This window comes from Modestobacter sp. KNN46-3, from assembly GCF_011039295.1.
In genome coordinates, this window is record NZ_JAAKGN010000006.1 from 1 (window position 1) to 56208 (window position 56208).

General features: G+C 73.4%; 59 protein-coding genes and 2 pseudogenes. 32 read left to right on the top strand and 29 right to left on the bottom strand.

Features of this window, described 5'->3' with window-relative positions; genetic code table 11:
• The 3 genes from G5C62_RS03255 to G5C62_RS03265 form a co-directional block, all read left to right on the top strand.
• The coding region (locus G5C62_RS03255) for a glycosyltransferase (RefSeq protein ID WP_164699951.1) at positions 1 to 357 on the top strand (357 nt) is incomplete at its 5' end.
• Positions 358 to 439: 82 nt separating this feature from the next.
• Positions 440 to 868 (top strand): DUF808 family protein, encoded by a 429-nt coding sequence (locus G5C62_RS03260; RefSeq protein WP_241175675.1) that lies wholly within the window; start codon positions 440 to 442, stop codon positions 866 to 868.
• Complete coding sequence (locus tag G5C62_RS03265; protein WP_164699952.1) at positions 868 to 1632, top strand: hypothetical protein; 765 nt, start codon at positions 868 to 870, stop codon at positions 1630 to 1632. Before G5C62_RS03260 ends, G5C62_RS03265 begins: the two co-directional genes overlap by 1 nt.
• Positions 1633 to 1823: 191 nt before the next feature.
• Here G5C62_RS03265 and katG read toward each other — a convergent pair whose 3' ends face one another.
• Positions 1824 to 4085 carry a catalase/peroxidase HPI gene (gene katG, locus G5C62_RS03270; protein ID WP_164699953.1) on the bottom strand — a complete coding sequence of 754 codons (2262 nt, stop codon included), beginning with the start codon at positions 4083 to 4085 and terminating at the stop codon, positions 1824 to 1826.
• Positions 4082 to 4558, bottom strand: coding sequence for a Fur family transcriptional regulator (locus G5C62_RS03275; RefSeq protein WP_241175676.1), 477 nt, complete (start codon positions 4556 to 4558; stop codon positions 4082 to 4084). The genes katG and G5C62_RS03275 overlap by 4 nt, the downstream gene beginning before the upstream one ends.
• 194 nt (positions 4559 to 4752) lie before the next feature.
• On the opposite strand from G5C62_RS03275, the gene G5C62_RS03280 reads away from it, so the two are divergent.
• Both G5C62_RS03280 and G5C62_RS03285 read left to right on the top strand, forming a co-directional pair.
• Entirely contained in the window at positions 4753 to 4908 is a 156-nt protein-coding gene (locus G5C62_RS03280; protein WP_036337003.1) for a hypothetical protein, read from the top strand.
• Between the two features lie 122 nt (positions 4909 to 5030).
• On the top strand, positions 5031 to 5900 hold the full coding sequence (locus G5C62_RS03285) for a DUF368 domain-containing protein (RefSeq protein WP_164699955.1): 870 nt from the start codon (positions 5031 to 5033) through the stop codon (positions 5898 to 5900).
• A gap of 30 nt (positions 5901 to 5930) precedes the next feature.
• Here G5C62_RS03285 and G5C62_RS03290 read toward each other — a convergent pair whose 3' ends face one another.
• Positions 5931 to 6578 carry a TetR/AcrR family transcriptional regulator gene (locus G5C62_RS03290; protein WP_164699956.1) on the bottom strand — a complete coding sequence of 216 codons (648 nt, stop codon included), beginning with the start codon at positions 6576 to 6578 and terminating at the stop codon, positions 5931 to 5933.
• Between the two features lie 61 nt (positions 6579 to 6639).
• Between G5C62_RS03290 and G5C62_RS03295 the strand changes: the two genes are divergently transcribed.
• The 3 genes from G5C62_RS03295 to G5C62_RS03305 all read left to right on the top strand — a co-directional run bounded on the left by G5C62_RS03295 (position 6640) and on the right by G5C62_RS03305 (position 8461).
• Positions 6640 to 7245, top strand: a complete 606-nt coding sequence (locus G5C62_RS03295; RefSeq protein WP_164699957.1) for a bifunctional 2-polyprenyl-6-hydroxyphenol methylase/3-demethylubiquinol 3-O-methyltransferase UbiG — start codon at positions 6640 to 6642, stop codon at positions 7243 to 7245.
• A 118-nt stretch (positions 7246 to 7363) separates the two neighbouring features.
• Complete coding sequence (locus G5C62_RS03300) at positions 7364 to 7963, top strand: HhH-GPD-type base excision DNA repair protein (protein WP_164699958.1); 600 nt, start codon at positions 7364 to 7366, stop codon at positions 7961 to 7963.
• 162 nt (positions 7964 to 8125) lie between these two features.
• A complete protein-coding gene (locus tag G5C62_RS03305) occupies positions 8126 to 8461 on the top strand; it encodes a DUF3099 domain-containing protein (RefSeq protein ID WP_164699959.1) in 336 nt (111 codons plus the stop codon).
• Between the two features lies 1 nt (position 8462).
• Here the strand turns inward: G5C62_RS03305 and G5C62_RS03310 are convergent, their stop codons facing one another.
• Both G5C62_RS03310 and G5C62_RS03315 read right to left on the bottom strand, forming a co-directional pair.
• A complete protein-coding gene (locus tag G5C62_RS03310; RefSeq protein WP_164699960.1) occupies positions 8463 to 9347 on the bottom strand; it encodes a carbohydrate kinase family protein in 885 nt (294 codons plus the stop codon).
• An 8-nt stretch (positions 9348 to 9355) separates the two neighbouring features.
• The gene (locus G5C62_RS03315) at positions 9356 to 10294 is read right to left on the bottom strand and encodes a pseudouridine-5'-phosphate glycosidase (RefSeq protein WP_206330446.1); all 939 of its coding nucleotides are present in this window, start codon (positions 10292 to 10294) and stop codon (positions 9356 to 9358) included.
• A gap of 69 nt (positions 10295 to 10363) precedes the next feature.
• Between G5C62_RS03315 and G5C62_RS03320 the strand changes: the two genes are divergently transcribed.
• Positions 10364 to 10591 (top strand): DUF3039 domain-containing protein, encoded by a 228-nt coding sequence (locus G5C62_RS03320; RefSeq protein ID WP_036336993.1) that lies wholly within the window; start codon positions 10364 to 10366, stop codon positions 10589 to 10591.
• Positions 10592 to 10679: 88 nt separating this feature from the next.
• On the opposite strand, the gene G5C62_RS03325 is transcribed toward G5C62_RS03320, so the two are convergent.
• The 5 genes from G5C62_RS03325 to ppgK form a co-directional block, all read right to left on the bottom strand.
• Positions 10680 to 11765: a YihY/virulence factor BrkB family protein gene (locus G5C62_RS03325; RefSeq protein WP_164699961.1), complete on the bottom strand. Its 1086-nt coding sequence runs from the start codon at positions 11763 to 11765 to the stop codon at positions 10680 to 10682.
• Positions 11766 to 11820: 55 nt separating this feature from the next.
• Entirely contained in the window at positions 11821 to 14286 is a 2466-nt protein-coding gene (locus G5C62_RS03330; protein ID WP_164699962.1) for a VanW family protein, read from the bottom strand.
• 146 nt (positions 14287 to 14432) lie between these two features.
• Positions 14433 to 14657: a hypothetical protein gene (locus G5C62_RS03335; RefSeq protein ID WP_231558401.1), complete on the bottom strand. Its 225-nt coding sequence runs from the start codon at positions 14655 to 14657 to the stop codon at positions 14433 to 14435.
• Positions 14658 to 15141: 484 nt separating this feature from the next.
• A complete protein-coding gene (locus tag G5C62_RS03340; protein ID WP_164699963.1) occupies positions 15142 to 16485 on the bottom strand; it encodes an RNA polymerase sigma factor in 1344 nt (447 codons plus the stop codon).
• 300 nt (positions 16486 to 16785) lie between these two features.
• A complete protein-coding gene (gene ppgK / locus G5C62_RS03345; protein ID WP_206330447.1) occupies positions 16786 to 17529 on the bottom strand; it encodes a polyphosphate--glucose phosphotransferase in 744 nt (247 codons plus the stop codon).
• Between the two features lie 63 nt (positions 17530 to 17592).
• Here ppgK and G5C62_RS03350 point away from each other — a divergent pair, with 63 nt between their 5' ends.
• Positions 17593 to 18420: an inositol monophosphatase family protein gene (locus G5C62_RS03350; protein ID WP_164699964.1), complete on the top strand. Its 828-nt coding sequence runs from the start codon at positions 17593 to 17595 to the stop codon at positions 18418 to 18420.
• Between the two features lie 18 nt (positions 18421 to 18438).
• On the opposite strand, the gene G5C62_RS03355 is transcribed toward G5C62_RS03350, so the two are convergent.
• Together G5C62_RS03355 and G5C62_RS03360 are read right to left on the bottom strand one after the other, a co-directional pair.
• Positions 18439 to 18987: a LytR C-terminal domain-containing protein gene (locus tag G5C62_RS03355; protein ID WP_241175678.1), complete on the bottom strand. Its 549-nt coding sequence runs from the start codon at positions 18985 to 18987 to the stop codon at positions 18439 to 18441.
• 58 nt (positions 18988 to 19045) lie between these two features.
• A complete protein-coding gene (locus G5C62_RS03360) occupies positions 19046 to 20092 on the bottom strand; it encodes a phosphotransferase family protein (protein WP_164699965.1) in 1047 nt (348 codons plus the stop codon).
• Positions 20093 to 20431: 339 nt separating this feature from the next.
• On the opposite strand from G5C62_RS03360, the gene G5C62_RS03365 reads away from it, so the two are divergent.
• From G5C62_RS03365 to G5C62_RS03395, 7 genes are all read left to right on the top strand, one after another.
• A complete protein-coding gene (locus tag G5C62_RS03365) occupies positions 20432 to 20734 on the top strand; it encodes a DUF4193 domain-containing protein (protein WP_036336978.1) in 303 nt (100 codons plus the stop codon).
• Positions 20735 to 20872: 138 nt separating this feature from the next.
• Entirely contained in the window at positions 20873 to 21805 is a 933-nt protein-coding gene (locus G5C62_RS03370; RefSeq protein WP_164699966.1) for a hypothetical protein, read from the top strand.
• A 51-nt stretch (positions 21806 to 21856) separates the two neighbouring features.
• Positions 21857 to 22384, top strand: coding sequence for a dUTP diphosphatase (gene dut / locus G5C62_RS03375; protein WP_081975436.1), 528 nt, complete (start codon positions 21857 to 21859; stop codon positions 22382 to 22384).
• Between the two features lie 2 nt (positions 22385 to 22386).
• Positions 22387 to 23217, top strand: coding sequence for a DUF3710 domain-containing protein (locus tag G5C62_RS03380; RefSeq protein ID WP_164699967.1), 831 nt, complete (start codon positions 22387 to 22389; stop codon positions 23215 to 23217).
• Positions 23214 to 24011 (top strand): S9 family peptidase, encoded by a 798-nt coding sequence (locus tag G5C62_RS03385; RefSeq protein ID WP_036339078.1) that lies wholly within the window; start codon positions 23214 to 23216, stop codon positions 24009 to 24011. The genes G5C62_RS03380 and G5C62_RS03385 overlap by 4 nt, the downstream gene beginning before the upstream one ends.
• 47 nt (positions 24012 to 24058) lie before the next feature.
• Positions 24059 to 24409, top strand: a complete 351-nt coding sequence (locus G5C62_RS03390) for an OB-fold nucleic acid binding domain-containing protein (RefSeq protein WP_036339075.1) — start codon at positions 24059 to 24061, stop codon at positions 24407 to 24409.
• Positions 24410 to 24457: 48 nt separating this feature from the next.
• A complete protein-coding gene (locus tag G5C62_RS03395) occupies positions 24458 to 25273 on the top strand; it encodes a DUF3159 domain-containing protein (RefSeq protein ID WP_241175679.1) in 816 nt (271 codons plus the stop codon).
• 24 nt (positions 25274 to 25297) lie between these two features.
• Here the strand turns inward: G5C62_RS03395 and G5C62_RS03400 are convergent, their stop codons facing one another.
• Together G5C62_RS03400 and G5C62_RS03405 are read right to left on the bottom strand one after the other, a co-directional pair.
• On the bottom strand, positions 25298 to 25966 hold the full coding sequence (locus G5C62_RS03400) for a TrkA family potassium uptake protein (RefSeq protein ID WP_036338825.1): 669 nt from the start codon (positions 25964 to 25966) through the stop codon (positions 25298 to 25300).
• Complete coding sequence (locus G5C62_RS03405; protein ID WP_164699968.1) at positions 25966 to 26634, bottom strand: TrkA family potassium uptake protein; 669 nt, start codon at positions 26632 to 26634, stop codon at positions 25966 to 25968. Before G5C62_RS03405 ends, G5C62_RS03400 begins: the two co-directional genes overlap by 1 nt.
• A 190-nt stretch (positions 26635 to 26824) precedes the next feature.
• Here G5C62_RS03405 and G5C62_RS03410 point away from each other — a divergent pair, with 190 nt between their 5' ends.
• Positions 26825 to 28855: an APC family permease gene (locus tag G5C62_RS03410; protein ID WP_164699969.1), complete on the top strand. Its 2031-nt coding sequence runs from the start codon at positions 26825 to 26827 to the stop codon at positions 28853 to 28855.
• The gene (locus G5C62_RS03415; protein ID WP_164699970.1) at positions 28848 to 30137 is read left to right on the top strand and encodes a class I SAM-dependent RNA methyltransferase; all 1290 of its coding nucleotides are present in this window, start codon (positions 28848 to 28850) and stop codon (positions 30135 to 30137) included. The genes G5C62_RS03410 and G5C62_RS03415 overlap by 8 nt, the downstream gene beginning before the upstream one ends.
• A 9-nt stretch (positions 30138 to 30146) precedes the next feature.
• Here the strand turns inward: G5C62_RS03415 and G5C62_RS03420 are convergent, their stop codons facing one another.
• Entirely contained in the window at positions 30147 to 30284 is a 138-nt protein-coding gene (locus G5C62_RS03420; RefSeq protein WP_164699971.1) for a hypothetical protein, read from the bottom strand.
• A 213-nt stretch (positions 30285 to 30497) separates the two neighbouring features.
• On the opposite strand from G5C62_RS03420, the gene G5C62_RS03425 reads away from it, so the two are divergent.
• Entirely contained in the window at positions 30498 to 30635 is a 138-nt protein-coding gene (locus tag G5C62_RS03425; protein ID WP_164699972.1) for a hypothetical protein, read from the top strand.
• Here G5C62_RS03425 and G5C62_RS27435 read toward each other — a convergent pair.
• Together G5C62_RS27435 and G5C62_RS27440 are read right to left on the bottom strand one after the other, a co-directional pair.
• A complete protein-coding gene (locus G5C62_RS27435) occupies positions 30611 to 31075 on the bottom strand; it encodes a class I SAM-dependent methyltransferase (protein ID WP_206330452.1) in 465 nt (154 codons plus the stop codon). The two genes, G5C62_RS03425 and G5C62_RS27435, sit on opposite strands and share 25 nt — an antisense overlap.
• Entirely contained in the window at positions 30958 to 31275 is a 318-nt protein-coding gene (locus G5C62_RS27440) for a hypothetical protein (RefSeq protein WP_206330448.1), read from the bottom strand. The genes G5C62_RS27435 and G5C62_RS27440 overlap by 118 nt, the downstream gene beginning before the upstream one ends.
• 235 nt (positions 31276 to 31510) lie before the next feature.
• Here G5C62_RS27440 and G5C62_RS03435 point away from each other — a divergent pair, with 235 nt between their 5' ends.
• The 4 genes from G5C62_RS03435 to G5C62_RS03450 all read left to right on the top strand — a co-directional run bounded on the left by G5C62_RS03435 (position 31511) and on the right by G5C62_RS03450 (position 34856).
• A complete protein-coding gene (locus G5C62_RS03435) occupies positions 31511 to 31960 on the top strand; it encodes a hypothetical protein (protein ID WP_164699973.1) in 450 nt (149 codons plus the stop codon).
• 191 nt (positions 31961 to 32151) lie between these two features.
• The gene (locus tag G5C62_RS03440) at positions 32152 to 32541 is read left to right on the top strand and encodes a hypothetical protein (protein ID WP_164699974.1); all 390 of its coding nucleotides are present in this window, start codon (positions 32152 to 32154) and stop codon (positions 32539 to 32541) included.
• Positions 32542 to 32643: 102 nt separating this feature from the next.
• The gene (gene dxs, locus G5C62_RS03445; protein WP_164699975.1) at positions 32644 to 34569 is read left to right on the top strand and encodes a 1-deoxy-D-xylulose-5-phosphate synthase; all 1926 of its coding nucleotides are present in this window, start codon (positions 32644 to 32646) and stop codon (positions 34567 to 34569) included.
• A complete protein-coding gene (locus tag G5C62_RS03450; RefSeq protein WP_164699976.1) occupies positions 34566 to 34856 on the top strand; it encodes a thiamine-binding protein in 291 nt (96 codons plus the stop codon). The genes dxs (G5C62_RS03445) and G5C62_RS03450 overlap by 4 nt, the downstream gene beginning before the upstream one ends.
• Positions 34857 to 34976: 120 nt before the next feature.
• On the opposite strand, the gene G5C62_RS03455 is transcribed toward G5C62_RS03450, so the two are convergent.
• Together G5C62_RS03455 and G5C62_RS03460 are read right to left on the bottom strand one after the other, a co-directional pair.
• Entirely contained in the window at positions 34977 to 37055 is a 2079-nt protein-coding gene (locus G5C62_RS03455; protein WP_206330449.1) for a 3-hydroxyacyl-CoA dehydrogenase NAD-binding domain-containing protein, read from the bottom strand.
• The gene (locus G5C62_RS03460; protein ID WP_164699977.1) at positions 37052 to 38275 is read right to left on the bottom strand and encodes a thiolase family protein; all 1224 of its coding nucleotides are present in this window, start codon (positions 38273 to 38275) and stop codon (positions 37052 to 37054) included. The genes G5C62_RS03455 and G5C62_RS03460 overlap by 4 nt, the downstream gene beginning before the upstream one ends.
• Before the next feature lie 234 nt (positions 38276 to 38509).
• On the opposite strand from G5C62_RS03460, the gene G5C62_RS03465 reads away from it, so the two are divergent.
• The 3 genes and pseudogenes from G5C62_RS03465 to G5C62_RS28975 form a co-directional block, all read left to right on the top strand.
• Complete coding sequence (locus G5C62_RS03465) at positions 38510 to 39580, top strand: sugar ABC transporter substrate-binding protein (RefSeq protein WP_164699978.1); 1071 nt, start codon at positions 38510 to 38512, stop codon at positions 39578 to 39580.
• A gap of 71 nt (positions 39581 to 39651) precedes the next feature.
• Positions 39652 to 40458 carry an ATP-binding cassette domain-containing protein gene (locus G5C62_RS03470; RefSeq protein ID WP_164699979.1) on the top strand — a complete coding sequence of 269 codons (807 nt, stop codon included), beginning with the start codon at positions 39652 to 39654 and terminating at the stop codon, positions 40456 to 40458.
• Between the two features lie 9 nt (positions 40459 to 40467).
• A pseudogene (locus tag G5C62_RS28975) lies at positions 40468 to 41202 on the top strand (ABC transporter permease); the annotation flags it as partial.
• A 189-nt stretch (positions 41203 to 41391) separates the two neighbouring features.
• Here G5C62_RS28975 and G5C62_RS03480 read toward each other — a convergent pair.
• The 3 genes and pseudogenes from G5C62_RS03480 to G5C62_RS03490 form a co-directional block, all read right to left on the bottom strand.
• Positions 41392 to 42381, bottom strand: a pseudogene (locus tag G5C62_RS03480) (ABC transporter permease); the annotation flags it as partial.
• Positions 42382 to 42390: 9 nt separating this feature from the next.
• Positions 42391 to 43197 carry an ATP-binding cassette domain-containing protein gene (locus G5C62_RS03485; RefSeq protein ID WP_164699979.1) on the bottom strand — a complete coding sequence of 269 codons (807 nt, stop codon included), beginning with the start codon at positions 43195 to 43197 and terminating at the stop codon, positions 42391 to 42393.
• Positions 43198 to 43268: 71 nt separating this feature from the next.
• On the bottom strand, positions 43269 to 44339 hold the full coding sequence (locus tag G5C62_RS03490; RefSeq protein ID WP_164699978.1) for a sugar ABC transporter substrate-binding protein: 1071 nt from the start codon (positions 44337 to 44339) through the stop codon (positions 43269 to 43271).
• Positions 44340 to 44573: 234 nt separating this feature from the next.
• Between G5C62_RS03490 and G5C62_RS03495 the strand changes: the two genes are divergently transcribed.
• Positions 44574 to 45797, top strand: a complete 1224-nt coding sequence (locus tag G5C62_RS03495; RefSeq protein ID WP_164699977.1) for a thiolase family protein — start codon at positions 44574 to 44576, stop codon at positions 45795 to 45797.
• The gene (locus G5C62_RS03500) at positions 45794 to 47872 is read left to right on the top strand and encodes a 3-hydroxyacyl-CoA dehydrogenase NAD-binding domain-containing protein (protein WP_206330449.1); all 2079 of its coding nucleotides are present in this window, start codon (positions 45794 to 45796) and stop codon (positions 47870 to 47872) included. Before G5C62_RS03495 ends, G5C62_RS03500 begins: the two co-directional genes overlap by 4 nt.
• 120 nt (positions 47873 to 47992) lie before the next feature.
• Here the strand turns inward: G5C62_RS03500 and G5C62_RS03505 are convergent, their stop codons facing one another.
• From G5C62_RS03505 to G5C62_RS03520, 4 genes are all read right to left on the bottom strand, one after another.
• Complete coding sequence (locus tag G5C62_RS03505; RefSeq protein WP_164699976.1) at positions 47993 to 48283, bottom strand: thiamine-binding protein; 291 nt, start codon at positions 48281 to 48283, stop codon at positions 47993 to 47995.
• Entirely contained in the window at positions 48280 to 50205 is a 1926-nt protein-coding gene (gene dxs / locus G5C62_RS03510) for a 1-deoxy-D-xylulose-5-phosphate synthase (RefSeq protein WP_164699975.1), read from the bottom strand. The genes G5C62_RS03505 and dxs (G5C62_RS03510) overlap by 4 nt, the downstream gene beginning before the upstream one ends.
• Before the next feature lie 102 nt (positions 50206 to 50307).
• Positions 50308 to 50697 carry a hypothetical protein gene (locus G5C62_RS03515; protein ID WP_164699974.1) on the bottom strand — a complete coding sequence of 130 codons (390 nt, stop codon included), beginning with the start codon at positions 50695 to 50697 and terminating at the stop codon, positions 50308 to 50310.
• A gap of 191 nt (positions 50698 to 50888) precedes the next feature.
• Positions 50889 to 51338, bottom strand: a complete 450-nt coding sequence (locus tag G5C62_RS03520) for a hypothetical protein (RefSeq protein ID WP_164699973.1) — start codon at positions 51336 to 51338, stop codon at positions 50889 to 50891.
• Positions 51339 to 51573: 235 nt separating this feature from the next.
• Between G5C62_RS03520 and G5C62_RS27445 the strand changes: the two genes are divergently transcribed.
• Positions 51574 to 51891 (top strand): hypothetical protein, encoded by a 318-nt coding sequence (locus G5C62_RS27445; protein WP_206330448.1) that lies wholly within the window; start codon positions 51574 to 51576, stop codon positions 51889 to 51891.
• Positions 51786 to 52238: a class I SAM-dependent methyltransferase gene (locus tag G5C62_RS27450; RefSeq protein ID WP_241175680.1), complete on the top strand. Its 453-nt coding sequence runs from the start codon at positions 51786 to 51788 to the stop codon at positions 52236 to 52238. Before G5C62_RS27445 ends, G5C62_RS27450 begins: the two co-directional genes overlap by 106 nt.
• On the opposite strand, the gene G5C62_RS03530 is transcribed toward G5C62_RS27450, so the two are convergent.
• Complete coding sequence (locus tag G5C62_RS03530) at positions 52214 to 52351, bottom strand: hypothetical protein (protein ID WP_164699972.1); 138 nt, start codon at positions 52349 to 52351, stop codon at positions 52214 to 52216. The two genes, G5C62_RS27450 and G5C62_RS03530, sit on opposite strands and share 25 nt — an antisense overlap.
• A 213-nt stretch (positions 52352 to 52564) precedes the next feature.
• Between G5C62_RS03530 and G5C62_RS03535 the strand changes: the two genes are divergently transcribed.
• Positions 52565 to 52702 (top strand): hypothetical protein, encoded by a 138-nt coding sequence (locus G5C62_RS03535; protein ID WP_164699971.1) that lies wholly within the window; start codon positions 52565 to 52567, stop codon positions 52700 to 52702.
• A gap of 9 nt (positions 52703 to 52711) precedes the next feature.
• Here G5C62_RS03535 and G5C62_RS03540 read toward each other — a convergent pair whose 3' ends face one another.
• Both G5C62_RS03540 and G5C62_RS03545 read right to left on the bottom strand, forming a co-directional pair.
• A complete protein-coding gene (locus tag G5C62_RS03540) occupies positions 52712 to 54001 on the bottom strand; it encodes a class I SAM-dependent RNA methyltransferase (RefSeq protein ID WP_164699970.1) in 1290 nt (429 codons plus the stop codon).
• Positions 53994 to 56024, bottom strand: a complete 2031-nt coding sequence (locus G5C62_RS03545) for an APC family permease (protein ID WP_164699969.1) — start codon at positions 56022 to 56024, stop codon at positions 53994 to 53996. The genes G5C62_RS03540 and G5C62_RS03545 overlap by 8 nt, the downstream gene beginning before the upstream one ends.
• Positions 56025 to 56208 lie beyond the last annotated feature (184 nt).

Here is a 56208-nt window from a genome sequence, read left to right on the forward strand (position 1 = left end):
ACCCTGCTCGAGGCGCGGCTGGCCGCGCACACCGGCAACCCGGGCGAGATCCGCACCAAGGCCCAGGAGCTCGCCGACTCCATCCCGCTCGCCCAGGCGGTCGGCGACCTCGACAGCCTCTCCGCCCTCGCCCGCGCGCTGGGCGACCTGCTCGCCGACCCCGAGCTGCGGCGCCGATACGCCCGGGCCGGGCGACGCAGGTACGTCGAGCAGTTCACGGCGCGACGGATGGCGGAGGAGACGCTCGGGGTCTACGAGCAGGTCCTGGCGCGGGCCGGCGCCGGAGGGGCGAGCGTCAGGACCGAGCGCCGATCTGACCGTGACCGGTGGCCGTCAACTGCTCGCGCAACGCGGTGACCCGTGCGGTGGCGGCCGCGCGGGACGCTCCGGCACGGTCGCCTCCCGATCGAGGTGACGGTCACCCGGCTCGGCTGCCCCGGTGCGGGAGACTGCCGGGGTGACGCCGCAGTACGTGCACGGGCTGAACGCCGAGCGCGAACTGCCCATCATCCGGAAGATCGCCCTCGGGTCGCTGCGCAACGAGCTGCTGATCATCCTGCCCGCGGTGCTGTTGCTCAGCGAGTTCCTGCCCTTCCTCCTCACCCCGATCCTCATGGTCGGCGGCGCCTGTCTCTGCTACGAGGGGGCGGAGGAGATCTGGCACCGGCTGCGGCCGCACGAGGAGAGCCACGCCACGGTGGAGGACGCGCTGCCGGACGAGAAGACCATCGTGTCCGGGGTCGGTGCCCTGGTCGTGGTGGTCATGACCCTCACGCTGCACCGGCGCAAGGGCGGCGTCCGCGAGCGGGAGCGGGGCGCACCAGCCGCGCAGGCGCGGCTGTCTGAGTGCGGAGTGGGCGCCACCTGATGTCGAGTGCTGTCCAGCTGACCGGGAGCGGCGTACCGCTGGCGGCCCTGGTGGCCGCCGGTGCGCTCGTGGTCGTGCAGCTGCTGGTCCCGCGGATCCGCCGGCGCGTGTCGCCCGGGTCGGCCAGGTTCCAGTCGTTCGCCGGCGGACTGGCGATCGCCTACGTCTTCGGGCGCCTGCTCCCCGACCTGGCGCAGCCCGTCACCGCGGCTCCGGCCGGTCCGGGGCAGGGGCTGCTCGGCCTGCTGGCCGAACGTCCGTTCCTCGTCGCGCTGGCCGGCCTGCTGCTGTACTACGCGGTGCTCGACCGGGCCCAGGACGCCGACCGCCGGGAGCAGCGGCAGGAGGGCGGCACGTCGACCCCGTGGCCGTTCTGGGCCAGCGGCGCCCTGTACCTGGTCTTCAACCTCTTCGTCGGGTACCTGCTGGTGCACCAGGTCCGCCCCGGTCCGACGGAGCTGGTCCTCTACACGGTCGCGTTGTCCGCCCGGTACCTCGTCGGCGAGATCGCGCTGCGCGACCAGGACCCGCGCGCCTACGACCGGCTGGGGCGGTGGGTCCTGGCCGCAGCGGTCCTCGTCGGTTGGGGGATCGGGGCCGCGGTGGACCTCGGCGACGCAGCCGTGCGGGTCCTCTCCGCGCTGCTGGCCGGCTCGATCGTCCTCACCAGCCTCAAGCAGCAGCTGCCCGGGTCAGGACGGGCACACGTCCCGCTGCTCGGGGGCGCCTGCCTGGCCTTCACCGCGCTGCTGCTGGCCCTCTAGCCCGTCCTCGGCTCAGGCCGGTGGGCAGTCGCGCAGCGCGGAGCCGTCGACGTCGGGGACGGGCCGGGCCTGCGCCTCCGCCAGCGTCTCGGCCTCGCCGTTCTCCTCGATGTCCTCCCACCGTGCAGAGGCCCGGACGCGCGGGCGCCCCGGCCCGCACGAGGCGGGCCGGGGCGTCCGGGTGGGGATGGCTACCGCAGGTCGTAGCGGTCCAGCTCCATGACCTTCACCCAGGCGGTGGCGAAGTCCTCGGCGAACTTCTCCTGCATGTCGTCGCCCGAGTAGACCTCGACGATGCCGCGCAGGATGGAGTTGGAGTTGAGCACCAGGTCCACAGCGGTCGCCGTGCGGACGACGTTCCCGTCGGCGTCCAGGCCCTCGTAGACGTCCTCGTCCTGCACCGAGGTGCGCCACTGGACGCCCAGGTCCAGCAGGTTGCGGAAGAAGTCCTGCGACAGGACGCCCGGCCGGTCGGTGAACACGCCGTGCTGTACACCGCCGGTGTTGGCCCCGAGCACCCGCAGTCCACCCAGGAGCACCACCATCTCCCGCGCGGTCAGCTCCAGCATGTAGGCGCGGTCGATCAGCAGCGTCTCCGGCTCGAGCTTGCTGCCCGGCTGGAGGTAGTTGCGGAAGCCGTCGGCCCGCGGCTCCAGCCAGCGGAAGTTCTCGACGTCGGTCTGCTCCTGGCTGGCGTCGGTGCGGCCGGGGGAGAACGGCACGGTGAGCTGCACGCCGGCGTCGGCCGCGGCCTTCTCCACCGCCGCGGTGCCACCGAGCACGATCAGGTCGGCCAGCGACACCCGCTTGCCGGTGTGGGACTCGAAGTCGCTCTTCACCCGCTCCAGCACCGGCAGCACGTCGGCGACGCCCTGGTTGGCCGCCCAGTTGATCTGCGGCTCCAGGCGGAGCCGCGCCCCGTTGGCCCCACCGCGCTTGTCGGTGCCGCGGTAGGACGCCGCTGCCGACCAGGAGGTGTGCACCAGCTGGGACACGGTCAGGCCCGAGTCGAGCAGCCGGGCCTTGAGGTCGGCGATCTCCGCCTCGCCCACGAGCTCGTGGTCGACGGCCGGGACCGGGTCCTGCCAGATGAGCTCCTCGGCCGGGACGTCCGGGCCGACGTAGCGGCTCTTCGGGCCCATGTCGCGGTGCAGCAGCTTGAACCACGCCCGGGCGTACTGGTCGGCGAAGTACTCCGGGTCGTTGTAGAACCGCTCGGAGATCTCCCGGAAACCCGGGTCGGCCATGAGGGCGAGGTCGGTGGTCGCCATCATCGGGGCGTTCTTCTTGCCCTCGATGTGCGCGTCCGGGACGAGCTCCTGTGCCTCGGGGTTCTTCGGCTTCCACTGCTTGGCGCCGGCCGGGCTCTCGGTGAGCTCCCAGTCGTAGCTGAACAGCATCTCGAAGTAGGTGTTGTCCCACTGGGTCGGCGTCGGGGTCCAGGCGCCCTCGAGGCCGCTGGTGATGGTGTCGGCGCCCTTGCCGGTGCCGTACTGGCTGACCCAGCCGATGCCGTTGCCGTGCACCGGGCAGCCCTCGGGCTCGGGGCCCACCAGCTCGGGGTTGCCCGCGCCGTGCGTCTTGCCGAAGGTGTGGCCGCCGGCGATCAGCGCGACGGTCTCCTCGTCGTTCATGCCCATCCGGCTGAAGGTGACGCGGATGTCGTGGGCGGACGCCAGCGGGTCCGGCTTGCCCTGCGGACCCTCCGGGTTGACGTAGATCAGTCCCATGGTGACGGCGGCGAGGTGGCCGTCATCCAGGTCCAGCGGGGCGTCATCGGCGTAGCGCTCGTCGCCGAGCCAGGTGTCCTCCGGGCCCCAGAAGACCTCGCCGGGCTGCCAGTTGTCGGCGCGGCCGAAGGCGAAGCCGAAGGTCTTCAGCCCCATGTCGTCGTGCGCGACGTTGCCGGCCAGCACCAGCAGGTCGGCCCAGGAGAGCTTGCGGCCGTACTTCTGCTTGACCGGCAGCAGCAGCCGGCGGGCCTTGTCCAGGTTGGCGTTGTCCGGCCAGCTGTTCAGCGGGGCGAAGCGCTGCCCGCCCTCGCCACCGCCACCGCGGCCGTCGGCGATGCGGTAGGTGCCCGCGGCGTGCCAGGACATCCGGATGAACAGCGGGCCGTAGTGGCCCCAGTCGGCCGGCCACCAGTCCTGCGAGGTGCGCATGACCTCGACGACGTCGCGCTTGACCGCCTCGACGTCGAGCGTGGCCACGGCGGCCTTGTAGTCGAAGTCGGCGCCGAGCGGGTCGGAGTCCTTGGAGGTCTTGTTGAGCACCTGGACGTCGACCTGGTTGGGCCACCAGTCGCGGGTGGTGCGGGGGCGCCCGTTGGTGGCCGGCTCCGGCGCCTTGATCGCCGGGTTCTCGCTCTCGCTGGTGCTCTCCGACTGGGCCTTGGCGACCTCGGTCTTGTCGTGGTCGGCCGTGCTGACCTGGGACTTGTCGTATTCGGTCACGGGTTGCCTCTCTCTGCGGGACGGGCGGTGGTGGACGGGGCGGCCGGTGCGGTGGCGCAGGAGCGGCACCGGCCCCAGTAGATGACCTCGGCCTCGTCGACGACGAAGTCGGGTGGCGCGTCACCGGACGGCATCAGGCACGGCGCCGCACCGGTGGCGCAGTCGACGTCGACGATCACGCCGCAGTCCCGGCAGACCAGGTGGTGGTGGTTGTCGCCGACGCGTGCCTCGTAGCGGGCGACCGATCCCTGCGGCTGGATGCGCCGGACGAGACCGGTGTCGGTGAGCACCCGCAGGACGTCGTAGACGGCCTGGTGGGAGATCGACTCCAGGCGGGTGCGCGCGGCGCCGATGAGGGCCTCGGTGTCGAGGTGCGGGTGCGCGTGGACGGCGTCGAGTACTGCCAGGCGGGGGCGGGTGACGCGCAGGCCCGCGGACCGCAGGTCGCGCTCCAACTCCGCAAGGTCGGGCACGGGGTCATCGTGGCCCGTTTCCTTGAAGCAGTCAAGAAACGCCCGGCCGGCCCAGTTCGGCCGCGGCGGGTCAGCCGGAACCGAGACCGCGGTGCCCCGTCGCATTCGTGGCGGTCATGTGACGATCGCGCCGAACGGGTGTCCGACGGCAAGGAGACGGGCAGATCCTCCGAGACGACGGAGAGGGGATCCTCATGCTCGGGTTCATCGCACTGCTGCTTGTCCTGTGGCTGGCGTTCGTGGTCATCGGTGCGGTCGTGGAGGGCTTGTTCTGGCTGCTCGTCATCGGCGCCGTGCTCTTCGTCGCGACCGCCGCCTTCGGCTGGGTGAAGCGCAACACCAAGGTCTGACCGGATCAGTGCACGGCGGTAGCTCTCGGGCGATGCACCCAGCGGAGCACGGCAGTCCCGGTCCACCGGCCCCGGGAGCGGGGTTCGCACACGCTCCCGGCCACGTCCTCCGAGGGATGGCGATGGGCGCCGCCGAAGTCGTCCCGGGGGTCAGCGGGGGCACGGTCGCACTCGTCGTCGGGGTGTACGAACGGCTCATCGACGGTGCCGGGCACGTCGTGACGGCCTCGCGGCTGGCGCTCACCGGGCGGTGGGCGCCGGCCCGCACGGAGCTGAGCCGGGCGCACTGGCCCACGATCGTCCCGGTGCTGATCGGCATGGTCGTCGCCGTCATGGTCGCGGCCCGGCTCCTCGAGCCGCTGGTCGAGGACCACCCGGTCGGGGCGCGGGCGGTCTTCTCCGGGCTGGTGCTGTTCTCGATCGTCGTCCCCGCGCGGATGGTGGGCCGCTGGGCCGGGCGGGACGTCGCTGTCGCTGTGCTGGGCGCCGGCGTGGCGTTCCTGCTGACCGGGCTGCCACCCGGCGGCGACGTCGATCCGCCGCTCACGCTGGTCGTCCCCGCTGCCGCGGTGGCCATCTGCGCGCTGGTGCTGCCCGGGGTGTCCGGCTCCTTCCTCCTGCTGACCGTCGGGCTGTGCCAACCGACGTTGGCCGCGGTCAACGACCGGGACGTCGGCTACCTGGGTGCCTTCGCCCTCGGGGCGGCATTGGGACTGGGGCTGTTCGTCAAGGCGCTGCAGGCCGCGCTGCGTCGGCATCACGCCCTGACCCTGGCGCTGATGACCGGGCTCATGGCGGGGTCGCTCCGAGCGTTGTGGCCCTGGCAGGAGGAGGACCGCAGTCTGCTGGCCCCCGATGACGGCGCGCTGCCGATGCTTGCCCTCGCCGTCGGAGCCGGGATGGCGGTCACCGCGGCCCTGCTGGTCCAGGCGCGCGTCGAGCGCCGCGCCGCGGCCGCACTCCCAGCGGCGCCCGGCCACACCGATCGCTGACCGCCCGGGTCTCGGCCGGCTCGCGGCCTGTCAAGGCAGCAGGCCGTCTTCCAGTGTGGTGCGCAGCCAGCGTTCGTACCGGTCCGGAGGCCAGCCGCAGTCGACCCGGAACATGTGGTGCAGCTCGGGGCTGGTGAGCGTCCACAGGATGGCGGCTGCCTCCGCTACCGGCATCGCGTCCCGCAGGGGGCTGTTCGACGCGATCCACCCCGCGACGGCCGTCATGGCCTGGCGCCGCTGCCGGTGGTGCAGGTCCTCCCGCAGTGCGGCGACGTCGGCGTCGACCGCGGCAGCGCTGCGCAGCATGTCGTCGACCGGGGCGATCCGCTCCAGCTGGCCGAGGATGCCGTGGGCGAACAGTGCGATCTGCCGGCGTGGATCGGTCTCGGTCCGCATCGTCTGTGGATCAGGTCGCTCCAGCAGCGGCACGTCGGCGTCATCACCACCGATCACGGTGTCCATCGCCGCCTGCAGCAACCCGCGCTTGCTCCCGAACAGGTGGAAGACCGTGTCGACCGACACCTGGGCCCCGGCGGCCACCGCGGCCAGCGTCGTGCCGGCGTAGCCCCGGGCGAGGAAGAGCTCGACGGCCGCCGCGATCACCCGGCGACGGGTCCCCCTCGCACGCTCGGCCCGCAGCGGAGAGCTGTAGGACCGCCGGTTGACAGGCTGCGGCATGGCGAGCACGCTACCTGTATTCGTCCTAGTCCAACTAGGACCGAACTGATGAGAGGTGCCCATGAGCACCGGATACGCCCTCGCCTACCGCCTCGGCATCACCCCCTGGGAGCGTGCGGGACGGGGCGCCGCGGCTCAGTTCACCGCCCTGGTGCACCGGGAGGAGGCCGAGCGGACCCCGCCCTACGGGCCGGCACTCGACCTCGGCTGCGGGACCGGGGGCCACTCCCTCCAGCTCGCCCAGCGGGGGTGGCGCGTGACCGGGATCGATGCGGTGGGTGCCGCGGTCCGGCAGGCCCGGGCGAGGGCTGCCGAGGACGGGCTGGACGTCAGGTTCCTCGAGGGCGACGTCACCGACCTCCACCTGGGCGAGGTGGGCGAGGTCGCCTTCTTCCTCGACGTCGGGTGTTTCCACGGCTTGACGGACGGCCAGCGGGCGGTCATGGGGGAGCGGGTCACCGCCGTCGCCGCCCGCGACGCAACGCTGCTGCTGCTGGCCTTCCGGCCCGGACGGCGCCCGCTCCTGCCACGCGGTGCCGGCCGCGGCGACGTGGAGACGGCCTTTCCCGGCTGGACCCTCGTGGACGACGAGCCCGCCGACGTGGCCGGGATGCCCGGCCCGCTCAAGCGCACCGCGCCGCACTGGTACCGCCTGCGGCGAGCCTGACGGGTCGCAGCGTCGGCCGTGCTGCTGGGCGCCCGGCAGTCGTCGACCGGGCGAGGACAGCCGGGTCGCTGTGGCGGCGGGTGGGTGCGTCTGGGGCGTGCTGCGGCACGATCTCCGTGTGCCGACGATCCGGATCGCCCAGGACACTGCCGCCGACGAGCTGCTCAGCCGCGATCCGCTCGCGCTACTGATCGGGATGCTGCTCGACCAGCAGTTCCCCATGGAGCGGGCGTTCGCCGGGCCCCGGCTGCTGGCCGACCGGCTGGGCGTGGAGACGTTGTCGGCGGTGCAGCTCGCCGAGTGCGACCCCGAGGTGCTGCAGCGGCACTTCGCCGGCCCACCGGCGGTGCACCGCTATCCCGGGTCGATGGCCGGCCGTACCCAGGAGCTCGCCCGGGCGCTGGTGGAGCGGTACGACGGCCGGGCCGACGCCGTCTGGGCCGACGTCCCGGACGGCGCCACCCTGCTCCGCCGGCTGCGGGAGCTGCCCGGGTTCGGCGCCCAGAAGGCGGCGATCTTCCTGGCCCTGCTGGGCAAGCAGTGCGGCGTCACCCCGCCCGGCTGGCGGCAGGCCGCCGGCGACTACGGCCAGGAGGGGGCGCGCCGGTCGGTCGCCGACATCACCGGCCCGGCGTCGCTGGCCGAGGTGCGCAGCTCCAAGCAGGCCGCCAAGCAGGCGGCGAAGGAGGCGCGGGCCGGGAGGTCCGGGACCGACTGAGGCGCAGCACGGACGGTGTCGCCGGACCCCTGCATCGCGCACGATCGAGTGGCACCATGGGTCTCAGGAGCCGGGGGCTCCGGGGGCCGGTCGCACCACCCGCATGGGCGATCCAGCCGACCACCGCCGCCCTTCCCCCGGCCGGTCCAGGGAAGGGCGTCCGTGGCCTCCAGCCAGTCCAGCAGCCGCAACGAGCCGGTCCTCATCACCGAGGCCGAGCCCAGCCAGGTCGACCAGCACGCCGCTCGGAAGAAGCGCTACGCCATCACCATGGCGATCCGTGGCGTCAGCCTCGTCCTGGCGGCGATGACCTACACCTACTCGATCTGGTTGATGGCCGTCTTCGCCGTCCTCGGCACCGTGCTGCCGTGGATCGCCGTCGTCATGGCCAACGACCGGCCGCCGAAGAAGAAGATCGACATGAACCGCTACCGGCCGCCGGCGCCGGACCGGATCCTGGAGTCCGGCAGCAGCAGGGCCCGCGTCATCGACATGTGAGTCAGCGGGCGCCGGGCCGTCCCACCACGGTGGCGGCCCGCGCCAGGCCTGCCTCCAGGACGGCCGTCGGGTCGGGGTCCTCGCCCGCCGCCGTCCACGCCGTCAGCACCCCCGCGGTGAAGGCGTCGCCGGCACCGGTGGTGTCCACCACCGCGGCCGGGTGCGCCGGCCGGTGCACCAGCAGGTCGCCGGCCGCCCACAGTGCGCCGTCGGCGCCCAGGCTGACCACGACCACCGGGTGCCGGGCCGCCAGCTCCCGCGCGGCCGCTGCAGGGTCGGCGCGACCGGTGAGCAGGCGGGCCTCGGCCGCGTTCGGCAACAGCAGGGTCGCCGCCGCGGTGTCGGCGAGCCACCGGTCGACCCCGTGGCCGGTCAGCGGGCCGGTCGAGGCCGGGTCGACCGAGATCGTGCAGCCGGCCTGCTGCGCCGCCGCCAGGGCGGCCAGCCCGGCGGCGCGTGGACCGGCGTCCAGCAGGGTGTAGCCCGACAGGTGCAGGTGCCCGCCGGTCACGGGTGCCGGTACGTCGGCGGGCCGCAACGCCAGGTTGGCGCCGCGGTCGGCCAGCATGCTCCGTTCCCCGCCGAGTTCGACCAGGCTGACGATCGTCCCGGTGGGCGCCGAGTCGACCACGCGCACCGCCAGGGCCACCCCCGCGGCCGCGAGCTCACGGCGCAGTGCCTCCCCGGCGACATCCGCGCCCACGCAGCCGACGAGCTGAACCGGGGTGCCGAGCGCCGCCAGGTGCGCGGCCACGTTGGCCCCGGCGCCGCCGCCCCGCGTGGTGATCGACGCCGGCCGGTCCGACCCCGGTGCCGGTGCACCCGCCAGCAGGACGACGACGTCGGTGCAGACGTCGCCCACGACGACCACCGGGGGCGTCGCCACGGCCGGGATCAGCGGGGGAGCGCGGCGAGCTCGGCCGCGATCTGCCCCGCCAGCTCGGCGTTGCGCAGCACCAGTCGCACGTTGACCTCCAGGCTCGCGCCACCACTGGCCGCGTGCAGGTGCCCGAGGACGAACGGGGTGACGTCCTTGCCGCGCGCCCCGGCGGCGTCGGCCGCGGCCAGCGCGTCGGCGATGACCCGGTCGTGCAGCGCCGGGTCCAGTTGCTGGTCGACCGGGAGCGGGTTGGCCACGACCACCGCGCCGGGGGCGAGCTCCCGCCGGGCGGCGAACACCCGTGCCGCCTCAGCGGCGGAGGCCACCGACCAGTCGACCGGGGAGCCCGAGTCGGCGACGTAGAAGCCGGGGAACCGGTGCGTGCGGTAGCCGACGACGCTGACCGACAGGGATTCCAGGCGCTCGAGCGTGGCCGGGACGTCGAGGATCGACTTCACCCCGGCACAGACCACGACCAGCGAGGTGCGCGCCAACGCCACCAGGTCCGCGGACTCGTCGAAGGTGTCGGCGGCGTGCCGGTGCACCCCGCCGAGCCCGCCGGTGGCGAAGACGCCGATGCCGGCCCGGGCGGCGAGCAGCGCCGTGCTGGAGACCGTGGTGGCTCCGCTGCGCCCCTGCGCCACGGCGATCGGCAGGTCGCGGACCCCGAGCTTGGCGAGCTCCGGGTCGGCGCAGAGCCGGTCGACCTCCGCCGCGGTCAGCCCCACGTGGGGCACGCCGTCCAGCACGGCGATGGTGGCCGGCACCGCACCACCGGCCCGGACGGCGTCCTCGATCTGGTCGGCTGCCCTGCGGTTCTCCGGGCGGGGGAGGCCGTGCGCCAGCAGCGTGCTCTCCAGCGCCACCACCGGCCGGCCTCCCTCGAGCGCGTCGGCGACCTCCGGGGACAGGACGGCGGTGGACGGGCTGGGGGAGCGGGGGGTCGACGGCACCCTGCCATCATGGGGGCACCCCGTACGGACCGGACCCCGGTCCGGACCCCCGAACCGAGGGAGCAGACCGTGAGCAGCAGCGACATCCTCGAGCGCCCGGACGTCCGCGAGTCCGACACCGGCAACGCCAACGAGGTCTTCCACTACGTCAAGAAGAACAAGATCGCCGAGAGCGCGGTCATGGGGACGATGGTCGAGGCGCTGTGCGGCGAGGTCTTCCCGGTGACCAAGACCCCCAAGCCCGGCAGCCCGGTGTGCCCGGCCTGCAAGGAGGTCTACAACCAGCTCAAGAAGTAGCGGGAGGCCCCCGCCCCCGACCCCTCGCTCCGGCTCGGGCCGGGAGCCCGCCCGGGGCCGGCCAGCCCGTGCTGGGCGGACCGACCCGCTACCTCAGGCCGAGTTTCTGCGCCTCGAGCTCGATCTTCGCCGCCCGGCGGCGCTGCCGGCGCCGATCGTGCCGCGGGCGCGGGGCCGGCCACCACGCCTCGATGGTGGCGTTCAGCTCGGCGCCCAGGAGCAGGGACATGCCGAGCAGGAAGCAGAACAGCAGCGCGGCGATCGGCGCGGCCAGCGCACCGTAGGGCAGGGCCACGGTGAGGATGTCGGCCACGTAGCTGCGCAGCACGACCGCTGCGCCAGTGAAGAAGACGACGGCGAACAGCCCGCCAGGCAGGTGCCGGTGCCATGGGAGCCGCCGCGGCAGGATCACGTGGTAGAAGCTCGTCAGCCCCAGCACCAGGGCGATGACGACCAGCGGCCAGTAGACGGCGTTGACCAGCAGGGCGGCGGTGCCCTGCCAGTCGGTGGGCATGAGCGCGACCAGCGTCCCGCGGCCGAGCACCAGCAGCGGCAGCGTCAGCACGGCCAGCACCAGCCCGACGATGAACAGCCACAGCGCCATGAGCCGGGTCCTGATCGGGCCCCGCACGTCCCGCTGGTCGTAGGCGATGACCACTGTGTTGAGGAACGTCGCCGTCGCCGAGGACCCGGCCCAGAGCGAGATCAGGAAGCCGATGCTGACGATCTCCAGCCGGCCGGAGCCGAGGATGTCGTTCAGGGTCGGCTGCACCAGGTCGGCCACCACGCCGGGGGTCAGCGCCTCCGCGGACGCGCTGACCAGCTCGCTCTCGATCTGGCGCACCGCATCCTCGCCGATCCACGAGCTGAGGTAGCCCAGGGAGCCCAGCAGCCCGATGAGCAGTGGGGGGACCGAGAGGATCTGCCAGAACGCGGCCTCCGCGGACAACCCCAGGATGCGGTCGTTCCACGCCTTGGCCAGCGTGCGGCCCAGCACCTGCAGCGGCACCCGCAGGGGCGTCGGCAGCCGGCCGACCAGCCCGCGCCGAGGTGGCTTCTCAGCGCTCCCGGACTCCTGATCGACAGGCTGCTCGGTCACCGGTGGGGTCCCGACTGTGTCGCCGTCCAGGTCACCGGCGTGCGCCGCTGAGCTGCGGGGGACGACGGAGGCCACGGGTCCAGTGTGCACGGCCGGGGTGTCCGGAGTGCCTCGGTGTCCGCCCCCGACGTCAGCCGGCCGGGGCGGGCGGCTGGGTGGTCGGCGTGGTGGCCGGCGGGCCGGCCGGCGTCGTACCGCCGGCTGCCGGGTCCCCGGCAGCAGGGTCGGCGGGCGGCGCGGGCGGGGGCACGCAGGAGATGATCGCCTCGGCGGCGTAGCGGGTCTCGAAGTCCTCCCGACGCAGCTCGGCCTGGCTGTCGAGGTCGCGGAACACCCGGGTCACGGTGATGTCGAAGCCGCGCGACCCCGACTGGGGCGTGCAGTTCCCCTCGTCCACCTTCTCCTGGACGGCGGGCTCCCGGATGTTGCGGCGCTCGCTGCTGATCGACTCGATGTCGTAGTACTTCGTGCCCCAGAAGGTGACCGTGAGGGAGCCGGGGGTCCACTCGGTCTGCACGTAGATGCCGGTGTCGGTGTCGTTGCGCCACTTGAGGTCGATCTGGCCCTCGTAGACCGTGGCCTCACGTCCCGCCGGGTAGCGGCTGATGTAGAAGCTGTGCGGCTTGTGGTAGACGTCCTCCAGCCCCGCGAAGAACACCGTGTTGAACATGGTGGTCGCGAACTGGCTGATGCCACCGCCCACCGCCTTGGACAGCTCGCCGCCGCTGATCACCGCCGCCGGGACGTAGCCCTGCGCTGTGCCGCGGGGACCGGTGTACCCGTTGAGGCTGAAGGTCTCGCCCGGTCGGACGAGGGCGCCGTCGACCTCCGCCGCCACGACGCGGATGTTCGTGCCACTGGCCTGGTTGGTGAACTCGGTGGTGAAGGAGCTGACCTTCTCGGTGATCCCCAGCGCCTGCGCCTGCTCGGTCGTGAGGGAGGCCGGCACCGGGCCCAGCACACCGGTGACCGTGCGCGGAGCCGGCTCGGTGAGCACCGGGAGCAGTTGGTCGGCCAGCTGGGCCGGGTTGATGCCCTGGCCGTCGACCGACGGGACGACGGCGATCGTGTCACCGGAGACCTCGAACCGGGCGTCCTGGGCGGGGGAGCCGAAGACGCCGAAGGCCTCGCCCATCTCCGCCTGCAGCGTCGCCGGGTCGACCGCGACGGCGAGGGTGCCGTCGTCCTGGGGGGTGAACGTCAGCGACGCGGCGATCGCGGTGACCGGGACCTCCACGGACTCCGAGCCGGCGGGGCCGACCACGGTGACCGGGGCCGAGAGCGCCGGGACGACCGTCTCCTCCAGCACCCGCGCGGCCTCCTCGGCCGCCACCTGCACCTCGGTCACCTCGACCGGGAGCTCGATCGGGTCGTCGACCGCGCCACCCGCGGCCAGCGTCGCGGTGATCGCCTCGGCAGCGCCGGCCCGGTCCAGGGTCCGGCCGTCGACCGGCTCCACGAGCGACGGTTCGGTGCCGTCGAGGGTGATCGTCGCGTCGACCGGCGCCCGGTCGACGGTGGCGGCGAGCTGCTCGAGCTGCGCGTCCAGCGCCGTCTCGTCGGCGGTGAGGACGGCGTCGACGTCGCGTTCGGCGAACAGCGAGGTGAAGCGGGTCCACGGGTTGAGGGGCTGGTCGTCGACGGCGTCCACGGTGGCCGGCACGTCCAGGGCGATCCCCGCCGACGCCGGGTGCAGCACGCCCGTCACGCCGTCGGCCACCACCGGGTGGTCGGCGGCGACCTTCGGCGCCAGGTCGCCCTCCAGCCGCTGTGCGGCGGCAGCGGGGGAGAGGCCGCTCACGTCGACGCCGCCGACGGCCGTCCCGCGGGGGACGTCGCCTCCGGCCAGGGCCAGGTCGGCGCCGTAGAGGACGCCCAGGGTCAGGAGGACGGCGGCAGGCACCAGCACCCTGCGTCGGCGCCACGCGGGGGCGCTGTTCCCGTCGCCGCCGTCGCTGCCGTCCCCGGCGCCGGTGGTGCCCGCCGGCGGTGGCCCGCCAGGACCGCGCGGAGCAGCGGCGGGCGAGGACCCGGTCGGGGCCTTCCGGTGAGCCGCGTCCCCGTTGCCGGTGTCCACGGATGCGGCGGCTGGGGTGTCCACGCGGGTGACCACGGCGGTGTCCTCGACCGCAGGACCACCCACCGGGGCGTCCGCGACCGTCGGGGAGTCGGCCGGCGAGGTGGCGGCTGGAGTGGGTGACCCGGGGACCAGGGGCTGCTCCGGTGCGGCGGGCGGCGGGGGGCCGCCTGCCTCGACGGGAGGGCCGATCACCTGGGTGTCCCCGGGCTGCGGGGTGTCCGCTGACGGCTCGCTGTCCGCGGGTGGCTGCGCTTCCCCGCGCTGCTCGGTGTCCACGGGCTGCTCGACGTCCGCGGGCTGCTCGGCGTCCGCCGGTGGCTCGGACTCCGCGGACGGCTCGGGAGCGGTGCCCTGGGCGGTGCCGACGCGTGCCGGCGGCTCGGCCGCGGCCGGGGAGTCGGCGGGCCCGGCCTTGGGCGGGGCCGGCGGTGCGGGCGGCGCCGGGCGGCTGCTGCCGACGGTGCCGTCGGGCTGCAGGCGCACGGTGTCCGAGACCCCGCGGGGTTCCTGCGGCATCGGTCGATCTCCGGATCGCGGGGGACCGGTGGCCGGTCCCGACGACGACGAAGCCGCCGACCCCCCGACCCCGCGGTGCGGGTCCGGGCTGTCGGCGGCTTCGTCGAGTGAGGGCTTCATCGCTGGCGCGACGATAGTTGGCCCACTCAGTTGGAGAGGCGCGCCTCGCCGTCGGTCTCGATGATGTCGGCCGCGATGTCGCGGAGCTTGTCCTCGTACTCACGTGCGTGGTGTCCACAGAAGACGAGGTCACTCCCACTCGGGAGGACCACTCGCACCTTGGCCAGAGCACCGCAACGGTCGCAGTGGAAGGGAACGACGAGTTCTTCGGTGGGCGGGGTCGTCGTCAGCGTCTGGGTCATCTGGCTCATCACTCGCTCTCTACCGCACGGACCCGCGGCTGCGGATCGGCCTCCTGCACAGCGCCAGGATGGCCCCTCGTGTTCCCGTTCCTGCGCCTGTCGTGCACGAACTCGCCGAATGAGATGCGGCCGTGACACTCGAGGTGCGGGTGGAGCGGGTCAGCAGGGGACGTCACTGGTTCGGAACTGGGTCCGGATGGTGCACGTGCTGGGTGGTGCTGTCACCGGCTGGCGGTGTGTGGGTCCGCTGCTGTTCTGACGTCCCCCACGCTACGCCGTCTACCCGGTGCGTGCCGTCGCACACCACCGCATCACCCGATGGGAGCGGTCGACCCGCTCGCGCGCCCGGACACACCAGCGGCCGGTCACCCGCTCGGGTCACCGGCCGCAGGCAACGTGCTGGAGCGGCCCCCTGCAGCAAGAGAGGGCTTCGCCCGGCCCCCTCCAAGGGCCCGCCCTGAGCGTGCGAAGGGTGGGGAGGAGGGGGTGTTTCTCAGTCCAGGTAGTCGCGCAGGACCTGGGAGCGGCTGGGGTGGCGCAGCTTGGACATGGTCTTGGACTCGATCTGGCGGATCCGCTCGCGGGTCACGCCGTAGACCTGGCCGATCTCGTCCAGGGTGCGCGGCTGGCCGTCGGTGAGCCCGAACCGCAGCCGGACGACGCCGGCCTCCCGCTCCGACAGCGTCTGCAGCACGCTGGTCAGCTGGTCCTGCATCAGGGTGAAGCTGACCGCGTCGACGGCCACGACGGCCTCGGAGTCCTCGATGAAGTCACCGAGCTGGCTGTCGCCCTCGTCGCCGATGGTCTGGTCCAGGCTGATCGGCTCCCGGGCGTACTGCTGGATCTCCAGCACCTTCTCCGGGGTGATGTCCATCTCCTTGGCCAGCTCCTCCGGGGTGGGCTCGCGGCCCAGGTCCTGGAGCAGCTCGCGCTGGATGCGGCCGAGCTTGTTGATGACCTCGACCATGTGCACCGGGATGCGGATGGTGCGGGCCTGGTCGGCCATGGCGCGGGTGATGGCCTGCCGGATCCACCAGGTCGCGTAGGTGGAGAACTTGTAGCCCTTGGTGTAGTCGAACTTCTCGACCGCGCGGATGAGTCCGAGGTTGCCCTCCTGGATCAGGTCCAGGAAGGCCATCCCGCGGCCGGTGTAGCGCTTGGCCAGGGAGACCACGAGACGGAGGTTGGCCTCCAGCAGGTGGTTCTTCGCGCGCTCACCGTCCCGGACGATCCAGTTGAGGTCCCGGCGCATCTGCGGGGAGAGCTTCTGGCCGTCCTCCTCGACCTGGCGGAGCCGCTCGGCGCCGTAGAGGCCGGCCTCGATCCGCTTGGCGAGGTCGACCTCCTCCTCGGCGGTGAGCAGGGCGACCTTGCCGATCTGCTTGAGGTAGGCGCGGACCGAGTCGGCCGACGCGGTGAGCTCGGCGTCCTTGCGGGCCTGCCGCAGCGCCTCGGACTCCTCCTCGTCGTCCCACTCGAAGTCGCCGCTGGGCTCGGCGTCCTTCTCCTCGGTCTCGGCGACGGCGACGCCGTCCTTGCCGGTCACGACGGTCTCGTCGAGCTTGAGGCCCTCGGCCCCGGCGTCGACCACGGCGAGGGTCGCCCCGTCGGAGGCGACGGCGGTGAGGACGGTGCCCTCACCGGTGCCCGGGGAGGGGCTGATCGTCGGCTTGCGGGAGGCGGTCTTCCTCGCCGGGGCCTTCTTGGCCGGGGCCTTCTTGCCCGTCGCGGTCACCGGTGCGGTGGTCGACGAGGCGCTGGCACGGGCGGCGACCGTCCTGCTGCGACTCTGGCTGCTCACCGTGGTCGCGTCCGGTCCTGGCTGGTCGGCGGGCACTCGGGTTCCTTCCCGTGCTACTGCAGTGCGTTCCTGGAGGGCCGCGGTGGCCTGCGGGCAGCGGCCCGGACGACGCTCGGGCGTGACAGGGCCCACCGAGGGACCGGACGAGACGCACGCCGTGCGGGGTTTCGCCGGGCCGGGAGTGGGGATGATCTATTGGCTAGGGGAGCGTCGCGGTGGGGCGTTCCCATTGTAACGACGCGCACGCGGGGGTCCACAGGTTCTGTGCGCGCGACCCGGTGCCCAGGCCGCCCCCCGCCCCGGACGGGGAGGAGGGGGGCCGACGTCAGTCCGTCGTCACTGACCGATGTGCTGCTCGGCTGCGAGTGCCGCGCCGACGATCCCGGCGTCGTTGAGCAGCTCGGCGGCGACGACCCGGGTCCGGGTGGACAGCAGCGGCACCCACTTCTCCGCCTTCTTGCTCACCCCGCCGCCGACGATGATCAGGTCGGGCCAGAGGCTGGCCTCCAGCGTGTCGAGGTACCGGTCCACGCGCTTGGCCCACTGCGGGTAGCTGAGCTCCTCGCGCTCCCGTGCCGACGCCGACGCGCGCTTCTCGCCGTCCTGGCCGTCGACCTCGATGTGGCCGAACTCGGTGTTCGGCACGAGGGTGCCGTCGATGAACAGCGCGCTGCCGATGCCGGTGCCGAAGGTCAGCATCAGCACCAGACCGCGCTCACCCCGGCCGGCGCCGTAGGCCATCTCGGCGATGCCGGCGGCATCGGCGTCGTTGAGCGTCTGGACGGTGCCGGGGATGACCGCCTCGAGCCCGGCGGCCATGTCCGTGCCGATCCAGCTCTTGTCCATGTTGGCGGCGGTGAAGGCCTCCCCGTGCTTCATCACCCCCGGGTAGGTGACGCCGATGCGTCCCTCCCACCCGAACTGCCCGACGATGTCGGCCACGACGCCGTAGACCGGGTCGGGCAGGGCCGGCTGCGGGGTCGGGATGCGCACCCGTGCCCCGACCAGCTCCCCCCTGTCCAGGTCGACCACACAGCCCTTGATGCCGCTGCCACCGATGTCCACTCCGAAGCCCTGCACGGGAGGCAGGCTAGCGACCCCCGCCGCGGACGGCGCACAGGTCGGGCAGGATCGCTCTCCGTGATGACCTCCGGCACCCCCGTGCCCGACCTGTCCACCGAGCTGCTGGAGCTGGCCCGGGCCACCGCCGAGGAGGCGGCAGTCCTCGTCGGGGCGGGGCGCAGCCGCGCCGCGGAGCAGGTCGACACCAAGTCCAGCCCGGTCGACGTCGTGACCGCCGTCGACACCGCCAGCGAGGAGCTCATCGTGCGCCGGCTGCTCGAGGCCCGGCCGGACGACGGGGTGTTGGGGGAGGAGGGCGCGTCCCGCACGGGCACCAGCGGCGTCCGCTGGGTGGTCGACCCGATCGACGGCACGGTGAACTTCCTCTACGGCCTGCCCGCCTATGCCGTCTCCATCGCCGGCGAGGTCGACGGGCGCATCGAGGTCGGCGTGGTGCTCAACGTCGGCACCGGCGAGCTGTTCACCGCGGTCCGCGGTCGGGGTTCCTGGCTCACCGCCCCTGGGGCGGCGGCGATGCAGCTGCACGGCAGCTCCCCGGCCTCGCTGGAGCAGACCCTGGTGGCGACCGGCTTCGGGTACCGGGTGGAGCAGCGCCGTGCCCAGGGCGCGGTCGTCGCGCAGCTGCTCCCCGAGGTGCGGGACATCCGCCGCTGGGGGTGCGCCTCGCTGGACCTGTGCGCGGCAGCGGCAGGCCGGGTGGACGCCTACTACGAGCTGGACCTCAAGCCCTGGGACCACGCGGCCGGCGCGCTCATCGCCGCGGAGGCCGGGCTGGTCGTCACCGGGACGGGTGGCCGCCCGTTCGCCGAGCCGATGGCGGTCGCGGTGGCCGACTCGGTCGCCGAGCCCCTGCTCGCGCTGCTGGACCGGCTGCACGCCGCCGGCTGACCGGGGACGCGCGGCGGGTCAGCAGTCCGCTTCGGCGCTCGCCGCCTCGAGCAGTGCGGCGGCGACCTCCTCCTCACTGGCCAGGCCGGCGAAGTCCGGCCCGATCACGAGGTCGACGACGCCGGTGGAGCGGGTGTCGACGCGGTTGGTGGCGCCGGGCAGGTACAGCCGCAGGAAGTCGGCGGCCTCCCGTCCCGGGCCGGCGAACCGCAGTTCCCCGACCCCGGTCACGTCGGCGGTGCTGGGGTCGTTGGCGGTCTCGGTGACGACGAACCCGCGGCTCTGCAGGGTCGTGGTGACCTCACTGGCCAGTCCGGGTGTGTCCGTGGCGTTGTAGACCCTGATCGACACCGTGGCCGGGTCCAGCTCGGTCGGCACGTTGCTGGCGCTGCTGCAGACCGCTTCCTCGGCCTGCTCCCGGGCCTTCTCGTCGCTGAGCACGTTCCACCAGACGCCCATGGCGGCCAGGGCGAGCACCAGCAGGAACACCAGGGCCGGCACCGGCCGGCGGTTGCGGCGCGGGGCGTCGGGTCCGCGCTCGGCGGTGTCGTCGGCGAGCTCGGTCACTGGGTCCTCACGGCGGCCGGCACGTACACGCAGTCGACCCTAGCGGCGTCCGGAGCGGCTACAGCGCACCGTCCTCGAGTGCGGCGCGTCCCAGCTGCACACAGGGGTCGATCTTGTCGGCGTAGCCGGTGGTGTCCTTGCCGGCCATCGCGCCGGCCGCCGACCGGGCCACGATGCCGGCGACGATCGCGGCGAACTTGAAGTAGGCGAAGCCCACGTACCAGTTCAGGTCCGACAGGTCGGCGCCGCTGCTGGCGGCGTACCGCTCGGCCAGCTCGAGCCGGGTCGGGAAGCCGGGCAGCGTGGTGACCTGCGAGACGGAGACGGCCCGCTCCTCGCCGGCCTGCGGCCAGTAGACGAAGAGCATCCCCAGGTCGGTGAGCGGGTCGCCGAGCGTGGACATCTCCCAGTCCAGGACGGCGCGCACCCGGCCGGGGGTCTGGGGGTCCAGCAGGCAGTTGTCCAGCCGGTAGTCGCCGTGGGTGATGCCCGTGCGCCGGGTGGCGGGCACGGTCTCGGCCAGCCGGGCGGCCAGTGCGTCCAGCTCCGGCCGGTCGGTGTCGCGGGTGGCGTCCCACTGCTTGGTCCAGCGGCGCACCTGTCGCTCCAGGAACCCCTCCGGGCGGCCGAAGTCGCTCAGCCCGACCGACGTGGGGTCGACGGCGTGCAGGGCGGCGAGGGTGTCCATCAGGCCGTCGGCCACGGCCCCGCGCTGGGCCGGCTCGTCGGCGTACCCGGGCGGCAGCTCGTTGACCACGTGCACGCCGACCACGCGTTCCATCACGTAGAACGGGGCGCCCAGCACGGAGGTGTCGGTGGCCAGGTGCAACGTGCGGGGCACCGGGACGGGGGTGCCGGCCAGCGCGGAGATGACCCGGTGCTCGCGCACCATGTCGTGGGCGGTGGCCAGCACCGCACCCGTCGGCGGCCGGCGCAGGATCACCACGTCGTCCTCCGGGCCGCCCTCCGGCGTCACCACGTACGTGAGGTTCGACATGCCCGCGGCGATCAGCTCGACCCGGACCGATCGCCACTTCTCGTGCCCGAGAGCAGTCGCCAGATAAGGGCCGACGACCCCCGGATCAGCACCCACTGGAGTCCCCACGGCGGCAGGGTAGCCTCTGGCGCTCCTCGGCTCGGCCGGCCTCCCGGAGGTCCCGATGTGTCGGTCTCCGACAGGCGGGCACAAACCGGGGCCGGACGGCGTTGGGCGGCTGGCTGGGTGCAGGACGCCGGGACGACCAGGAGGCGTGCTCGCCCACCGGTCGACCCGGACCAGTCCGGTGCACCACCGAGCGACCCGGGACAGGGGCCATGTGGCTCCCGGACCGGCGCGACACCCCCGGCCGCTCCTGGCGGCCGGCACCACCGCCGTCGGCGCCCGCCGCCGACGGCAGACGAGCGGGCCGTGCGCCCGCGACGAAGAGAGAGTGAGGGGCACACCATGGCCCAGGACTACGACGCCCCCCGGCGCAACGAGGCCGACGAGCTCGGCGAGGACTCCCTGGAGGAGCTGAAGGCCCGTCGGGCCGAGGCGCAGTCCTCCTCGGTGGACGTCGACGAGACCGACTTCAACGAGGCCCTCGAGCTCCCCGGAGCGGACCTGTCGAACGAGGAGCTCACCGTCCGCGTGCTGCCCAAGCAGGAGGACGAGTTCACCTGCTCGCGCTGCTTCCTGGTGCACCACCGCAGCCGGCTGGCGGCCACCCGCAACGGGCAGCCGGTCTGCCGGGACTGCGCGGCCTGAAGAAGGACCCCCTTGCCCCCCACCGCTCGCGAGCTCGGTGGCGGGGCCCTGCAAGGGGGGCCGTCCCAGTACGTCACCCGGCTCGCGGTGGGACCCTGCGAGGGAGCAGTTCGAGCACGTCGTCGTCGAGGGGAACCGATGAGCCAGCAGCCGCGTGACGTCCCGCCGCCGCGCCCCGTGGGCGGGACGCCGGTGGAGGGTGAGGTCGTCGGCGCCGACAGCGGCCTCGGCGCCGCTGCGCGGGCTCTCGCCGACGCCGTGGCCGGGCTGCTCGGCCGGGACGAACCCGGCGTGGGCACCCGCGGACGGGACGGCGGCGGACCGGGCCGGACGGCCGCGGGTGCACGGGCGGCGACCGGTGTGCTCGCCGACGTCGTCTCCGCGGTCACCGCCGCGGCCCGGGACGCCCGGGCCGGCTCCGGGCGCGAGGGCTCCGCGGGCACGGACGACCGCGGTGGGACGACCCGTGGGAACTCGGCCCCCTCCGGTCTGCTGGGCGACCTCCTGGACGCGGCTGCCCCCCGGCTCCCGATCCGGGACGGGGCCCGGCTGCGACGGGCTCATCCCGGCGCCTCCGACGCGGAGATCGCCGACGCCCTCGTCGCCCGGGCGGCCCGGCTCACCGGTGGGGTCGGCGCCGCGACCGGCGGTCTGGCCGCGGCGCAGTGGTTCGCGCCACCGTCCCTGGTCGCCGTCCCGCTGGAGCTCGGTGCGCAGACCGTGCTGGTGGCCGCCGTCGAGGTGGTCCTGGTCGGGGAGCTGCACGAGCTGGCCGGCCGGCCGGCGCCGGGCGATGCCCGGGCCCGAGCCGGTGCGTACCTGGCCAGCTGGAGCACCCAGCGGGCCGTCGGGAGCACCTCCTCCGGTGGGCTGTTCGCCGCGCTGAGCACGGCCGGGACGGCTGCGCTGCGGCGTCGGATCACCCGCCGCCTGGCCCGGAGCACGACGTCGGTGGCACCTCTGCTGGTCGGCGCGACCCTGGCCGCCCGCGGCAACCGCAGGGCGACGGCCGCGTTGGCCGACCGGCTGCGTGCCGACCTCGTGCTGCCGCCGTCCGCTCCCGGCGCCTGACCGCCGGGTCGGCCCGCACGGGCACCGGTCGGCGCGGCTAGCCTCGCCGCCGTGCCCGTTCCCCTGCCCGAGCAGCCCCCGGCCGGCGTGGCCGCCGTCGTCGACGTGCCCGTCGTCCTCGGCGCCGCCGCCGTCCTCCCGGCCTACGCCCTGCCCGGTGACGCCGGCGCCGACCTGTGCGTGGCCGAGGACGTGGTGCTCGCGCCGCACCAGCGCGCGCTGGTGGGCACGGGGGTCGCCGTCGCGATCCCCGAGGGGTTCGCCGGCTTCGTGCACCCACGCTCGGGGCTGGCGCACCGGCTCGGGCTGAGCCTGGTCAACGCACCGGGCACGATCGACGCGGGTTACCGGGGCGAGATCAAGGTCAACCTGGTCAACCTCGACCCGACCACCACGCTGCGGCTCTCCCGCGGCGACCGGGTGGCCCAGCTGGTGGTGCAGCCGGTGGTGCGGGCTCGGTTCGTGCCGGTCCCCGAGCTGCCCGGCAGCGAGCGCGGCAGCGGCGGGCACGGCTCCACCGGCGGGGCAGCTGCGCTGGCCGCCGACCTGACCCCCTCATCTCTGGAAGGACGGGCCTGACGATGCCGTTCGGACGTCGACGCAACCGGATCGACCGCAGCCTGCGGGAGCGGGGCGTGCCCCCGGAACCGCAGGTGCGGGAGCGGGAGGAGACAGCGACCAGCGGGCCGTGGGACGAGGCCGACGCCCCGGAGGACGGTCGGCCGCGCGTCGACCTCGGGGCCCTCCGGCTGCCGGCCCTCCCCGGCATGGAGCTGCGGGTGGACGTCAACGCCCAGCAGAAGGTGGTCGGGGCCAGCCTCCGTGCCGGCGACTCGCTGCTGCAGCTGTCGGTGTTCGCCGCCCCGCGTGCCGGCGGCCTGTGGGACGACGTCCGCGCCGAGCTCGCCCGCGGGGCGAGCGGGCAGGGCGGCCGGCTCACCGAGGTGGACGGGCCGTTCGGCCCTGAGCTGGTCGGGTCCATCCTGGTCGCGGCGCCACCGCAGCCGGGGGAGACCGGGGCACCCAAGCCGGTGCGCCGTCCCACCCGCTTCCTGGGCGTCGACGGCCCCCGGTGGTTCCTCCGCGGGATGATCAGCGGCTCCGCGGCCGCCACGCCGGAGGCGGCTGCGCCGCTGGAGGCGGCGTTCCGGTCCGTCGTCGTCGTCCGCGGGCCGCAGCCGATGCCCGTGCGCGAACAGCTCCCCCTGACGCTGCCACCGCAGGCAGCCCAGCAGGTCGCCCGCCGGCAGGCCGCGGGCCAGGCCCCGCGGCCGACCGCCCGCCGACCCGCCGCACCGGCAGCACCTCCGACGACGCCGCCGGCCGCGTCTCCGGTCGCGCCGCCGCCGGCCACGCCGCCGACCAGTCGACCGCCCGCTGCGCCGCCCACCGAGCCCGGGACCGTCGGGTGACCGAGCCCGTCCGGCACGACTACGGCCCCGGGCCCGACCAGTTCCTGGAGGTCTCCCTGCCGGCCGGCGACGGCCCGGCGCCCGTCGTGGTGGTGGTGCACGGCGGCTTCTGGCGGGCCCGCTACGGCATCGAGCTGGCCCGTCCGCTGGCCGCCGACCTCGCCGCCCGAGGCTGGGCCGCGGTGGCCGTGGAGTACCGCCGGGTCGGTGCCGGTGGGGGCTGGCCCACCACGCTCCAGGACGTCGCCGCTGCGGTGGACGCCCTTCCCGACGTGCCGTCCGCGGCGCGCCTGGACCTCGGTGACGTCACCGTCCTGGGCCACTCCGCGGGCGGGCACCTCGCGGCGTGGACCGCGGGCCGCGGCCGGTTGCCCGCCGGGGCGCCGGGGGCCGACCCGCGGGTGCCGGTCAGCGCAGTCGTCGCCCAGGCCGGTGTGCTGGACCTGGGTGCGGCGGTCGCCGCCGATCTCGGGGACGGGGCCACGGCCGGCTTCCTCGGCGGCACGCCGGCGGAGCTGCCCGACCGGTACGCCGCGGCGGACCCGGTGCGGCTGCTGCCGACCGGGGTGCCGGTCCTGTGCGTGCACGGGGAGGAGGACACCTCCGTGCCGCTGGACCAGAGCCGGCGGTTCGCCGCCGCCGCGGCCGCGCTCGGGGACACGGTCGAGGTGGTGGTCGTCCCCGGTGACCACATGGCCGTGATCGACGTCTCCGGTGTGGCCTGGCGACGCACCGTGGACTGGCTGGCCGACCGTCGGACAGCGGCCGCCGGCGGCACTACCCTGGGATCGTGACCGAGACCAGGACCGGTGCCTCCACGGAGCCCGGCGCGCGGGGCTGGCTGTCCCGCAAGCTCCAGAAGCTCACCGCCGACGACCGGACCGTGGACGCCCAGGAACTCCGCTCCGGGGTGGCGTCCGCCGGCTGCTCGGCGGTCAGCGCCTGCCGCAAGGGCGAGGTCGTGACGGTCACCGGTCGGCTGAAGTCGGTCGTCTACACCCCGCGCGAGACGGTGCCCACCCTGGAGGCCGAGCTCTTCGACGGTTCCGGGTCGGTCACGCTGGTCTGGCTGGGCCGCCGCCGGATCCCGGGCATCGAGCCCGGCCGCCGGCTCACCGCACGCGGGCGCTTCGCGGCCTTCGAGGGCCGGCAGGTCATCTACAACCCCTGGTACGAGCTGAGCGCCGGGTGACCCGGTCGTCGGTGCGGGCATGACCGGACGGCCCGGCGGGACCCAGTGGTGAGCGAGCCCGACCGCGGGGGAGTGACGTTCGACCGGCACCTGGTGCTGGACCAGCTGGGTGGCTGGCGCGGCATGGTCGACGCCTCGCTGCCCACGATCGCGTTCATCGTGGCCAACTCCGTGGGCGGCCTGACCGTCGGCATCTGGGCGGCCCTGGTCGCGGCGGTGCTGGTCTTCCTGCTGCGGTTGGTCCGCCGGGAGGGCATCCAGCAGGCCGTCAGCGGGCTGTTCGCCGTCGCCGTGGCCGTGGCGATCACCGCGTACTCCGGGCAGGCCCGGGACTTCTTCGTGCTGGGCATCGTGCGCGGCGCCGTGATAGCCGTGATCCTGCTCGGCTCGATCCTCTTCCGCCGTCCGCTGGTGGGGGTGATCGCCGAGTTCCTGGCGCCGAGCCACCTCGGGGCGATGTCCGCCCACCGGCTGCCGTCGCTGCGCGGTCGCGCGCGCCGGGACCCAGCCGCGACGCCCGTGCCGGTGGAGGGGGGCGCCACCGTGCCGGTGGTGTCCGGCGCCCGGGCTCCGGACCCCGAGCCGGAGCGGCACTGGCGCGAGGACCCGCGGATGCTGCGGGCCTACAGCTGGCTGACCGTGCTGTGGGCGGCGGTGTTCCTGCTGCGGGCCGCCGTCCAGGGGTTCTTCTACCTGCGCGACGAGGTCGAGCTGCTGGCGACGTCCTCGCTGGTGCTGGGCCTGCCGCTGACCGCGGCCCAGCTCGTGGTGACCCTGTGGGTGGTGGCCCGGCTGCACCGGCACCGCTCCGAGCCGCCGCTCGTCGAGGACCCGGCAGAGCCCGAGGACCGCTCCACCGCCTGACGGCCACCGCTGCGGGTGGGTCGCTCAACAGCTCCCGTCGGGGCACATGATCGTCTGCAGCTGCTCCTCGATGTCGCCGTGGGCGACGAACAGCAGTTCGTCCCCGGCCTCCAGCGGCTCGTCGGGGTCGGGGGCGATGACGCGGTCGCCACGCAGGATGGTGGTGAGCACGGTCTCCCGGGGCAGCGGCACCTCGCGCACCGGCCGGCCCACCCACGGGGTGTCGTCGGCGAGGGTGATCTCGACCAGGTTCGCCGCGCCCTTGCGGAAGCTCATCAGCCGGACGACGTCGCCCACCGTGACCGCCTCCTCCACCAGGGCGGCGAGCACCCGGGGAGTCGAGACGGCGACGTCCACGCCCCACGACTCGGTGTAGAGCCACTCGTTGCGTGGGTCCTTGACCCGGGCCACCACGCGGGCAACCGCGAACTCGGTCTTGGCCAGCAGCGAGACGACCAGGTTGGCCTTGTCGTCACCGGTGGCGGCGATGACCACGTCACAGGTGGCCAGCTGGGCCTCCTCCAGGGAGGAGACCTCACAGGCGTCGGCCTGGACCCACTCGGCGCCCGGCACCGCCCGGGGCTTGACCCGGGAGCCGTTCTTCTCGATGAGCATCACGGCGTGGCCGTTGCCCAGCAGTTCGGTGGCGATGGACCGGCCGACCGCGCCGGCCCCGACGATGGCGACGCGCATCAGCGCTGCCCTCCGGTGTGACCCTGCTCGACGGCCTGGTGCACCCGCTCGGTGAGCTCGTCGGTGGCGGCGACGACGAGGTGGTCGCCCGTCTGCAGCACCGTGGTCGGGGTGATGAGCTGCGCCTCACCGAAGCGCACCAGCCAGGCCGCCCGGGCACCGGAGGCCTTCTCCAGCTCGGCCAGCGGCCGGCCGACCCAGCCGTCGGTGACGGTGATCCGCATGAGCAGCACCTTGCCGGTGGGCTCCCGCCAGATCTCGGTCACCTTCACCGAGAGCAGTTCCCGCATCAGCCGGCCGACCGTCCACGGCACGGTGGCGACGCTGGGGATGCCCATCCGCTCGTACACCTCGGCCCGCTTGGAGTCGTAGATCCGGGCGACGACGTGCTCGACGCCGAACGTCTCACGGGCGACGCGGGCGCCGATGATGTTGGAGTTGTCCCCGCTGCTCACGGCGGCGAACGCCCCGGCGGAGTCGATGCCTGCGTCCAGCAGGGTCTGCCGGTCGAAGCCGAGCCCGGTCACCTGGCGGCCGCCGAACTCGGGACCGAGCCGGCGGAAGGCCTCGGGGTCCTGGTCGATCACCGCGACGCTGTGGCCGATCACCTCGAGTCGCCGGGCGATCGCCGAGCCGACGCGGCCGCAGCCCATCACGACCACGTGCACCTGTGTCCCACCCCGTCTGCTGCATCCGTGCCGCCCCTGCGGACCGCCGGGGCGTACAGCGCGCGAACGTACACCCGAAGCGGGCCCGTCGTGGCACAGCGGGGGCCGGATCGCCGAGTGCGCAGCCCGTGTGAGTGAGGTCGCCCCGTTCCGGCCCAACGGTGGGCTCAGCGTCCGTACCATCGCCGCCGTGCCAAGCCTGTCCGACCTCGGACAACTCCCGAAACGGCTCGTCCTCGGCCGGCCGGTCCGCAGCGACCGCGCCGGTGAGTCGTTGCTGCCCAAGCACCTCGCACTGCCGATCTTCGCCAGCGACCCGCTCTCCTCCGTCGCCTACGCGACGCAGGAGATCCTCATCTTCCTGACGCTGGCCGGGACGACGTTCCTCTTCCTCACCCCGTGGCTGGCCGCGCTCGTGGTCCTGCTGCTGACCGTCGTCGTCCTCTCCTACCGCCAGGTGGTGCACGCCTACCCCTCGGGCGGCGGCGACTACGAGGTGGCGATGAAGAACCACGGCCAGTTCGCCGGCCTGGTCGTCGCCAGCGCGCTGCTCGTCGACTACGTGCTCACCGTCGCGGTGTCGGTCAGCTCCGGCACGGACAACATCATCTCCGCGTTCCCGGAGCTCGCCGAGCACCGGGTCCTCATCTCCGTCGGGCTGGTGGCCCTGCTCGTGGCGGTGAACCTGCGCGGGGTGCGGGAGTCGGGGAAGACCTTCGCCTTCCCGACGTACGCGTTCATCGCCTGCATCCTGGTGATGATCGGCACCGGGCTGATCCGGGAGCTCGTCACCGGCGGCGACGTGGTGGCCGAGAGCGCGGGCTACGCGATCGAGCCCGAACCGGGCTACGAGCAGGTGACCGGCCTGGCGCTGATCTTCTTCGTGCTGCGGGCCTTCGCCTCCGGGTGCACGGCGCTCACCGGGGTGGAGGCGATCGCCAACGGTGTGCCGGCGTTCCGCCCACCGAAGAGCCGGAACGCGGCGACGACGCTGGCGCTGATGGGCGGCATCGCGGCCACGATGTTCGCCGGCGTCACGGCGATGGCCCTGCTGGCCGACGTGAAGTACGTGGAGAACGCCTGCGACCTGGTGGGCTTCGACTGCGAGAACCAGCCGCAGCGGACCGTGATCGCGCAGGTGGCGGCGGCGACCTTCGGCGGCGCGGACTCCATCGGCTTCTACCTCGTCCAGGCGGCGACGGCGCTGGTGCTGATCCTGGCGGCCAACACGGCCTTCAACGGCTTCCCGCTGCTGGGCTCGGTGCTCGCGCAGGACCGGTTCATGCCCCGCCAGCTGCACACCCGCGGCGACAAGCTGGTCTACAGCAACGGGATCCTGCTGCTCGCCGGCTTCGCGATCCTGCTGCTGATCGTCTTCGAGGCCGACTCCACCCAGCTGATCCAGATGTACATCGTGGGCGTCTTCACCAGCTTCTCGATCGGCCAGTGGGGCATGGTGCGGCACTGGAACCGCGAGCTGCGCAGCGAGACCGAGCCCGCCGCCCGCGGTCGCATGCAGCGCTCCCGGCTGATCAACGCCGTCGGCGGCACGCTGACCAGCGTCGTCCTGTTCATCGTCGTGGTCACCAAGTTCACCGGCGGGGCGTGGATCGTGCTCGCCGCGATGCCGGTGATCTTCCTGCTGATGCGCGGGATCAACCGGCACTACTCGCAGGTGGCCGCGCAGCTGGTGCCCGACAGCGACGCGCGGACCAAGCCCAGCAGGGTGCACGCGGTCGTCCTGGTGTCCAAGGTGCACAAGCCAACGCTGCGGGCGCTGGCCTTCGCCCGCGCGACCAGGCCCGACGTCCTGACCGCGCTGACGGTCAACGTGGACGACGCAGACACCCGCGCACTCCAGCGGGACTGGGAGCGCTACGACATCCCGCTGCCGCTGACCGTGCTGGAGTCGCCGTACCGGGAGATCACCCGCCCCGTCCTGGACTTCGTCAAGGACATCCGGCGCGCCGGCCCGAGGGACCTGGTCGTGGTTTTCGTGCCGCAGTACGTGCTGGGCCACTGGTGGGAGAACCTGCTGCACAACCAGAGCGCGCTGCGACTGCGCACCCGACTGCAGTTCCTGCCCGGGGTGATGATCACCAGCGTGCCGTGGCAGCTGGAGGGCTCGCACGACCGCGACGGCGGGAACGGCGGCGGCCCGATCCCTGGCGACCTGCGACGCGGACTGACCTCCGAGGCCGAGCAGACCCCCTATGGCTGAGCGCCGTCGCCGTCCTGCTGCCCGCCCGCAGCGCCAGGCCCCCGACTCGCGTGGCGGCTGGGTGGGCCGGCGCTTCGAGGTGACCGTCGGCCCGGTCGCGCACGGCGGGCACTGCGTGGCCCGGCACGAGGGCCGCGTCGTCTTCGTCCGGCACACGCTGCCCGGCGAGCGGGTGGTCGTCGAGGTGACCGAGGACCGGCAGAAGGGCTTCTGCCGCGGCGACGCCGTCGAGGTGCTGGAGCCGGCGCCGGACCGGGTGGAGCGGCCGTGCCCGTACAGCGGCCCCGGGCGGTGCGGGGGGTGCGACTGGCAGCACGTCAGCCGCGCCGGCCAGCTCGGGCTCAAGGCCGACGTCGTCCGCGAGCAGCTGTCCCGGCTCGCCGGGCTGGACGTCGACGTCACCGTCGAGGCGCTGCCCGGTGGGCCGCTGCGCTGGCGGTCCCGGGCGCGGTTCGCCGTCGACCGCACGGGCTCGCCCGGGTTGCGCCGGCACCGCTCGCACGACGTCGTCCCGCTCGACGACTGCCCGATCACCGCCGAGCCCGCTGCCCAGGCGGTGCTGGCCCGGCGCTGGTTGGACGCCGGTGCCGTGGACGTCGCCCTCGACTCGGCCGGTGTGGTGACGACGACGACGCTGGACCGCCGCGGCCGGCCGCTGGAGACCCAGGTGCTGCGGCCCGGCGCCGAGGTGCCCGAGGAGCCGGCCGGGCGGGCGCAGCGGACCGCCGGTGGCCGGGACTGGGAGGTCGAGGGCACCGGTTTCTGGCAGGTGCACCCGGCCGCCGCCGACGCACTGGTGGGCGCCGTCCTCGGCTTCGCCGCGGTGCAGCCGGGGGAGACGGTGCTGGACCTCTACGCCGGTGCCGGCCTGTTCGGTGGGGCGCTGGCGCCCGGGGTGGGCGCCGCGGGCCGGGTGGTCTGCGTGGAGTCCGACGCCGCGGCCTGCGCCGCTGCCGACGCGAACCTCGCCGACCTGCCGCAGGCCGAGGTCTGGCAGGGCGACGTGGACGCTGCCGGGCTCACCGAGCTGCTCGGCGACCTCGGCCGGCCGGACGTCGTCGTGCTGGACCCGCCGCGGGCGGGTGCCGGGCAGGACGTCAGCCGGGTGCTCGCCGGTGCCGGGGCCCGCGCCGTGGTCTACGTGGCCTGCGACCCGGCGTCCCTGGCTCGCGACGTCGCCGCGTTCGGGCAGGCGGGCTACCGGCTGGCGGACCTGCGGGCGTTCGACTGCTTTCCGATGACCGCCCACGTGGAGTGCGTCGCCCTGCTGGTCAGGGCGTAGGCGAGCGGGTCAGAGCGGGCTGCGAGCGGCGTCCTCGCGCGGCAGCACCCACCGGTCGTCGGCCTTGCGGATGAGGAAGTCGGCGAGCAGGAACGCCTCGTGTACGGCTTCGGTGAGCAGGTCGCGGACGTTGCGGTAGGTGGTCACGTCAGTGCCTCCAGTGCTGCCGAGTGCGTGCGGATCAGGCGTCCCCAGGTCGGCCTGTCGGTCGATCCGTGTGTCCTGGGTCACGACTGTCATCGGCGTCTGGAAGCGTCTGCCGTACCGCGACCGGGTCCGCTCTCACTCGGGCGTGGTAGCTGGTCCGGGTCTGTTCGTCGGCTCGGGCGATCAGGTCGCTCGGTCGACGTCGGGACCGTCGTGGCCAACGCGACCGACGGCAACTGGTCGTCCGCGGCGTTCGGGGTCCTGCTCGCCGGGGTCGCCCGCTCCCGGCTGTGGACGCTGCACCGGGCCGGCCGTCCCTCGCCTGGTCAGGCCCGCACGGCCAGCAGGTAGGCCTGGGGGCTCTTCTCGTACACCGACGGTTCCGGCTCGCGGACCACCCGGGCGCGCACGTCCAGACCGGCCTCGCTCAGCTGTCGCTCGACCCGGTCGGGGTCCAGCCGCCAGCCGTGCAGCGAGATGTCGTGCCCGTAGCCCTGCCGGTGGTGCACCGGCTCGTCGGCGGCGGCCTGGAACGCCAGCAGCAGTGGTGCATCCGGCCGCAGGACGCGGGCCAGCTCGCTGAACACCCGTGGCTGGTGCTCCGGCGGCGTGTGGATCACGGAGTACCAGGCGAGCGCACCGGCCAGCCCGCCGTCCGGCAGGGGCAAGGCGGTCAGAGAGCCGACCTCGAAGCGCAGGTGCGGGTGGCACCTGCGGGCCACCTCGACCATGCCGGGGGAGAGGTCGACGCCGAACACCTCGACGCCCAGGGCGTGCAGGTGGCCGGTGATCCGGCCCGGTCCGCAGCCGAGGTCGCCGACCGGCCGCCATCGGCGGCGAGCACCTGCTCGGCGAAGACGCCGAGCAGCGCCCGGTCCATCGGGCTCTCCGCCAGCGCCGTCCGCAGCAGCTCCTCGTAGGAGGGCGCCACGGTGTCGTAGGCGGCGCGGGTCTCGGCCAGGTGGTCGGTGGCGTCGCCGGGCTCGGTCACGCCGGGGACCGTACGGCGCGGCACCGACAGGTCACGGTCCGGACAGGCGTGCGATCCGCTGCGTCCGCTCTCGCCCATCACCGTCCGTCGGAACCGGTCCCCCAGCGGGGGTCGAACACCGCGGCCCCCGGTGGTGTCCACGAGGACGTGCAGCGCTGCGGTGACGGATGGCGACGCTGCGCCACGACGTTCCGCGCGGGTCGAGAGTCCGCCACCGACCGGCCTGGCGGAACCGGTGACCACCCGGAGACTGACCGCCCTGGTCGCCGTGGATCGCGTGACCTCGATGAAGGGACTTCTCTTGCGCATTCGACGCCTGTTCTCCGCCGCCCTGGTGGGCGCCGGTCTCAGCATCGCCGTGGCCACGCCCGCCCACGCTGATCACGTCCTGCAGATCGTCACGATCGACGGCGAGGACACGTGCCGGCTCGGCGGCACCCTTCTCGGGAGCGGTGTCCACGAGCAGGGCAGGCTGGTGCAGCGCAAGGTCGAGGACGGCGTGACGACCAGCTACCGATGTCAGTTCCGCGGGATCTCCGCGGAGGACGGCGAGGGGTTCGTCATGCCGCGGAACGGTCTCCGTCTCACGGTGCCGTGCTGGCTGATGCCCGACTCCGAGGAGGAGTCGAGTTCCGGGAGTCTGCGAGTGACTCCGAGCGGGAACGCCACCGTCGACTGCCGGTAGCTGCACCGACCGCCGCGTGAGGACGTCGGGGCCCTGGGGGCGCTCGATCATGGAGTTCCGGTGGCGACCCGCCGAGGGGGGTCGGCGAGCCGCCCCGCCGGCTCCATGATCGTTCGCCGGGACCCGTCGCCCATCGGGTCCGCCAGGTCACGCTTCGAACACACGTGCGATCCGCGGTCGAGGTCGCCGCGATGTCCGCGCACACTGACCCGGTGGACGTCGCACTGCCCCCGGGCTGGCCGGACGAGGTCTGGTCGCCCGGCGCCCCGGACTGGGAGCGGACCGCGGTCAGCTGGCTGTTCGACCTCGTGCCACCGGACTACCGGTCCCACGAGGTGTTGCGCCGCTACCCGGTGCTGCTGGCCCGGTTCGCCGGTGACCACGTCGCCGCGGGGCTCGAGGCGGCGCGGGCCGGCTGGCGCACCGTGCGGGTGGAGCTCGCCGACCAGCTGCCACCGGAGGCGATAGAGGCCGCGATCAGCGCCTACGAGCGGGAGGGCGCCCGGCTCACCCGGGCCGCACGCGGGGTCGAGGTGGTCGCCGGGGCGTTGCGCGGCGAACGCTGGGTGCCCCGGCTCTAGGTCCGCTGCCCAGGGGGCAGGTGGCCGGTTCGCCGTTACAGTGGGGTTTCACCGGTTGCGCCCCACCGGACGCCGCCGACGTCGAGAGGACCCTGCCCCGTCGTGTCGTTGCTCAGCTCGTTGACCGGGCCCGCCGACCTCCGGGCACTGCGCCCCGACCAGTTGCCGGCGCTGGCCGGCGAGATCCGCGACGCGCTGGTGGCCGCGGTCGCCAAGACCGGCGGCCACCTGGGGCCCAACCTCGGCGCGGTCGAGCTGACCATCGCCGTCCACCGGGTCTTCGAGTCCCCGCGCGAGCCGGTCATCTTCGACACCGGACACCAGGCCTACGTGCACAAGCTGCTCACCGGCCGGCTCGACGGCTTCGCCCAGCTCCGCCAGCGGAACGGGTTGTCCGGCTACCCCAGCCGGGCCGAGAGCGAGCACGACTGGGTGGAGAACAGCCACGCCTCGACGTCGCTGTCCTACGCCGACGGGCTGGCCAAGGCGTTCGCCGTCCGCGGTGACGTCCGCCCCGTGGTCGCGGTGATCGGCGACGGCGCGCTCACCGGTGGCATGGCCTGGGAGGCGCTGAACAACATCGCCGCCGCGCAGGACCGCCCCGTTGTCATCGTCGTCAACGACAACGGCCGCTCCTACTCCCCGACGATCGGTGGGGTGGCCGACGCGCTCGCGACGCTGCGGCTCCGCCCGGGGTACGAGGAGGCGCTGGCCGCCGTCCGCCAGGCCCTGCACCGGGCACCCGTCGTCGGCACGAAGCTCTACGACGCCCTGCACGCGATCAAGAAGGGGCTCAAGGACGTCCTGGCCCCGCAGGGCATGTTCGAGGACCTCGGCATGAAGTACGTCGGCCCGGTCGACGGCCACGACGTGGAGATGATGGAGTCGGCGCTGCGCCGGGCACGCTCCTTCGGTGGGCCGGTCATCGTGCACGCCGTCACGACCAAGGGCTTCGGCTACCCGCCGGCGGAGACCGACACGATCGACGCCTGGCACTCCACCGGGGTCTTCGAGCCCGACAGCGGGCTCTCCTCGGCCGCCAAGGGCCCGGAGTGGACCGACGTCTTCGCCGACGAGCTGGTGCGGATCGGCACCGAGCGCTCCGACGTCGTGGCGATCACCGCGGCGATGCTGCACCCCACCGGGCTCGCGCCGTTCGCCGAGCGGTTCCCGGAGCGCACCTACGACGTCGGCATCGCCGAGCAGCACGCGCTCACCTCGGCCGCCGGGCTCGCGATGGGCGGCCTGCACCCCGTCGTCGCCATCTACTCGACCTTCCTGAACCGCGCCTTCGACCAGCTGCTGATGGACGTCGCGCTGCACGGCCAGCCGGTCACCCTGGTCCTCGACCGGGCCGGCGTGACCGGCTCCGACGGCGCCTCGCACAACGGCATGTGGGACATGTCGATCTGCTCGATCGTCCCGGGGCTGCAGCTGGCGGCGCCGCGGGACGAGGCGACGATGCGCGAGGCGCTCCGCGAGTCGGTGCAGGTCTCCGACGGGCCCACCGTCATCCGCTTCCCGAAGGGCGCGCTGCCGCCGGAGGTGCCGGCGCTCGAGCGGCGCGGCCGGGTCGACGTGCTGCGCCGGGGGGCGGCCCCCGAGGTGCTGCTGGTCGCCGTCGGCTCCCTGGTGCCGATGTGCCTGGCGGTCGCCGAGCGCGCCGCCGACCACGGCATCGAGGTCACCGTCGTCGACCCGCGCTGGGTGATGCCGGTCGCCGACGAGCTGGTCGCGCTGGCCGGCGAGCACCGGCTGGTGGTCACCGTCGAGGACGGCGGCCGGGCCGGCGGGGTGGGCACGCTGCTGTCGCAGGCACTGCAGGACGCCGACTGCGACGTGCCGGTGCGCACGCTCGGCCTGCCGCAGCAGTTCTTCGAGCACGGCAGCCGGGGTCAGGTGCTGGCCGACGTCGGCCTCACCGAGCAGGACGTCGCCCGCCGCATCGTCGAGTGGGCCGCCCGGGTCGCCGACCGCGCCGCGGCGACGACCGAGCCGCAGCCCGAGGGTGCCGAGGGTCAGCAGTGACCGATCAGGTCATCGCCGAGATCCAGGTCGCACCGTCGCCACCCGGCACCCCCGACGACCCGCACGCCTTCGTCGAGGCGGCGATCCGGGTGATCCAGGCCTCCGGGCTGCGCGCCGAGGTCGGCGCGCTGGGCACCACGCTGGAGGGTGACGCCGACACGGTGTGGGCGACCCTGCGGGCCGCGCACGACGCAATGATCGCCGCCGGCGCGAAGGCCGGCATCTCGCACGTGAAGATCGCCTCGGTGGACCGCACGATGGACAGCCTCACCCACAAGTTCCGCTGACCGCCTTCCGCGGCGGCACCCCCAGGATCAGGTGACCTGGTCGTGTGGGCACCTACCGCGCGGTCTGCCACCAGGTAGGCGCCCCTGGGACCAGGTGACCTGATCCCAGGGGGTCCGACCTCAGGCGGGGAGCGAGGCCACGCCCCTGGGGAGGAACCGCGAACCGGTGACGGCCGCCGACACCCCGGCCCGGTCCAGGTGGGCGGAGATCCCGCCCAGCCAGAACGGCCAGCCGGCGCCGAGCAGCATCGCCAGGTCGATGTCCTGCACGGCCTGGACGACGCCCTCGTCGAGCATCAGCCCGATCTCCTCGGCCAGCGCCCGCTCGGCCCGCGAGCGCAGCTCGTCGGCGGTCAGCGGGGAGTCACCCGCGTCGATGCCGGCGAGCTCGGGGTCGATGACGCCGGGCTCGGTGAAGACCGAGGTCTTGCCCAGCTCGACCATCCGACGCAGGCCCGCGCCGACGCCGAAGCGGTCGGGGAACGCCTCGTGCATCCGCTCCGCCACGTGGAGCGCGACCGGCGGACCGACCAGCGTCAGCAGCTCGAACGGCGTCATCGGCAGGCCCAGCGGCTCCAGCGCCGTCTCCGCGACCGCGACCGGCGTGCCGGCGTCCACGGCCGCGGTGACCTCGCCGAGGAACCGGGTGAGCAGCCGGTTCACGACGAACGCCGGGGCGTCGGCGACCAGCACGCAGGACTTGCCGAGCTGCTTGCCGACGGCGAAGGCGGTGGCCAGCGTGGCGTCGTCGGTGCGCTCGGCGCGCACCACCTCCAGCAGCGGCAGGACCGCGACCGGGTTGAAGAAGTGCAGGCCGACGACCCGCTCGGGGTGCTGCAGCCGCGCGGCCATCTCGGTCACCGACAGCGCCGAGGTGTTGGTGGCCAGCACGCACTCCGGCCTCACCACTGCCTCCACCTCGGCGAACACCTGCTGCTTGACCGACAGCTCCTCGAACACCGCCTCGATGACCAGGTCGGCGTCGGCGAAGGTGCCCTTGTCCAGCGAGCCGGTGACCAGGCCCTTCAGCCGGTTGAGGGCGTCGGGGGAGAGCCGCCCGCGGCCGGCCAGCTTCTCCAGTTCGCCGTGCACGTAGCCGACGCCCTTGTCGACGCGGGCCTGGTCGACGTCGGTGAGCACCACGGGCACCTCGAGCCGGCGCACGAACAGCAGCGCCAGCTGGGAGGCCATCAGCCCGGCACCGACGACGCCGACCTTCGTCACCTTCCGGGCCAGCTTCCGGTCCGGCGCACCGGCGGGACGCTTGGCCCGCTTGTTGACCAGGTCGAAGGCGTACAGGCCGGCCCGCAGCTCGTCGCTCATCAGCAGGTCGGTGAGCGCGTCGTCCTCGGCCGCCGTCCCGGTGGTGAAGCCGGCGTCGCCGGCCCGGGCCAGGTCCAGCAGCTCCACCGCACGCAGCGCCCCGGGGGAGGCGTTGCGGGTGCGGGCGGCGACGAGCTGCCGGGCGCGGGAGATCGCGTCGTCCCAGGCCGTCCGATCGACCTCGGGACGGCGGACGGCGACGTCCCCGCTGAGCACCCCGGCCGCCCATGCCAGCGAACGCTCCAGGAAGTCAGCCGGCTCGAACACCGCGTCGGCCATGCCCAGCTCAGCGGCCTTCGGTGCCGGGGTCACCTTGTTCTGCGCCAGCGCGTTCTCCACGATCACGGTGACCGCGGCGTCGATGCCGATCAGCTCCGGGAGCAGCTGGGTGCCGCCCCAGCCGGGCACCAGGCCGAGGAAGACCTCGGGGAAGGCGACGACGGCGGTGCTGGCGATCGTCCGGTGGTGGCAGTGCAGCGCCAGCTCCAGGCCACCGCCCATCGCCGCGCCGTTGACGAACGCGAACGTCGGGATCGTCGACTCCTTGAGCCGGCGGAACACCCGGTGCCCGGTCTCGGCGATCTCCCGGGCGTCGGCGGCCGAGGTGATCGACGGGACGCCGGAGAGGTCGGCGCCGACGGCGAAGATGAACGGCTTCCCGGTGACGGCGATGGCCGCCGGGGCGGAGGAGTGGGCGGCGATCTCGTCCAGGGCGGTGTCCAGCGAGGCGAGCCCGCCGGGGCCGAACGTGGAGGGCCGGGTGTGGTCGTGCCCGTTGTCCAGCGTGATCAGCGCCAGCTCACCGGCCAGCCCGGGCACCCGCAGGTACCGCACCTTGGCGACGGTGAGGACCTCGTCGGCGAACACTGCACTCACTTCGCTGCACCTTCCCAGTTCGGGTTCTCCCAGATGACGGTGCCGCCCATGCCGATGCCGATGCACATGGCGGTGAGGCCGTAGCGCACGTCGGGTCGCTCGGCGAACTGCCGGGACAGCTGCGTCATCAGCCGCACGCCCGAGGAGGCCAGCGGGTGACCCACGGCGATCGCGCCGCCCCAGGGGTTGACCCGTGCGTCGTCGTCGGCGACGCCGAAGTGGTCCAGGAACGCCAGCACCTGGACGGCGAAGGCCTCGTTGAGCTCGAACAGACCGATGTCGTCGATGGTCAGCCCGGTGCGGGCCAGCGCCTTCTCCGTCGACGGGATCGGGCCCACGCCCATCACCTCGGGCTCGACCCCGGCGAAGCCGAAGCCGACCAGCCGCATGCCGACGTCGAGCCCCAGCTCCTCGGCGACCTCCTCGGCGGCGAGCAGGCACCCGGTGGCGCCGTCGTTCAGCCCGGCGGCGTTGCCGGCGGTGACGTGACCGTGTGGGCGGAACGGCGTCTTCAGCGTCGACAGGCCCTCGAGCGTGGTGTTCGGCCGCGGCGGCTCGTCGACGGTGGCCAGGCCCCAGCCGGCCTCGGCCGAGCGGGTCGCCACGGGCACCAGCTCCGGGCCGATCTGGCCCGTGGCCACCGCTGCGGCGTACTTCTGCTGGCTGGCCACCGCGAACGCGTCGGCCCGCTCCTTGGTCAGGTGCGGGAACCGGTCGTGCAGGTTCTCCGCGGTGGAGCCCATCACCAGCGCGGAGTCGTCGACGATCCTCTCGCTGACGAACCGCGGGTTCGGGTCGACGCCCTCGCCCATCGGGTGGTGGCCCATGTGCTCGACCCCGCCGGCGATCGCGACGTCGTAGGCGCCGAAGGCGATGCCCGACGCGGTGGTGGTCACGGCGGTCATCGCCCCGGCGCACATCCGGTCGATCGCGAAGCCGGGCACGCTCTTCGGCAGCCCGGCCAGCAGCGCGGCGGTGCGGCCGATGGTCAGGCCCTGGTCGCCGATCTGGGTGGTGGCGGCGATGGCCACCTCGTCCACCCGCTCGGCCGGCAGCGACGGGTTCCGGCGCAGCAGCTCGCGGATGCAGCGCACGACGAGGTCGTCGGCGCGGGTCTCGGCGTAGATGCCCGTGGGGCCCGCCTTGCCGAACGGGGTGCGGACGCCGTCGACGAAGACGACCTCACGCAACGAGCGTGGTCGTCGCTCTGCAGATGACACAGGACCTCCGCGATGAGTTCGGTGCCGCCCGAGCGAGGCGGCGACCCGAAGTTACCCGCTGGTAACCGGAGGCTCCACACCCGCCGGGGTGACCAGGCCGTTCCGGATCACGGTCCGGCAACAGTGCTGGCATGTGCTTGCAGTCACACCTGGGGGCAGACACGATCCCTTCCGGAAATCTCCCGGATCCAACGACGGAACGGCAGGTCGAACATGGCGCGACAGCGCACCCTGATGACTGCTCTCGCAGCCTCACTCGTCTTCTCGATGGCCGCCTGCGGCAGCGACGACTCCGGCGGCGGCGGTGGCGGTGGCGGGGACGCCGCCGAGGCCGCCGGCAAGGTGGGGGTGATCCTCCCCGACACCGCGTCCTCGGCCCGCTGGGAGAGTGCAGACCGCCCGCTGCTGGAGGCCGCCTTCGAGGAGGCCGGTGTCGAGGCCGACATCCAGAACGCCCAGGGCGACGCCCAGCGGATGGCGACGATCGCCGAGCAGATGATCACCGGCGGCGTGACCGTCCTGGCGATCACGAACCTGGACTCCGCCTCCGGTGCCGCCATCCAGCGCCAGGCCGAGCAGCAGGGCGTGCAGACGATCGACTACGACCGGCTCACCCTCGGTGGGGAGTCGGACTACTACGTCTCCTTCGACAACACCGAGGTCGGCCGCCTGCAGGGCGAGGGCCTGGCCCAGTGTCTCGGCGACGAGCCGGCGAACATCGCCTTCCTCAACGGCTCGCCGGACGACAACAACGCCACGCTGTTCTCCGAGGGCGCCCACGAGGTGCTCGACCCGATGACCCAGTACACCCAGGTCGCCGAGCAGGCCGTGCCCGAGTGGGACAACCAGCAGGCCGCGACGATCTTCGAGCAGATGTACACCCAGGCCGGGGGCGACATCCAGGGCGTGCTCGCCGCCAACGACGGCCTCGCCAACGCGGTCATCTCCATCCTGGGCCGCAACAACGTCGCCGGCACCGTGCCGGTGACCGGGCAGGACGCCACCACCGAGGGCCTGCAGAACATCCTGGCCGGCAACCAGTGCATGACCGTCTACAAGCCGATCGAGGCGGAGGCCACCGCCCTGGCCGACCTCGCGGTCGCGCTGGTCAACGGCGAGAGCCCGGAGGTCGACGGCGAGGTCGAGGACGTCGAGGGTGGTCGCACCGTCCCGGCCGTGCTGCTGGACCCGGTCTCGGTCTTCCGGGACAACGTCAAGCAGGTCGTCGACGACGGCTTCGTCGACGCCGCCGACCTGTGCACCGGTGAGTACGCCGCCGCCTGCACCGAGCTCGGCATCCAGTAGTCCACCGTCAGCAGGGGCGCCCTCTCCGGGGGGGCGCCCCTGTCGGCCTGTCCAGGCAGGAAGGGACCCACGTGTCCGCTCCAGAGCGCGATCACGGCACCACGACCGTCGGCCGGCCCACCCTCGAACTGCGCGGGGTGGACAAGAGCTTCGGCGCCGTCCAGGTGCTGCACGACGTCCACCTCACCGTCTACCCCGGGAAGGTCACCGCGCTGGTCGGTGACAACGGAGCGGGCAAGAGCACGCTGATCAAGGGCATCGCCGGCATTCACCCGTTCGACTCGGGCGAGGTGGGGTTCGAGGGCGAGAAGGTCACCCTGCACAGCCCCCGGGACGCCGCCCGGCTGGGGATCGAGGTCGTCTACCAGGACCTCGCGCTCGCCGACAACCTCGACGTCGTCCAGAACATGTTCCTGGGCCGGGAGCGCAAGCGCGGGATCCTGCTCGACGAGCAGTCCATGGAGGAGGCCGCGCGGGACACCCTCGGCAAGCTGTCGGTCCGCACACTGAAGTCCGTCCGGCAGCTGGTGTCCAGCCTCTCCGGTGGCCAGCGGCAGACGGTCGCCATCGCCAAGGCGGTCCTCTGGGAGTCCAAGCTCGTCATCCTCGACGAGCCGACCGCCGCGCTGGGGGTCGCCCAGACCCGGCAGGTGTTGGACCTGGTCCGCCGGCTGGCCGATGCCGGCCACGCCGTCGTCTTCATCACCCACAACATGGTCGACGTGTTCGAGGTCGCCGACCGGGTGGCGGCGCTCTACCTGGGCCGGGTGGCCGCCGACGTCCCGATCGACCAGGTCGACCGCACCCAGGTCATCGAGCTCATCACCTCCGGCCAGTCCGGTGACCTGGGCCTCTCGGCCGAAGACCTCGAGGACTGAGAGGACGTCATGTCGAGCAACACACTGACCGCCGCCGAGGCGAGCGGTCCGCAGAAGCCCGCCGCGGGCTTCGAGGGCGACCGGCAGGACAACACCCTCGGCGGCGCAGTCCGGGGCTATCTGGACAAGCTGCGCGGCGGTGACCTGGGGGCGCTGCCGGCCGTCCTGGGCATCATCACCCTCGGCATCCTGTTCACGGTGCTGCGGCCGGGCACCTTCCTGACCCCGCTCAACCTGGCCAACCTCGCCGTGCAGGCCACCCCGATCATCGTGCTGGCGATGGGCCTGGTCTTCGTCCTGCTGCTGGGCGAGATCGACCTGTCGGCCGGGGTGGTCAGCGGAGTCTGCTCCGCTGTCCTGGCTCAGCTGCTGGTGCAGGGCGGGTTCGGCTGGCCGGTCGCCGTGCTCGCCGCGATCGTCACCGGTGCGGTGATCGGGATGTTCACCGGCAGCCTGGTCGGCATGGTCGGGATCCCGTCGTTCGTGGTGACCCTGGCGCTGTTCCTCGGCTGGCAGGGCGTGACCCTGCGGCTGATCGGCCAGGGCGGCACCGTGCCCGTGCGGGAACCGGTGATCCGCGCACTGGCCAACGAGAACCTGCCGCTGACGGTCGGCTGGGCGCTGGCCGTGCTGGTGGCGGTCGGCTACGCCGCGATCGAGCTCTGGCGCTGGCGGGCCAAGCGGGCCCGGGACCTGGCCCACCAGCCGCTGGTGCTGGTCGTCCTCCGCGTGGTGCTCATGGCCGTGGTGGTGCTGGGCGTGACCTGGATCCTGAGCCAGGACCGGGCGCTGTCGGCGGCGGTCGACCTGGCCGGCATCCCGTACGCCATCCCGCTGGTCATCCTGCTGCTGCTGGTGGTCACCTTCGTGCTGTCCCGCACCGGCGTCCGGCGTCACCGAGCTCAGCCGCGAGGTGGCGAGGATGCCGCTGATCGCGGCCAGGCTGGAGGAGATGACGAACGCCATCACCCGGATCCGGGTCACGTTGATGCCCGCCCGGCGGGCCGCCTCGGCGTTGCCGCCGACCGCGTACATGTGCCGGCCGAAGCTGGTGCGGGACAGCACGAAGGTGACCACCAGCAGCAGCAGGATGACCAGCGGGATGGCGTACGGGATGCCGGCCAGGTCGACCGCCGCCGACAGCGCCCGGTCCTGGCTCAGGATCCAGGTCACGCCCAGCACCACCACGGCCATGAGCACCACGCGGAGGACGACCAGCACCAGCGGCTGGTGGGCCAGGTCCCGGGCCCGCTTGGCCCGCCAGCGCCAGAGCTCGATCGCGGCGTAGCCGACCGCCACCAGCACGGCCAGCGCCCAGCCGACCGTCAGCGGCAGGTTCTCGTTGGCCAGTGCGCGGATCACCGGTTCCCGCACGGGCACGGTGCCGCCCTGGCCGATCAGCCGCAGGGTCACGCCCTGCCAGCCGAGGAACAGCGCCAGGGTCACCACGAACGACGGGATCCCGACCATGCCGACCAGGCTGCCGGTGAACATCCCGATCACCGCACCGGTGACGATCGCGGCGAGCACGGCGACCGGCCAGCCGAACCCGCCCTGCACCAGCAGCTGAGCCAGGACAGCGGAGCAGACTCCGCTGACCACCCCGGCCGACAGGTCGATCTCGCCCAGCAGCAGGACGAAGACCAGGCCCATCGCCAGCACGATGATCGGGGTGGCCTGCACGGCGAGGTTGGCCAGGTTGAGCGGGGTCAGGAAGGTGCCCGGCCGCAGCACCGTGAACAGGATGCCGAGGGTGATGATGCCCAGGACGGCCGGCAGCGCCCCCAGGTCACCGCCGCGCAGCTTGTCCAGATAGCCCCGGACTGCGCCGCCGAGGGTGTTGTCCTGCCGGTCGCCCTCGAAGCCCGCGGCGGGCTTCTGCGGACCGCTCGCCTCGGCGGCGGTCAGTGTGTTGCTCGACATGACGTCCTCTCAGTCCTCGAGGTCTTCGGCCGAGAGGCCCAGGTCACCGGACTGGCCGGAGGTGATGAGCTCGATGACCTGGGTGCGGTCGACCTGGTCGATCGGGACGTCGGCGGCCACCCGGCCCAGGTAGAGCGCCGCCACCCGGTCGGCGACCTCGAACACGTCGACCATGTTGTGGGTGATGAAGACGACGGCGTGGCCGGCATCGGCCAGCCGGCGGACCAGGTCCAACACCTGCCGGGTCTGGGCGACCCCCAGCGCGGCGGTCGGCTCGTCGAGGATGACGAGCTTGGACTCCCAGAGGACCGCCTTGGCGATGGCGACCGTCTGCCGCTGGCCACCGGAGAGGCTGGACACCAGCTGCCGGACGGACTTCAGTGTGCGGACCGACAGCTTGCCGAGGGTGTCCCGCGCGGCCTCCTCCATGGACTGCTCGTCGAGCAGGATCCCGCGCTTGCGCTCCCGGCCCAGGAACATGTTCTGGACGACGTCGAGGTTGTCGGCGAGCGCGAGGTCCTGGTAGACGACCTCGATCCCCAGCCGGGCGGCGTCCCGGGGGCTGTGCAGGGTGACCTTCTCGCCCTCGAACCCCACCTCGCCCGAGTCGAACGGGTGAATGCCGGCGATGCCCTTGATCAGCGTGCTCTTGCCCGCTCCGTTGTCACCGACCAGCGCGGTGACCTTCCCGGGGTAGACGGTGAGGTGGACGTCGTGCAGCACCTGGACGGCGCCGAAGCTCTTGTCCACCCCGCGCAGTTCGAGGGTGGGCCGGCCGACGGTCGTGGTGCCGTGATCGCGCTCTGGAGCGGACACGTGGGTCCCTTCCTGCCTGGACAGGCCGACAGGGGCGCCCCCCCGGAGAGGGCGCCCCTGCTGACGGTGGACTACTGGATGCCGAGCTCGGTGCAGGCGGCGGCGTACTCACCGGTGCACAGGTCGGCGGCGTCGACGAAGCCGTCGTCGACGACCTGCTTGACGTTGTCCCGGAAGACCGAGACCGGGTCCAGCAGCACGGCCGGGACGGTGCGACCACCCTCGACGTCCTCGACCTCGCCGTCGACCTCCGGGCTCTCGCCGTTGACCAGCGCGACCGCGAGGTCGGCCAGGGCGGTGGCCTCCGCCTCGATCGGCTTGTAGACGGTCATGCACTGGTTGCCGGCCAGGATGTTCTGCAGGCCCTCGGTGGTGGCGTCCTGCCCGGTCACCGGCACGGTGCCGGCGACGTTGTTGCGGCCCAGGATGGAGATGACCGCGTTGGCGAGGCCGTCGTTGGCGGCGAGCACGCCCTGGATGTCGCCCCCGGCCTGGGTGTACATCTGCTCGAAGATCGTCGCGGCCTGCTGGTTGTCCCACTCGGGCACGGCCTGCTCGGCGACCTGGGTGTACTGGGTCATCGGGTCGAGCACCTCGTGGGCGCCCTCGGAGAACAGCGTGGCGTTGTTGTCGTCCGGCGAGCCGTTGAGGAAGGCGATGTTCGCCGGCTCGTCGCCGAGACACTGGGCCAGGCCCTCGCCCTGCAGGCGGCCGACCTCGGTGTTGTCGAAGGAGACGTAGTAGTCCGACTCCCCACCGAGGGTGAGCCGGTCGTAGTCGATCGTCTGCACGCCCTGCTGCTCGGCCTGGCGCTGGATGGCGGCACCGGAGGCGGAGTCCAGGTTCGTGATCGCCAGGACGGTCACGCCGCCGGTGATCATCTGCTCGGCGATCGTCGCCATCCGCTGGGCGTCGCCCTGGGCGTTCTGGATGTCGGCCTCGACACCGGCCTCCTCGAAGGCGGCCTCCAGCAGCGGGCGGTCTGCACTCTCCCAGCGGGCCGAGGACGCGGTGTCGGGGAGGATCACCCCCACCTTGCCGGCGGCCTCGGCGGCGTCCCCGCCACCGCCACCGCCGCCGCCGGAGTCGTCGCTGCCGCAGGCGGCCATCGAGAAGACGAGTGAGGCTGCGAGAGCAGTCATCAGGGTGCGCTGTCGCGCCATGTTCGACCTGCCGTTCCGTCGTTGGATCCGGGAGATTTCCGGAAGGGATCGTGTCTGCCCCCAGGTGTGACTGCAAGCACATGCCAGCACTGTTGCCGGACCGTGATCCGGAACGGCCTGGTCACCCCGGCGGGTGTGGAGCCTCCGGTTACCAGCGGGTAACTTCGGGTCGCCGCCTCGCTCGGGCGGCACCGAACTCATCGCGGAGGTCCTGTGTCATCTGCAGAGCGACGACCACGCTCGTTGCGTGAGGTCGTCTTCGTCGACGGCGTCCGCACCCCGTTCGGCAAGGCGGGCCCCACGGGCATCTACGCCGAGACCCGCGCCGACGACCTCGTCGTGCGCTGCATCCGCGAGCTGCTGCGCCGGAACCCGTCGCTGCCGGCCGAGCGGGTGGACGAGGTGGCCATCGCCGCCACCACCCAGATCGGCGACCAGGGCCTGACCATCGGCCGCACCGCCGCGCTGCTGGCCGGGCTGCCGAAGAGCGTGCCCGGCTTCGCGATCGACCGGATGTGCGCCGGGGCGATGACCGCCGTGACCACCACCGCGTCGGGCATCGCCTTCGGCGCCTACGACGTCGCGATCGCCGGCGGGGTCGAGCACATGGGCCACCACCCGATGGGCGAGGGCGTCGACCCGAACCCGCGGTTCGTCAGCGAGAGGATCGTCGACGACTCCGCGCTGGTGATGGGCTCCACCGCGGAGAACCTGCACGACCGGTTCCCGCACCTGACCAAGGAGCGGGCCGACGCGTTCGCGGTGGCCAGCCAGCAGAAGTACGCCGCAGCGGTGGCCACGGGCCAGATCGGCCCGGAGCTGGTGCCCGTGGCGACCCGCTCGGCCGAGGCCGGCTGGGGCCTGGCCACCGTCGACGAGCCGCCGCGGCCGAACACCACGCTCGAGGGCCTGTCGACGCTGAAGACGCCGTTCCGCCCACACGGTCACGTCACCGCCGGCAACGCCGCCGGGCTGAACGACGGCGCCACCGGGTGCCTGCTCGCCGCCGAGGAGGTCGCCGAGGAGCTGGGGCTCGACGTCGGCATGCGGCTGGTCGGCTTCGGCTTCGCCGGGGTCGAGCCCGAGGTGATGGGCGTGGGCCCGATCCCGTCGACGGAGAAGGCGCTGGCCCGCACCGGGCTGACCATCGACGACATCGGTCTGTTCGAGCTCAACGAGGCCTTCGCCGTCCAGGTGCTGGCGTTCCTGGACCACTTCGGCGTCGCCGACGACGACGCACGGGTCAACCCCTGGGGCGGCGCGATCGCCGTGGGTCACCCGCTGGCCTCCTCGGGCGTGCGGCTGATGACGCAGCTGTCCCGGCAGTTCGCCGAGCGACCCGACGTGCGCTACGGCCTCACCGCCATGTGCATCGGCATCGGCATGGGCGGCACCGTCATCTGGGAGAACCCGAACTGGGAAGGTGCAGCGAAGTGAGTGCAGTGTTCGCCGACGAGGTCCTCACCGTCGCCAAGGTGCGGTACCTGCGGGTGCCCGGGCTGGCCGGTGAGCTGGCGCTGATCACGCTGGACAACGGGCACGACCACACCCGGCCCTCCACGTTCGGCCCCGGCGGGCTCGCCTCGCTGGACACCGCCCTGGACGAGATCGCCGCCCACTCCTCCGCCCCGGCGGCCATCGCCGTCACCGGGAAGCCGTTCATCTTCGCCGTCGGCGCCGACCTCTCCGGCGTCCCGTCGATCACCTCGGCCGCCGACGCCCGGGAGATCGCCGAGACCGGGCACCGGGTGTTCCGCCGGCTCAAGGAGTCGACGATCCCGACGTTCGCGTTCGTCAACGGCGCGGCGATGGGCGGTGGCCTGGAGCTGGCGCTGCACTGCCACCACCGGACGATCGCCAGCACCGCCGTCGTCGCCTTCCCCGAGGTCTTCCTCGGCCTGGTGCCCGGCTGGGGCGGCACCCAGCTGCTCCCGGAGCTGATCGGCATCGACGCCGCGGTCACCGTGATCGTGGAGAACGCGCTGGCGCAGAACAAGGTGACCCCGGCACCGAAGGCCGCTGAGCTGGGCATGGCCGACGCGGTGTTCGAGCCGGCTGACTTCCTGGAGCGTTCGCTGGCATGGGCGGCCGGGGTGCTCAGCGGGGACGTCGCCGTCCGCCGTCCCGAGGTCGATCGGACGGCCTGGGACGACGCGATCTCCCGCGCCCGGCAGCTCGTCGCCGCCCGCACCCGCAACGCCTCCCCCGGGGCGCTGCGTGCGGTGGAGCTGCTGGACCTGGCCCGGGCCGGCGACGCCGGCTTCACCACCGGGACGGCGGCCGAGGACGACGCGCTCACCGACCTGCTGATGAGCGACGAGCTGCGGGCCGGCCTGTACGCCTTCGACCTGGTCAACAAGCGGGCCAAGCGTCCCGCCGGTGCGCCGGACCGGAAGCTGGCCCGGAAGGTGACGAAGGTCGGCGTCGTCGGTGCCGGGCTGATGGCCTCCCAGCTGGCGCTGCTGTTCGTGCGCCGGCTCGAGGTGCCCGTGGTGCTCACCGACGTCGACCAGGCCCGCGTCGACAAGGGCGTCGGCTACGTGCACGGCGAACTGGAGAAGCTGGCCGGCCGCGGGCGGCTCTCCCCCGACGCCCTCAACCGGCTGAAGGGCCTGGTCACCGGCTCGCTGGACAAGGGCACCTTCGCCGACGCCGACCTGGTCATCGAGGCGGTGTTCGAGGAGCTGTCGGTCAAGCAGCAGGTGTTCGCCGAGGTGGAGGCAGTGGTGAGGCCGGAGTGCGTGCTGGCCACCAACACCTCGGCGCTGTCGGTGACCGAGATGGCCGCGCGGCTGCAGCACCCCGAGCGGGTCGTCGGCCTGCACTTCTTCAACCCGGTCGCGGTCCTGCCGCTGCTGGAGGTGGTGCGCGCCGAGCGCACCGACGACGCCACGCTGGCCACCGCCTTCGCCGTCGGCAAGCAGCTCGGCAAGTCCTGCGTGCTGGTCGCCGACGCCCCGGCGTTCGTCGTGAACCGGCTGCTCACCCGGTTCCTCGGCGAGGTCACCGCGGCCGTGGACGCCGGCACGCCGGTCGCGGTCGCGGAGACGGCGCTGGAGCCGCTGGGCCTGCCGATGACGCCGTTCGAGCTGCTGACGCTGGTCGGTCCGCCGGTCGCGCTCCACGTGGCGGAGCGGATGCACGAGGCGTTCCCCGACCGCTTCGGCGTCGGCGCGGGCCTGCGTCGGATGGTCGAGCTGGGCAAGACCTCGGTCTTCACCGAGCCCGGCGTCATCGACCCCGAGCTCGCCGGCATCGACGCGGGTGACTCCCCGCTGACCGCCGACGAGCTGCGCTCGCGGGCCGAGCGGGCGCTGGCCGAGGAGATCGGGCTGATGCTCGACGAGGGCGTCGTCCAGGCCGTGCAGGACATCGACCTGGCGATGCTGCTCGGCGCCGGCTGGCCGTTCTGGCTGGGCGGGATCTCCGCCCACCTGGACCGGGCCGGGGTGTCGGCGGCCGTCACCGGTTCGCGGTTCCTCCCCAGGGGCGTGGCCTCGCTCCCCGCCTGAGGTCGGACCCCCTGGGATCAGGTCACCTGGTCCCAGGGGCGCCTACCTGGTGGCAGACCGCGCGGTAGGTGCCCACACGACCAGGTCACCTGATCCTGGGGGTGCCGCCGCGGAAGGCGGTCAGCGGAACTTGTGGGTGAGGCTGTCCATCGTGCGGTCCACCGAGGCGATCTTCACGTGCGAGATGCCGGCCTTCGCGCCGGCGGCGATCATTGCGTCGTGCGCGGCCCGCAGGGTCGCCCACACCGTGTCGGCGTCACCCTCCAGCGTGGTGCCCAGCGCGCCGACCTCGGCGCGCAGCCCGGAGGCCTGGATCACCCGGATCGCCGCCTCGACGAAGGCGTGCGGGTCGTCGGGGGTGCCGGGTGGCGACGGTGCGACCTGGATCTCGGCGATGACCTGATCGGTCACTGCTGACCCTCGGCACCCTCGGGCTGCGGCTCGGTCGTCGCCGCGGCGCGGTCGGCGACCCGGGCGGCCCACTCGACGATGCGGCGGGCGACGTCCTGCTCGGTGAGGCCGACGTCGGCCAGCACCTGACCCCGGCTGCCGTGCTCGAAGAACTGCTGCGGCAGGCCGAGCGTGCGCACCGGCACGTCGCAGTCGGCGTCCTGCAGTGCCTGCGACAGCAGCGTGCCCACCCCGCCGGCCCGGCCGCCGTCCTCGACGGTGACCACCAGCCGGTGCTCGCCGGCCAGCGCGACCAGCTCGTCGGCGACCGGCATCACCCAGCGCGGGTCGACGACGGTGACCTCGATGCCGTGGTCGGCGGCGCGCTCGGCGACCGCCAGGCACATCGGCACCAGGGAGCCGACGGCGACCAGCAGCACCTCGGGGGCCGCCCCCCGGCGCAGCACGTCGACCCGGCCGCGCCGCTCGAGCGCCGGCACCTCCGGCGGCAGCGCGCCCTTCGGGAAGCGGATGACGGTGGGCCCGTCGGAGACCTGCACCGACTCGCGGAGCGCCTCGCGCATCGTCGCCTCGTCCCGCGGCGCCGCCAGCTGCAGCCCCGGGACGATCGAGCAGATCGACATGTCCCACATGCCGTTGTGCGAGGCGCCGTCGGAGCCGGTCACGCCGGCCCGGTCGAGGACCAGGGTGACCGGCTGGCCGTGCAGCGCGACGTCCATCAGCAGCTGGTCGAAGGCGCGGTTCAGGAAGGTCGAGTAGATGGCGACGACGGGGTGCAGGCCGCCCATCGCGAGCCCGGCGGCCGAGGTGAGCGCGTGCTGCTCGGCGATGCCGACGTCGTAGGTGCGCTCCGGGAACCGCTCGGCGAACGGCGCGAGCCCGGTGGGGTGCAGCATCGCCGCGGTGATCGCCACGACGTCGGAGCGCTCGGTGCCGATCCGCACCAGCTCGTCGGCGAAGACGTCGGTCCACTCCGGGCCCTTGGCGGCCGAGGAGAGCCCGCTGTCGGGCTCGAAGACCCCGGTGGAGTGCCAGGCGTCGATCGTGTCGGTCTCCGCCGGCGGGTAGCCGAAGCCCTTGGTCGTGACGGCGTGCACGATGACCGGCCCACCGAAGGAGCGTGCCCGGCGCAGCGCCGACTCCATCATCTCCACGTCGTGGCCGTCGACCGGGCCGACGTACTTCATGCCGAGGTCCTCGAACATGCCCTGCGGGGCCAGGACGTCCTTGAGCCCCTTCTTGATCGCGTGCAGGGCGTCGTAGAGCTTCGTGCCGACGACGGGTGCCCGGTGCAGGGCCTGGCGGACGGCGGCCAGCGCCTCCTCGTACCCCGGGCGGAGCCGCAGCGTCGCGAGCGCGTCGGCCACCCCACCGATCGTCGGGGAGTAGGAGCGGCCGTTGTCGTTGACGACGATGACAACGGGGCGGTCCTGCGCGGCGGCGATGTTGTTCAGCGCCTCCCAGGCCATGCCACCGGTGAGCGCGCCGTCGCCGATCACCGCGACCACGGGGCGGACGTCACCGCGGACGGCGAACGCCTTGGCCAGCCCGTCGGCGTAGGACAGCGACGTCGAGGCGTGGCTGTTCTCCACCCAGTCGTGCTCGCTCTCGGCCCGGCTGGGGTAGCCGGACAACCCGTTCCGCTGGCGGAGCTGGGCGAAGCCGTCGAGCCGGCCGGTGAGCAGCTTGTGCACGTAGGCCTGGTGTCCGGTGTCGAAGATGACCGGCTCGCGCGGGGACTCGAAGACCCGGTGGACGGCGATGGTCAGCTCGACCGCGCCGAGGTTGGGCCCCAGGTGGCCGCCGGTCTTGGCGACCGCGGCCACCAGCGCGTCGCGGATCTCGCCGGCCAGCGCCGGCAACTGGTCGGGGCGCAGTGCCCGGAGGTCGGCGGGCCCGGTCAACGAGCTGAGCAACGACACGACGGGGCAGGGTCCTCTCGACGTCGGCGGCGTCCGGTGGGGCGCAACCGGTGAAACCCCACTGTAACGGCGAACCGGCCACCTGCCCCCTGGGCAGCGGACCTAGAGCCGGGGCACCCAGCGTTCGCCGCGCAACGCCCCGGCGACCACCTCGACCCCGCGTGCGGCCCGGGTGAGCCGGGCGCCCTCCCGCTCGTAGGCGCTGATCGCGGCCTCTATCGCCTCCGGTGGCAGCTGGTCGGCGAGCTCCACCCGCACGGTGCGCCAGCCGGCCCGCGCCGCCTCGAGCCCCGCGGCGACGTGGTCACCGGCGAACCGGGCCAGCAGCACCGGGTAGCGGCGCAACACCTCGTGGGACCGGTAGTCCGGTGGCACGAGGTCGAACAGCCAGCTGACCGCGGTCCGCTCCCAGTCCGGGGCGCCGGGCGACCAGACCTCGTCCGGCCAGCCCGGGGGCAGTGCGACGTCCACCGGGTCAGTGTGCGCGGACATCGCGGCGACCTCGACCGCGGATCGCACGTGTGTTCGAAGCGTGACCTGGCGGACCCGATGGGCGACGGGTCCCGGCGAACGATCATGGAGCCGGCGGGGCGGCTCGCCGACCCCCCTCGGCGGGTCGCCACCGGAACTCCATGATCGAGCGCCCCCAGGGCCCCGACGTCCTCACGCGGCGGTCGGTGCAGCTACCGGCAGTCGACGGTGGCGTTCCCGCTCGGAGTCACTCGCAGACTCCCGGAACTCGACTCCTCCTCGGAGTCGGGCATCAGCCAGCACGGCACCGTGAGACGGAGACCGTTCCGCGGCATGACGAACCCCTCGCCGTCCTCCGCGGAGATCCCGCGGAACTGACATCGGTAGCTGGTCGTCACGCCGTCCTCGACCTTGCGCTGCACCAGCCTGCCCTGCTCGTGGACACCGCTCCCGAGAAGGGTGCCGCCGAGCCGGCACGTGTCCTCGCCGTCGATCGTGACGATCTGCAGGACGTGATCAGCGTGGGCGGGCGTGGCCACGGCGATGCTGAGACCGGCGCCCACCAGGGCGGCGGAGAACAGGCGTCGAATGCGCAAGAGAAGTCCCTTCATCGAGGTCACGCGATCCACGGCGACCAGGGCGGTCAGTCTCCGGGTGGTCACCGGTTCCGCCAGGCCGGTCGGTGGCGGACTCTCGACCCGCGCGGAACGTCGTGGCGCAGCGTCGCCATCCGTCACCGCAGCGCTGCACGTCCTCGTGGACACCACCGGGGGCCGCGGTGTTCGACCCCCGCTGGGGGACCGGTTCCGACGGACGGTGATGGGCGAGAGCGGACGCAGCGGATCGCACGCCTGTCCGGACCGTGACCTGTCGGTGCCGCGCCGTACGGTCCCCGGCGTGACCGAGCCCGGCGACGCCACCGACCACCTGGCCGAGACCCGCGCCGCCTACGACACCGTGGCGCCCTCCTACGAGGAGCTGCTGCGGACGGCGCTGGCGGAGAGCCCGATGGACCGGGCGCTGCTCGGCGTCTTCGCCGAGCAGGTGCTCGCCGCCGATGGCGGCCGGTCGGCGACCTCGGCTGCGGACCGGGCCGGATCACCGGCCACCTGCACGCCCTGGGCGTCGAGGTGTTCGGCGTCGACCTCTCCCCCGGCATGGTCGAGGTGGCCCGCAGGTGCCACCCGCACCTGCGCTTCGAGGTCGGCTCTCTGACCGCCTTGCCCCTGCCGGACGGCGGGCTGGCCGGTGCGCTCGCCTGGTACTCCGTGATCCACACGCCGCCGGAGCACCAGCCACGGGTGTTCAGCGAGCTGGCCCGCGTCCTGCGGCCGGATGCACCACTGCTGCTGGCGTTCCAGGCCGCCGCCGACGAGCCGGTGCACCACCGGCAGGGCTACGGGCACGACATCTCGCTGCACGGCTGGCGGCTGGACCCCGACCGGGTCGAGCGACAGCTGAGCGAGGCCGGTCTGGACGTGCGCGCCCGGGTGGTCCGCGAGCCGGAACCGTCGGTGTACGAGAAGAGCCCCCAGGCCTACCTGCTGGCCGTGCGGGCCTGACCAGGCGAGGGACGGCCGGCCCGGTGCAGCGTCCACAGCCGGGAGCGGGCGACCCCGGCGAGCAGGACCCCGAACGCCGCGGACGACCAGTTGCCGTCGGTCGCGTTGGCCACGACGGTCCCGACGTCGACCGAGCGACCTGATCGCCCGAGCCGACGAACAGACCCGGACCAGCTACCACGCCCGAGTGAGAGCGGACCCGGTCGCGGTACGGCAGACGCTTCCAGACGCCGATGACAGTCGTGACCCAGGACACACGGATCGACCGACAGGCCGACCTGGGGACGCCTGATCCGCACGCACTCGGCAGCACTGGAGGCACTGACGTGACCACCTACCGCAACGTCCGCGACCTGCTCACCGAAGCCGTACACGAGGCGTTCCTGCTCGCCGACTTCCTCATCCGCAAGGCCGACGACCGGTGGGTGCTGCCGCGCGAGGACGCCGCTCGCAGCCCGCTCTGACCCGCTCGCCTACGCCCTGACCAGCAGGGCGACGCACTCCACGTGGGCGGTCATCGGAAAGCAGTCGAACGCCCGCAGGTCCGCCAGCCGGTAGCCCGCCTGCCCGAACGCGGCGACGTCGCGAGCCAGGGACGCCGGGTCGCAGGCCACGTAGACCACGGCGCGGGCCCCGGCACCGGCGAGCACCCGGCTGACGTCCTGCCCGGCACCCGCCCGCGGCGGGTCCAGCACGACGACGTCCGGCCGGCCGAGGTCGCCGAGCAGCTCGGTGAGCCCGGCAGCGTCCACGTCGCCCTGCCAGACCTCGGCCTGCGGCAGGTCGGCGAGGTTCGCGTCGGCAGCGGCGCAGGCCGCGGCGTCGGACTCCACGCAGACCACCCGGCCCGCGGCGCCCACCCCGGGCGCCAGCGCCCCACCGAACAGGCCGGCACCGGCGTAGAGGTCCAGCACCGTCTCCCCCGGCTGCACCGCGGCGAAGCCGAGGACGGCGCCCACCAGTGCGTCGGCGGCGGCCGGGTGCACCTGCCAGAAACCGGTGCCCTCGACCTCCCAGTCCCGGCCACCGGCGGTCCGCTGCGCCCGCCCGGCCGGCTCCTCGGGCACCTCGGCGCCGGGCCGCAGCACCTGGGTCTCCAGCGGCCGGCCGCGGCGGTCCAGCGTCGTCGTCGTCACCACACCGGCCGAGTCGAGGGCGACGTCCACGGCACCGGCGTCCAACCAGCGCCGGGCCAGCACCGCCTGGGCAGCGGGCTCGGCGGTGATCGGGCAGTCGTCGAGCGGGACGACGTCGTGCGAGCGGTGCCGGCGCAACCCGGGCGAGCCCGTGCGGTCGACGGCGAACCGCGCCCGGGACCGCCAGCGCAGCGGCCCACCGGGCAGCGCCTCGACGGTGACGTCGACGTCCAGCCCGGCGAGCCGGGACAGCTGCTCGCGGACGACGTCGGCCTTGAGCCCGAGCTGGCCGGCGCGGCTGACGTGCTGCCAGTCGCACCCCCCGCACCGCCCGGGGCCGCTGTACGGGCACGGCCGCTCCACCCGGTCCGGCGCCGGCTCCAGCACCTCGACGGCGTCGCCGCGGCAGAAGCCCTTCTGCCGGTCCTCGGTCACCTCGACGACCACCCGCTCGCCGGGCAGCGTGTGCCGGACGAAGACGACGCGGCCCTCGTGCCGGGCCACGCAGTGCCCGCCGTGCGCGACCGGGCCGACGGTCACCTCGAAGCGCCGGCCCACCCAGCCGCCACGCGAGTCGGGGGCCTGGCGCTGCGGGCGGGCAGCAGGACGGCGACGGCGCTCAGCCATAGGGGGTCTGCTCGGCCTCGGAGGTCAGTCCGCGTCGCAGGTCGCCAGGGATCGGGCCGCCGCCGTTCCCGCCGTCGCGGTCGTGCGAGCCCTCCAGCTGCCACGGCACGCTGGTGATCATCACCCCGGGCAGGAACTGCAGTCGGGTGCGCAGTCGCAGCGCGCTCTGGTTGTGCAGCAGGTTCTCCCACCAGTGGCCCAGCACGTACTGCGGCACGAAAACCACGACCAGGTCCCTCGGGCCGGCGCGCCGGATGTCCTTGACGAAGTCCAGGACGGGGCGGGTGATCTCCCGGTACGGCGACTCCAGCACGGTCAGCGGCAGCGGGATGTCGTAGCGCTCCCAGTCCCGCTGGAGTGCGCGGGTGTCTGCGTCGTCCACGTTGACCGTCAGCGCGGTCAGGACGTCGGGCCTGGTCGCGCGGGCGAAGGCCAGCGCCCGCAGCGTTGGCTTGTGCACCTTGGACACCAGGACGACCGCGTGCACCCTGCTGGGCTTGGTCCGCGCGTCGCTGTCGGGCACCAGCTGCGCGGCCACCTGCGAGTAGTGCCGGTTGATCCCGCGCATCAGCAGGAAGATCACCGGCATCGCGGCGAGCACGATCCACGCCCCGCCGGTGAACTTGGTGACCACGACGATGAACAGGACGACGCTGGTCAGCGTGCCGCCGACGGCGTTGATCAGCCGGGAGCGCTGCATGCGACCGCGGGCGGCGGGCTCGGTCTCGCTGCGCAGCTCGCGGTTCCAGTGCCGCACCATGCCCCACTGGCCGATCGAGAAGCTGGTGAAGACGCCCACGATGTACATCTGGATCAGCTGGGTGGAGTCGGCCTCGAAGACGATCAGCAGCAGGATCGCGAAGCCGGCGAGCAGCAGGATCCCGTTGCTGTAGACCAGCTTGTCGCCGCGGGTGTGCAGCTGGCGGGGCATGAACCGGTCCTGCGCGAGCACCGAGCCCAGCAGCGGGAAGCCGTTGAAGGCCGTGTTGGCCGCCAGGATCAGCACCAGCGCCGTCGCCGCCTGGACGAGGTAGAAGCCGATGGAGTCCGCGCCGCCGAAGGTCGCCGCCGCCACCTGCGCGATCACGGTCCGCTGCGGCTGGTTCTCGCAGTCGAAGCCCACCAGGTCGCAGGCGTTCTCCACGTACTTCACGTCGGCCAGCAGGGCCATCGCCGTGACGCCGGCGAACATCGTGGCCGCGATGCCGCCCATCAGCGCCAGCGTCGTCGCCGCGTTCCGGCTCTTCGGTGGGCGGAACGCCGGCACACCGTTGGCGATCGCCTCCACCCCGGTGAGCGCCGTGCACCCGGAGGCGAAGGCCCGCAGCACGAAGAAGATCAGCGCCAGGCCGGTCACCTGCTCGTAGCCCGGTTCGGGCTCGATCGCGTAGCCCGCGCTCTCGGCCACCACGTCGCCGCCGGTGACGAGCTCCCGGATCAGCCCGGTGCCGATCATCACCAGGATGCAGGCGATGAACGCGTACGTCGGGAAGGCGAAGGTCTTCCCCGACTCCCGCACCCCGCGCAGGTTCACCGCCACGAGCAGGGCCACCAGCCCGACGGAGATGAGGACCCGGTGCTCGGCGAGCTCCGGGAACGCGGAGATGATGTTGTCCGTGCCGGAGCTGACCGACACCGCGACGGTGAGCACGTAGTCGACGAGCAGCGCGCTGGCGACGACCAGGCCGGCGAACTGGCCGTGGTTCTTCATCGCCACCTCGTAGTCGCCGCCGCCCGAGGGGTAGGCGTGCACCACCTGGCGGTAGGAGAGGACGACGACGGTCAGCAGCAGGACCACGAGCGCGGCCAGCCACGGGGTGAGGAAGAGGAACGTCGTCCCGGCCAGCGTCAGGAAGATGAGGATCTCCTGCGTCGCGTAGGCGACGGAGGAGAGCGGGTCGCTGGCGAAGATCGGCAGTGCGAGGTGCTTGGGCAGCAACGACTCACCGGCGCGGTCGCTGCGGACCGGCCGGCCGAGGACGAGCCGTTTCGGGAGTTGTCCGAGGTCGGACAGGCTTGGCACGGCGGCGATGGTACGGACGCTGAGCCCACCGTTGGGCCGGAACGGGGCGACCTCACTCACACGGGCTGCGCACTCGGCGATCCGGCCCCCGCTGTGCCACGACGGGCCCGCTTCGGGTGTACGTTCGCGCGCTGTACGCCCCGGCGGTCCGCAGGGGCGGCACGGATGCAGCAGACGGGGTGGG

Bases quoted from the DNA above. Each gene is read 5' to 3' on its own strand.
- G5C62_RS03290 (WP_164699956.1), bottom strand. From the start codon at position 6,578: ATGCCGCAGCCTGTCAACCGGCGGTCCTACAGCTCTCCGCTGCGGGCC.
- G5C62_RS03490 (WP_164699978.1), bottom strand. From the start codon at position 44,339: ATGACTGCTCTCGCAGCCTCACTCGTCTTCTCGATGGCCGCCTGCGGC.
- G5C62_RS03265 (WP_164699952.1), top strand. From the start codon at position 868: ATGTCGAGTGCTGTCCAGCTGACCGGGAGCGGCGTACCGCTGGCGGCC.
- G5C62_RS03335 (WP_231558401.1), bottom strand. From the start codon at position 14,657: ATGAGCCAGATGACCCAGACGCTGACGACGACCCCGCCCACCGAAGAA.
- G5C62_RS03380 (WP_164699967.1), top strand. From the start codon at position 22,387: ATGCCGTTCGGACGTCGACGCAACCGGATCGACCGCAGCCTGCGGGAG.
- G5C62_RS03330 (WP_164699962.1), bottom strand. From the start codon at position 14,286: ATGCCGCAGGAACCCCGCGGGGTCTCGGACACCGTGCGCCTGCAGCCC.
- G5C62_RS03465 (WP_164699978.1), top strand. From the start codon at position 38,510: ATGACTGCTCTCGCAGCCTCACTCGTCTTCTCGATGGCCGCCTGCGGC.
- G5C62_RS03365 (WP_036336978.1), top strand. From the start codon at position 20,432: ATGGCCCAGGACTACGACGCCCCCCGGCGCAACGAGGCCGACGAGCTC.
- G5C62_RS03285 (WP_164699955.1), top strand. From the start codon at position 5,031: ATGGGCGCCGCCGAAGTCGTCCCGGGGGTCAGCGGGGGCACGGTCGCA.
- G5C62_RS03400 (WP_036338825.1), bottom strand. From the start codon at position 25,966: ATGCGCGTCGCCATCGTCGGGGCCGGCGCGGTCGGCCGGTCCATCGCC.
- G5C62_RS03350 (WP_164699964.1), top strand. From the start codon at position 17,593: ATGACCTCCGGCACCCCCGTGCCCGACCTGTCCACCGAGCTGCTGGAG.
- G5C62_RS03415 (WP_164699970.1), top strand. From the start codon at position 28,848: ATGGCTGAGCGCCGTCGCCGTCCTGCTGCCCGCCCGCAGCGCCAGGCC.
- G5C62_RS03280 (WP_036337003.1), top strand. From the start codon at position 4,753: ATGCTCGGGTTCATCGCACTGCTGCTTGTCCTGTGGCTGGCGTTCGTG.
- G5C62_RS03295 (WP_164699957.1), top strand. From the start codon at position 6,640: ATGAGCACCGGATACGCCCTCGCCTACCGCCTCGGCATCACCCCCTGG.
- G5C62_RS03440 (WP_164699974.1), top strand. From the start codon at position 32,152: ATGTCCGCGCACACTGACCCGGTGGACGTCGCACTGCCCCCGGGCTGG.
- G5C62_RS03540 (WP_164699970.1), bottom strand. From the start codon at position 54,001: ATGGCTGAGCGCCGTCGCCGTCCTGCTGCCCGCCCGCAGCGCCAGGCC.
- G5C62_RS03515 (WP_164699974.1), bottom strand. From the start codon at position 50,697: ATGTCCGCGCACACTGACCCGGTGGACGTCGCACTGCCCCCGGGCTGG.
- G5C62_RS03370 (WP_164699966.1), top strand. From the start codon at position 20,873: ATGAGCCAGCAGCCGCGTGACGTCCCGCCGCCGCGCCCCGTGGGCGGG.